The sequence below is a fragment of the Ensifer aridi genome (assembly GCF_002078505.1).
Classification (GTDB): domain Bacteria; phylum Pseudomonadota; class Alphaproteobacteria; order Rhizobiales; family Rhizobiaceae; genus Sinorhizobium; species Sinorhizobium aridi.
This window is the reverse complement of sequence record NZ_LUAV01000014.1, coordinates 111090-167669: the sequence shown is the minus strand read 5'-3', so window position 1 is coordinate 167669 and position 56580 is coordinate 111090. Positions and strand designations below refer to the sequence as shown.

The window sequence follows — 56580 nt, the reverse complement described above, 5'->3', positions numbered from 1 at the left end:
CACGTCGGCCGGGAAGCGGCCGTGGATCGAATCGAAGCGCAAGAGGTGGGCATTGGTCTCGACCGGACCAAGGTCGTTGATGGCGACGACTTCGATGTCCTTGCGGCCGGATTCGACGATGGCGCGGAGAACGTTGCGGCCGATGCGGCCGAAACCGTTGATGGCGACTTTCACTGTCATTTCGTGTCTCTCCCTGTCAGAACGGGTGGTCGGAAAGGAGGGCGTTTCCGAGGACGCCCTCCGGCTTGATCAGGATAGTTTGGCTTCCGCGGCGGCGACGACCGCTTCCGGCGTAATGCCGAAATGCTTATAAAGATCCTTGTAGGGACCGGAAGCACCGAAGCTCGACATGCCAATGAAGGTGCCATCGCTGCCAATGAAATGATCCCAGCCCTGGCGGACGCCAGCTTCGACGGCGATCTTGACCGGCGAGTCGCCGATGATCGCCTGCTGGTAATCCTCGCTCTGCTCGGCGAAGAGCTCGAAGCAGGGCACCGAGACGACGCGCGTCGAGATTCCCTTGGCGGTCAGCGTCTGGCAGGCTTTGACGGCGATTTCGACCTCAGAGCCGGTCGCGAAGATCGTCACCTGTGCGTCGCTTGCCGAGATCAGGTCGTAGGCGCCGCGGGCGCAGAGGTTCTGCTCCTCATATTCCGTCCGCATCGCCATCAGGTTCTGACGGGTGAGCGCGAGGCCGGATGGGCGCTTGCGGTTCTCGAGGGCAAGCTGCCAGCATTCCGCGGTCTCCGTCGCGTCCGCCGGGCGGAACATCAGGAGGTTCGGGATGGCACGCAGCGCAGCCATGTGTTCGACCGGCTGGTGGGTCGGACCGTCTTCGCCGAGGCCGATGGAATCGTGGGTCAAAACGTGGATGACGCGGATGCCCATCAGCGCGGCAAGCCGGATCGACGGACGGCAATAGTCCGAGAAGATCAGGAAGCCGCCGGAATAGGGAATGAGGCCGCCATGCAGCGCCATCCCGTTCATAGCGGCCGCCATGCCGTGTTCACGCACGCCGTAGTGAATATAGCGGCCGGAGAAATCGTCCGGGGTGATTGAATGGGTCTGGCTCGTCTTGGTGTTGTTTGAGCCGGTCAGGTCGGCAGAGCCGCCGATCGTCTCGGCAAGCACGCCGTTGATGACTTCGAGCGCGTCCTCGGAGGCCTTGCGGGTCGCCGGCGAAGGCTTGGTCTCGGCGAGCTTCTGCTTGTAGGCGCTGATCGCCGAGCCGAGGCTGCCTTCGAGATCGCCTGCGAAGCGGCGGATAAACTGGGCCTTCTTCTCCGCCTCGGTGGCTTCGAGCCGCTCCTCCCATTCCTTGCGCGCCTTGACGGAGCGAAGGCCGGCGAGGCGCCAGGCGTCGAGCACGTCGGAGGGGACGGCGAAGGCTTCTGCTTCCCAGCCGAGCGCCTTGCGGGTGGCGGCGATTTCCTCGGCGCCAAGCGGCGAGCCGTGAACCTTGTGCGTGCCCGCCTTGTTCGGCGCGCCGAAGCCGATCACGGTCTTGCAGGCGATCATGGTCGGCTTGTCGGATTTCTGGGCCTCCTCGATCGCGGCGGCGATCGCGTCGGGATCGTGGCCGTCCACGGCGATCGTGTGCCACTTGCAGGCGCGGAAGCGGGCATGCTGGTCGGTCGAGTCGGCGATCGAGATCGGACCGTCGATCGAGATGTTGTTGTCGTCCCAGAAGACGATGAGTTTGTTGAGCTTCAAATGGCCGGCAAGCGCGATCGCCTCCTGGCTGATGCCTTCCATCAGACAGCCATCGCCGGCGATCACATAGGTGTAGTGCTCCATCAGCTCGGCTCCGAACTCCTCGCGCAGCTTGCGCTCGGCGATCGCCATGCCGACGGCGTTCGCAATGCCCTGGCCGAGCGGGCCGGTGGTCGTCTCGATGCCGGCGGCGTGGCCGTATTCCGGGTGGCCGGCGGTGCGCGAGCCGAGTTGGCGGAAGTTCTTGATCTCGTCAATGGTGATGTCGTCGTAGCCCGTCAGGTAGAGCAGCGAGTAGAGCAGCATCGAGCCGTGGCCGGCCGAGAGAACGAAACGGTCGCGGTTCGGCCAGGCGGGATTCTTGGGGTCGAAGCTCAAGTAACGCGTGAAGAGCACCGTCGCGATATCGGCGGCGCCCATCGGGAGGCCAGGGTGGCCGGAATTTGCCTTCTCGACGGCGTCCATGGAGAGGAAACGGATCGCATTCGCCATCCGATCGTGTTTTTCGCGAGAGATCATGACTGTTCCGTTTGAATTCGGTGGTCAGGGGACGGTCTCTATCCTCCAAAGACCGCGTGAGAAGCGGCAGACACATAGCAGGTGCACCGCGCGAGTCAATAAATACGGGCCCTCCGCGACCAAATGCGGCGCCTCTGCCGGGCCCGCAAAAACGGCGAGGATGGCACCGCGCGAGGGGCCGTTTGCGGGCGGAATTGACGATCCACAGCTTCCGCTGGCCATTGTCGCGCTTGGCATTGTTGAGACTTGCGTAATAGGTTTAAAAAGAAAAGGGCCGAAGCGGCGAATGTTCCGGCGATTCGGCTTTGGAGCGAGGCGCGTTCAGGCAAGGCGCAAAGGCTCCGGCACTTTGTTTTAGGGCAGAGCGAAGCTGCTTCCCTAGAAAGGTATCGGAAGACATGCCGGCAAAGACGGTCAAGGCGGCGATCGAGGAGTTGCGCAGCGCGGTTCAGTCCCTGGAAATCGCGATCGATGGCCGCTTCGACAAGGAAAAGGACGTGAGCGAGTTCGAAGGCGAGGTGCGGCGGGTCAACGAGGACCGGTCGCGGCTGGCACAGGAGCTTGACCAGTCCCAGTTCCGCGCCAACCGGCTGGAAGAGGTCAATCGCGAGGTGTCCCGCCGTCTCGTGACGGCGATGGAGACCATTCGGGCGGTTCTGGATCGTTGAGGTTCTGAAGCATGGCGCAGGTGACGGTGACGATCGACGGCAAGGCCTACCGCATGGCCTGCGAAGAGGGACAGGAAGACCACCTCAGCGACCTCGCCGCCCGGTTCGATCAATATGTCGGCCATCTCAAGGCTCAGTTCGGTGAAATCGGCGACCTCAGGCTGACGGTGATGGCTGGGATCATGGTCATGGACGAGTTGAGCGAGGTCGATCGGCGGCTGAAGAGCCTCGAAACCGAGGTCGATAATTTGAAGAGAGGCCGCGACACCGCGCTTTCCGATCAGGCGAGAAGCGAAGAGGCGCTCGCCTCCGCGCTTGCCGAGGTAACGGCGCAGATCCACGGCATTACCGCCAAGTTGAACGGCCGTCCCGCCGCACCCTCGAACTGAAGTTTCGGCCAGGCCCCGGCAGGAAATCGAAAATCGAGCGGTTGCGCCCAATCGCGCTCTGGCGAAAAGCTTCGGGACGTTCTATATCTGCGACGCGGTCTGCGCTTCCCGACAGGAACCACAATCCCCGGGGCCATACACGATCTCAAGGGAGCTGTCCCTGGCCGAACTCGTGGGTTCGGACATACGGCGCCCACCTACCTAGTAGGCGCCCGGGATCGTAAACAATCCATCGGTCGTTGTGGATCGCACTTCTTCCGTTTTGTGGGGCGATCTTGCTACGGCAGTCGCGCTCGCTTTCTCACCCCGCTGCGAAGGCGCGGCGGATGGCGTCGGCCATCGCGTCGACCGTCGGCGATCGGTCTTCCCGCCTTATGCGGAGCACGACGTTCGACATGTCGATGATGCCAAAGCCGTCCTCTTCGGTAAGTTCGCGGCAACCGGGCGGTATAGCGCTGCGGGACAGCGGAGCGATGGCCAGACCCGAAACGACGGCGGCGATCAGGCCGCTGCTGGTGCGGCTCACATAGGCGATGCGGCTCTCTATCCCGCGTTTTTTCAAGCTCCGCATGGCCAGATCATCGCACCAACCGCCCTCTACATAGGTGTAGGTCGCGATCGGCACAGGCTGCCGCTCGTGCGTGCCGTGCTGATCGGAGGTAACCCAGACCGTGGGGTCCACCATAAGCACCTCGTTGCGGGTTCGTCCGCCCGGCTCGAAGACGACGGCGATGTCGATTTCGCCGGCTTCGAGGGCTGCGAGGTTCGACATCGAAATGCCCTGCTGCACCGTCACCTCGACCCCCGGATGAACGGCCGCGAAGGCGCCGAGCGCCTTCGGCAGCGTGGAATTTATGTATTCCTCCGAAATCCCGATCCGGACGGAACCGTCGAGTGCAGGCAGGCGCATGGCCGCCGCCGTGTCGTCAAGGAGGGCGACGATGCGCCGGGCATTGTCGACGAGGCGCCGGCCTTGCGCCGTCAGGACCACGCCGCGCGAATGCCGCTCGAAAAGCGGCAAGCCGATCTGATTTTCAAGTTTCCTGATCTGCATGCTGACGGCGGATTGCGTGCGCCGTACCGCATCGGCAGCCCGTGTGAGATTGCCGGTGTCGGCAACCGCCAGAAAGGTCCTGAGCAGGTCGCTGTCGAGCGGAAGTGACATGGTGCCGCCATAAGAAAATTTGATGATAGGCATGTTTGCAATTCGTTTGTCGCCTGTCAATCAAAGGCGGAAGATCGACGGTGCCGCGCTCTCATCGAGGTTCCCGCCATGCCTGTTCTGGTCGCCCCCGCACCTCCGATCGCTCAAAGATCTTCACTGCCTGCGACCACGGTTGCGCTATGGCGGCTGCGCCTTGCCATCTATGCGCAATGGACAATCGTCAGTCGCCGGGGCGATCCGCACTTGCTCGCGGATGCCGGCCTCATGCACCAACATTGTCTTACGCGCGAAGAATGCCGGCGCCGGAGCGAAGCGGTCCGGCATCTTCATTGGATGCTATGAGATCAGCTCGAGCCGGGCGGCGCGGAAGATCGCTTCGGCGAGATTCTTCGCCCGGAGCTTGCGCATCGCCTCCTCCAGTGCTCTGTCGATCCGCTCCATCGAAATATCGGTCTCGCGCACCATGTCCTGCCGGGTTCGGCCGTGGGCGGCAAGGGCAAGGCAGCGCACTTCGAGGGGAGCGAGCTCGTCGATCTTGTCCGGCATGGAGCTGGCCTGTTCCGTTTTGGCCGCAATGTGGCCGAGACCGAAGATGTTAGATCATATAATTAGTTGAAATCGTGGGCGTTATTTGCATGCATGGCGCGAGCTGCGAAGTGAAACCGCGGCGGATGATGAACGCAGCGCTAACGCTGTGCCGATTTGACTGCGATGCAAAAGGCTGTCGCGAAGTGTTGCAAAAGCGGCGGCGACATGGTTCCAGCTAACGGGTTCTTTGCGTTATGGCATGGGCGGAGAGCAGCGTCGTTGCACCGGCGCGCCGGTCCGCCGGGAAGGGCGTTGGATGTCACCGAAGGATTTGAAGGCAGCGTTGAGGAAGGAACGTCTGGCGCTTCGCGACGCGATGCCGGCGGAAGTACGGATCGAAGCAAGCCTCGCCATGGCCGATCATGCGGCCGACATCATCGCGCTCGATCCCGGCCACGTCGTTTCTGGCTTCTGGCCGATCCGATCCGAGGCGGACATCCGGCCGTTGATGGTGCGGCTCAGGGATCGCGGCGCCCGGCTTTGCCTGCCGGTCATACTGGACAAGAAGACCATCGTGTTCCGCGAGCTCCTCGATGGCATCGCCGTGGTCGAAACGGGTTTCGGGACGACGGGGCCGGGCCCCGAGGCACCGGAGGTAGACCCGGACATCATGCTCGTGCCGCTCTCGGCCTTCGACGCAGCCGGGCACCGCATCGGCTACGGCGCCGGCTATTACGACCGGGCGATCGATCGGCTGCGCAGCAAAGGCCACATGCCGCGCCTGATCGGGATTGCATTCGACTGCCAGGAAGTGGCATCAGTGCCGGCTGAACCGCACGACGTGGCGCTGGACGCCGTGTTGACGGAGAGCGGTTTTCGGCACTTTGGAGCAGGATGAGGAACATTGTGCGGGTTCCGCGCGCATCCGGCTCCGAGCTATTAGAATTGATAACGTCATGACTTCGGATCGAATTGGCCCGAAGTCATCGTGATCCAAGCAGGATTGAACGGCATGCGACTTCTGTTTCTGGGAGATATGGTTGGCAGGACGGGCCGCATGGCGGTCTGGGAGCGCCTCCCGGGACTGGTCAGCGACTTGAAGCTCGATTTCGTCATCGTCAATGGCGAGAACGCCGCCGGCGGTTTCGGCATCACCGAGGACATATTTCTGGAGACGATCAGCGCAGGCGCCGACGTGGTGACGACCGGCAACCATGTCTGGGACCAGAAGGAGGCCGTGATCTTCTGCGAGCGGCACGACCAGTTCCTGCGTCCGGCAAACTATCCGGCCGGCACACCGGGCCGAGGATCGAACCTCTATTTCGCCCGCAACGGTGCCCGCGTACTGGTCGCCAACGTCATGGGCCGGGTCTTCATGCACCCGGAGCTCGACGATCCCTTCAAATGCGCCGAGGCGATCCTCGAGGCCTGCCCGCTCGGCTTGCAGGCGGATGCCATCGTGTTCGACTTCCACGCCGAGGCGACGAGCGAGAAGCAATGCTTCGGCCATTTCGTCGACGGCCGCGCCAGTCTCGTCGTAGGCACGCATACGCATGTCCCGACCGCCGATCATCAGATATTGAACGGCGGCACCGCCTATATCAGCGATGCCGGCATGTGCGGCGACTACGATTCCTCGCTCGGCATGGAGAAGGAGGAGCCGCTCAACCGCTTCATCTCGAAGATGCCCAAGGGCCGTTTCGAGGCGGCCTCGGGCCCGGCTACGATTTGCGGCGTGGGCGTCGAGATTTCCGATCGGACCGGGCTTGCCGAGAAGATCGCACCGCTCCGGCTCGGGCCCCGGCTCGCCGAGACGATTCCGCAATTCTGGGCCTGAGCGCCGCCTACCCCGCGGCCGCGCGTTGCTCGACCCCGCGTTAAAGCGGCGTGACATATCGCTTTTGCACGATTGTCTTTTTTCAAGTTTCGTGGGTGACAGTTCTCCCAAATGGTGGCAGGTTAGCTCGCAAAATGAGAGCCGCATAACGTGCGGCCGCTGTCGCAAGTTCTCATGACGTAGTGCCACCGGGGCCAGGTGCTCCGGACGAAATGTCGCCGCGGCAACCATAAGATCCCATCCACGTGCCGGGCGATCTTGATATCAGGTGCCTGGAGAGCGTGTATGTTGCGAAAGTGGTGTCTGCCGGCGATCGCCGCCATTTCCATTCCTCTTCTCATGTCGATGCCCGCCGGCGCGCAGGACGCGCAACTGCCGACGGTGACCGTCGCCAAACCGGTGGTGCGCGACGTCATCGATGCCGACGAGTTCATCGGCCGCTTCGAGGCGGTCGACGAGGTTTCGATACGCTCACGCGTAGGCGGCTACCTCGACGAGGTCTTCTTCACGGACGGCGCGATGGTGAAGAAGGGCGACAAGCTCTTCGTCATCGACCAGCGGCCCTTCCGTACCGCTCTCGCCCAGGCGGAAGCGGAGCTTGCCTCGGCGCAATCGACGCTCGATTTCGCAGAGACCACGTTCAAGCGAACGGAGTCGCTCGCCGGCACGGGCACCCTCTCCGTGTCCAGGCTGGACGACGACCGTCGGGCACTGCTCGCGGCGCAGGCGAGCGTGCGTGGCGCTGAGGCGGCCGTCGAGCGAGCCAAGCTCGATCTCGAATATACGACGATCACTGCGCCGCTCAGCGGCCGCGTCGACCGGCGGCTGATCTCGCCGGGCAACCTCGTCCAGGCGGATCAGACGGTCCTGACGACGATCGTGTCGCTTGATCCGATCGACTTCTATTTCGACGTCGACGAGCGCCGCCTGCTTTCCTATGCCCGAACCGCGCGGGAGCGCGGCAGTGCACTGCAGGAGGGCGCGGGATCGCTCTCGGTGCTTGTCACGATCGCCGACGCCACCGAACGGCCCTTCGAGGGTAAGCTCGATTTCGCGGAAAACCGGGTGGACAATCAGACGGGCACGATGCGGGTGCGCGCCCGCTTCGCGAACCCCAATTTCATTTTGCAGCCCGGCCTCTTCGGGCGGGTGGAGGTCGAAGGCTCCAACACCTATCGGGCGGTCCTCGTGCCCGACGAGGCGATCGCCGCCGACCAGAACGAACGTATCGTCTATGCGGTCGGCGAGGACGGCAGCGTCATGACCAAGCCCGTGCGGCTCGGGCCGCGGCTCCACGGTTACCGGGTTATCCGCAGCGGGTTGACGGGCGACGAGACGATTATCGTCAACGGCCTCGTGCGGGTCAGGCCCGGCGTCAAGGTCAAGCCCGAGCTCGTCGTGCTGCCGCAGGAAGCGGCGCAAGCGGCGGAGAACGCCCAATGAGATTCGCACATTTCTTCGTCGATCGGCCGATTTTCGCGTCGGTGCTCTCGATCGTGCTGCTGATCGTCGGCGGCATAGCCTACTTCCAGCTTCCGGTTGCGCAATATCCAGAAATCGCGCCGCCCACCATCGTCGTGCGCGCCTCCTATCCGGGCGCGGATGCCGAGACGATCGCCAATACCGTCGCCACCCCGCTCGAGCAGGAGATCAACGGCGTCGAGAACATGCTGTACATGTCGTCCTATTCGACGGCCGACGGCTCGATGGCGCTGACGATCACCTTCAAGCTCGGCACGAACCTCGACCAGGCGCAGGTCCTGGTGCAGAATCGCGTCTCGGTCGCCGAGCCGCGGCTGCCGGAGGAAGTCCGGCGCATCGGCGTCACGACGACGAAGAGTTCGCCGGACCTGATGATGGTCGTCCATCTGCTGTCGCCGAACGATCGTTATGACCAGCTCTACGTTTCCAACTACGCCCGCACGCGTATCCGCGACATTCTTGTCCGGCTCGACGGCGTCGGCGACGTCACGCTGTTCGGCGAGCGCGAATACGCCTTGCGCGTCTGGCTCGACCCACAGAAACTCTCCGCCTACGGTATGACCGCAGGCGACGTCGTCGAAGCGCTGCGCGAACAGAACGTCCAGGTTTCGGGAGGCTCCATCGGTGGCCCGCCGATGTCCGGCGACGAAGCCTTCCAATACACGGTGAGGACCGACGGCCGGTTCAGCGACGCCCGGCAGTTCCGTTACGTGATCGTAAAGGCTACCGAAGACGGCAGGCTGGTGCAGTTGCAGGATGTCGCTCGCGTCGAACTCGGCGCCCGTGAATATGTCACCAATAGCTACCTGAACGGCAGCCCGGCGGTCGCACTCGGCATTTTCTCCCGCCCCGGCACCAACGCGCTCGCCGCCGCGGAAGCGATCCAGGCGACGATGGCGGACCTTGCGAGGGATTTCCCCGAGGGTCTCGAATACAGGATCATTTACAACCCCACGGAGTTCATCTCGGAATCGATCAATGAGGTCTACAAGACCATCGGCGAGGCCGCGATTCTCGTTGCGCTAGTCGTGATCGTCTTCCTGCAGTCCTGGCGTACGGCGATCATTCCGATCGTCGCCATTCCCGTTTCGCTGGTCGGCACCTTCGCGCTGCTCTATGCCTTCGGCTTCTCGCTGAACATGCTGACGCTCTTCGGTCTGGTGCTGGCGATCGGCATCGTCGTCGACGACGCGATCGTCGTCGTCGAGAATGTCGAGCGCAACCTGGAGCGTGGCATGACGCCCAAAGAGGCGGCGCATGTGACGATGGACGAGGTGGGCGCGGCGGTCGTCGCGATTTCCCTCGTTCTGACCGCCGTCTTCGTGCCGACCGCCTTCATTCCGGGAATCGCAGGCCAGTTCTATCTGCAGTTCGCGGTGACGATCGCGGTGGCGACAGTGATCTCCGCGATCAACTCGCTGACGCTCTCGCCGGCGCTTGCGGCCGTTCTCCTGCGCCCGCACGACAATCACGAGCATGAGAGCCGCAATCCGCTGACGCGGCTCGGTCGCGGCTTCGCCAATGGCTTCAACCGTGGCTTCGACCGCATGGCCGATGGTTACGCATGGGCGGTGCGCCACCTCGTCACGACGACAATGGCGATTGTTGCGTCTCTCGTCGTCTTCGTCGCCCTGCTCGGAGCCACTGCCTATATGGCGCAGATCGTGCCCCGGGGCTTCATACCGCAGATGGACCAGGGCTACGCCATCGTCGTCATCCAGCTTCCGGAAGGTTCCTCGCTCGCGCGGACGGACGCGGTCGTGCGGCGGGCGTCCGAGATGGTTCGGGAGGTGCCGGGTGTCCGGGATGCGGTCGCCTTCGCGGGCTTCAGCGGCGCCACCTTCACCAATGCGTCCAATGCGGGCGTCATCTTCACGCCCTTCGACAGTTTCGAGGAGCGGCTCAAGAACAATCAGAGCGCCACGCAGATCGTCGGTCAGATCTTCGGTGCGATGCAGAGCATCCAGGAGGCCTTCATCATCGCCGTTCCGCCGCCCTCCGTTCGCGGTATCGGCAATTCCGGCGGCTTCAAGATGCAGATCATGGATCGCCAGAACGCCGATATGCGGCGCGCCCTCGGGCTCGCCTTTCAGATGATGGGCGCCGCCAATCAGACCGAGGGTCTGACGGGCGTCTTCACCACCTTCTCGGCGTCGAGCCCGCAATTCTTCCTGGCAATCGATCGCGACAAAGCACGGGCGCTGAACGTACCGATCCCGAACATCTTCGAGACGCTCTCGATCAATCTCGGGACCTCCTACGTCAATGATTTCAACGCGTTCGGCCGCGTCTACCAGGTCCGCGCCCAGGCCGACCAGCAGTACCGCGTCGAACGGGACGATATCCTCGCTCTCAAGGTGCGTTCCGCCTCCGGTGCTTTGGTGCCGCTTGGAACGCTCGTCGAGATTCGCGACACGAGCGGGCCGGCGCTTGTCCAGCGCTATAACATGTATGTCTCCGTTCCCGTCCAGGGCAATCCGGCACCCGGTGTCTCGACTGGAACCGCGCTCGACAAGATGGAGGCGCTTGCTGGCCAGATCCTGCCGCAGGGCACGACCTTCGAATGGACGGAACTCGCCTTTCAGGAGCGCCAGACCGGCAATACCGCCGTCTTCATCTTCGCGCTGTCGGTGATCTTCGTATTCCTGGCTCTGGCCGCGCAATATGAAAGCTGGGTGCTGCCGCTGGCGATCATCCTGATCGTGCCGCTCGCGGTTCTCGCAGCTCTGCTCGGCGTCTCGCTTCGCGGCTTCGACAACAACGTGCTGACGCAGATCGGGCTCATCGTGCTGATCGGCCTTGCCGCCAAAAACGCGATCCTGATCGTCGAATTCGCCCGCCAGGGCGAGGAAGAAGGCAAGACGCCGGTCGAAGCGGCGATTGAAGCGAGCCGTCTCAGGCTTCGCCCGATCCTGATGACCGCCTTCGCCTTCATCCTCGGCGTCGTGCCGCTGGTGATCGCGACGGGACCTGGCGCCGAAATGCGCCGGTCGCTCGGCACCGCCGTCTTCTCCGGCATGCTCGGCGTCACCTTCCTCGGCCTGTTCCTGACGCCGGTCTTCTACGTGGCGCTGCGGTCGCTGCGCCGGAAGCGGGCGCCGGCGGCCGAGCCGGCGGCTGCGGCGGGAGAGTGACAAAGGGTGGATCTGCGCTTGCAATGACGCGATTGTGAGCGGCTGTCAGTCGTTTGGCGCTGGACGGGATCACCAGCTTGAATGATCCTGCCTGCCGCTCGATCACGATGATTTCGGCCTCAAATCCATCCGAAATCATCGTGATCGTTTCTCATGAGTTGAGATGCGGGATGCGGGCGGAAGACCGCTTACACTTTACCTCATCCCGCGCCTGATAGCGTGTGAGAGGTGAAGGATGCTGCTGCGATACCTTGCCTACACCCTGGCCCTAATCTGGCTGATACATGCGTTCTGGCCGGAACCGGTGCATGCCCAACAGCAACCAGCCCCAGTCAGCCAATGCCAGGCGATTGCCGAAGCCATGCCGGCGGCGACCTTCGTCGGTTTCGCCGCGCCACCTGCGGCCACGCCCGCGGCTGCGGCAGCAGGAGAAGAGGTAAGCATCACCTTTCTCGGCCACTCGACGTTCCTGATCGAAACGCCCGGCGGCGTCTCGATCGCCACCGATTACAACGGCTGGTTCCGGACCGCGGCGCCGCCGACCGTGGTGACGATGAATAAGGCCCATTCCAGTCACTATACGCTGACGCCGGATCCGGCCATCCGTCATGTGCTGCATGGCTGGGGCGAGGACGGCGAACCGGCCCGCCATGACCTCGTTGTCGGCGACACCTATATCCGTAACGTGACGACGGATATCCGTTCCGGCTTCGACGGCATGGAACCCAATGGCAATTCGATCTTCATCTTCGAGGTTGCCGGGCTCTGCATCGGCCATCTCGGTCATCTGCACTACGAACTCGACGACAGCCATTATCGCCAGATCGGCCGGCTCGACGTGCTGATGGTGCCGGTCGATGGCGGCCTGACCATGGGCGCCGAGAGCATGAGCCGCGTCGTCTCCCGGCTTCGCGCCGCGCTCATCCTGCCGATGCACCGGCCGTTGACCAACGCCTTTCTGGCAATGTTCGGCGACGACTTCGACAAGAGCTTTGCCACCGGACCGACGGTCAAGGTCTCGCTTCGCTCGCTGCCGAGCAAGCCGCTGATCTACGTCCTCCAGGGGGTGTGAAAGCGGCCTTTTCGTTTTTCGAAAAGAAAAGGCCCTGCTGGACGGAGAACGGCAATGAAACTATAAGGCGCCCCATCCCAATAAATTCCATGCATGCAGAGGGCGCCATGGCTGGCCATTCACAGTTCAAGAACATCATGCACCGCAAGGGCCGTCAGGATGCGGTGCGCTCCAAAATGTTTTCCAAGCTCGCGCGCGAAATCACCGTCGCCGCAAAGACCGGCCTGCCCGACCCGACCATGAACCCGCGCCTGCGCCTCGCAATCCAGAACGCCAAGGCGCAATCCATGCCGAAGGACAATATCGAACGCGCGATCAAGAAGGCTTCCGGTGGTGACGCGGAGAACTATGAAGAAGTCCGCTACGAGGGTTACGGGCCGGGCGGCGTCGCAGTCATCGTCGAGGCGCTGACCGACAACCGCAACCGGACCGCCTCCAACGTCCGCTCCATTTTCACCAAGGCGGGCGGAGCGCTTGGCGAAACCGGCTCGGTCTCCTTCTCCTTCGACCGCGTCGGCGAAATCACCTACAAGCTCTCCGCCGGCGATGCCGACAAGGTGATGGAAGCCGCGATCGAGGCGGGTGCGGACGACGTCGAGACGGACGAGGAAAGCCACACCATCATCTGCGGTTTCGAAGATATCGGCGAGGTCTCTAAGGCGCTCGAAGGCACGCTCGGCGAGGCGGAGACTGTCAAGGCGATCTGGAAGCCGCAGAACACCGTGCCGGTCGATGAGGAAAAGGCACAGTCGCTGATGAAGCTCATCGACAACCTCGAAGACGACGACGACGTCCAGAACGTCTATTCAAATTTCGAAGTCTCCGAGGAAGTGCTGGCAAAGCTTTCGGCCTGACGCGCGCCTCTGCGCTCAGACATTCGACCCGCATTGCCGCAAGCAGTGCGGGTTTTTGCTGCCAGGAACGCGCGATCATGCGGCCGCCGCTAGACCGCGTTGCGCTTCGGAGAAGAGCTCCAGCGAATGCAGCCGCTTATCCATGTCAAAGATCGGCATGGAGATGATCAGCTCGTCCGTCTTGGTGAGATCGAGGAAAGCCGCGATCTTGCGGCGGATGGTTTCCGGGCCGCCGACGACCGCGTAGGTCATGGCGTGATCGACGAAGATCTTCTCGTCCGCACTCCAGAGGCTGTCCATCGACTTGACCGGGGGCGGGAAGCGCCCGCGCGCGTTGCGGCGAAGCGCCACGAAGGACTGCTGCATCGAGGTGAAGAGATAGTTCGCCTCCTCATCTGTATCGGCGGCAACGCCCATGACGCCGACCATGACCTGAGGCTTATCCAGCTGCTGCGACGGCGTGAAGCGCTCGCGGTAGATTTCGAGCGCGGAGAGCAGCATGTCCGGCGCGAAATGCGAGGCGAAGGCGAAGGGAAGCCCGAGCATGCCGGCGAGATGGGCGCTGAAGTGGCTAGAACCGAGCAGCCAGATCGGCACGTTCGAATCCGCACCCGGCACGGCGATGATCTTCTGATCCTCGGTGATGGGCCCGAGCAGCGCCTGGAGTTCGACGACATCGTTCGGGAAATTGTTGGAACTCGCCTCCATGTTGCGCCGGAGTGCCTGGGCCGTCCGCATGTCGGTGCCGGGGGCGCGACCGAGGCCGAGATCGATACGGCCGGGATAAAGCGCTGCGAGCGTGCCGAATTGCTCGGCGATGACAAGCGGCGAATGGTTGGGCAGCATGATGCCGCCTGAGCCCACACGGATGGCTTGCGTGGCCGCGGCCACATGGGAGATCACAAGGGATGTCGCGGCGCTGGCGATGCCCTTCATGCCGTGATGTTCGGCCAGCCAGAAGCGCTTGTAGCCATTCTCTTCCGCGGCGATCGCCAGCCGGCGTGAGTTCTCGAGCGATTGGGCGACGCTGCCGCCTTCGGTAATTGGCGAAAGATCGAGAATGGAGAAAGGGATCATGACAACGCCTTTTTCATTAAGAGAAATTGATCGATGGCAATGTAGGTTCAAGTTTCTTAACGCCAAGGCCGCTCTCGCGATTTTCCGCCGACGGGACAGCGTTTCTGTGTAATGTTTTTGTTTTGTTCACTTTTTGCTGGCAGCGTCCCCGTGAGCGACATAGGGTGAGGCATGCAGAGCACGATTCGCATCATCGGCATCGATCCGGGATTGAGACGCACCGGCTGGGGGATTATCGAGACGCTTGGCAATTCGCTGCGTTTCGTCGCCTCGGGCACCGTGACGTCCGACGGCGAGATGGATCTCGCCTCACGACTCTGCCAGTTGCACGACGGGCTTGCCGAAGTAGTGCACGGTTATCAGCCGCACGAAGCGGCGGTGGAGCAGACCTTCGTCAACAAGGACGCGACGGCGACGCTGAAACTCGGGCAGGCGCGCGGCATCGCCATGCTGGTTCCGGCGCGGGCGGGCTTGAGGGTCGCGGAATATGCGCCCAATGCGGTGAAAAAGGCGGTGATCGGCGTCGGCCATGGCGAGAAGCAGCAGATCCATATGATGCTGAAGGTCCTGATGCCGAAGGTCGAGTTCAAGGGCAACGACGCTGCCGACGCGCTCGCCATCGCCATTTGTCATGCGCACAATCGCCAGGCAATCACGAGCCGACTGGCGGCCCTTGCAGGCTAGTTCACTCGCCGGAATTTCACGCACAGAGCCTCCAAACCTTCCAGAAAGACGAAGCCAGATGATCGGCAAGCTCAAAGGCACCATAGACGAGATCGGTGAGGATCACGTGGTTCTCGACGTGCATGGTGTCGGATACGTCGCCCATTGTTCGGCGCGCACGCTCGCGAAGCTCGGACGGGCCGGAGAGGCGGCGGTGCTCTTCATCGAGACTTATGTGCGCGAGGACCAGTTTAAGCTGTTCGGCTTCATGACCGCGATGGAACGCGAGTGGTTCCGCCTGCTTCAGAGCGTGCAGGGCGTGGGTTCCAAGGTAGCGCTGGCAGTGCTTTCGACGCTGACGCCGGGCGAACTCGCGAATGCCATTGCCCTGCAGGACAAGACGTCGATCTCGCGCGCACCGGGTGTCGGGCCGAAAGTGGCCGTGCGTATCGTCACCGAGCTCAAGAACAAGGCGCCGGCCTTTGCCGGCGAGATGGCCCCGTCGATCGTACTCAGCCAAGAACTCGGCGAAGGCGTCGCCCCGGCGCCGATCGCCGACGCGGTCTCGGCGCTCACCAACCTCGGCTATTCGCGCGACCAGGCGGCGAACGCCGTTGCTGCGGCGCTGAAAAATGGCGGGGAGGGCGCCGACAGCGCCAAGCTGATCCGTCTCGGGCTGAGGGAATTGTCGCGGTGAGGGGAGGCAGGCCATTCTGCAGCCACAAAGACATTGGAGTAACGGCATCGTCAGCCGACCGCGCCTGGGTTGGCTGCGGCACCCCCGGTATGGTTGAACACGGCAGTACGGCGATGATCGGCATTGACGCCTGCGTTTCCCGTGACTGCGACTCAGCCCGAAATGGAAGTTTGAGATGAGTGAAGCCGCACGCCTGATTGCGCCGGAGAAACGGGGCGAAGATCTCGATGCGACCTTGCGTCCGCAGTCGCTCGACGAGTTCACCGGCCAGGCGGAGGCGCGCGCCAATCTCAAGATCTTCATCGAGGCGGCGCGCAATCGCGGCGAAGCGCTCGACCACGTCCTTTTCGTCGGGCCGCCCGGTCTCGGCAAAACGACGCTTGCCCAGATCATGGCGAAGGAGCTCGGCGTCAATTTCCGCTCGACCTCCGGGCCGGTTATCGCCAAGGCCGGCGATCTCGCGGCGTTGCTCACCAATCTCGAAGAGCGCGACGTGCTCTTCATCGACGAAATCCACCGTCTGAACCCGGCCGTCGAGGAGATACTCTATCCGGCCATGGAGGATTTCCAGCTCGACCTCATCATCGGCGAGGGGCCGGCCGCCCGTTCGGTGAAGATCGACCTTGCCAAATTTACACTCGTGGCGGCGACGACCCGCCTAGGGCTCCTGACGACGCCGCTGCGCGACCGCTTCGGCATACCGGTTCGGCTCAATTTCTACACGGTCGAGGAACTGGAGCTGATCGTCCGGCGCGGCGCGCGGCTGATGGGTCTCGGCATGACCGATGAGGGTGCGCGCGAAATCGCCCGCCGGGCGCGTGGCACGCCGCGCATAGCGGGGCGGCTCCTGCGCCGGGTGCGCGATTTCGCCGAAGTCGCGCGCGCCGAGGCCGTGACCCGGGAGATCGCCGACGAGGCGCTGACGCGGCTGCTCGTCGACAGCATGGGGCTCGACCAGCTCGACCGCCGCTACCTGACGATGATCGCCCACAATTTCGGCGGCGGGCCGGTCGGCATCGAGACGATCGCGGCAGGTCTTTCCGAGCCGCGCGACGCCATCGAGGACATCATCGAGCCTTATCTGATCCAGCAGGGCTTTATCCAGCGCACACCACGCGGCCGCGTGCTGACGGCCAACGCCTGGAAGCATCTCGGCCTCAACCCGCCGAAGGATATCGAGGCAATGCAGTTCCGCCTGACGCTGGAGGACGACTGAGGATGATCACCCGCCGCGGCTTCATGAAATTGTTCGGCGGCAGTTTCGCGAGCTTCGCGGCGCTCGGCAGCTATGGCTTTGCCGTCGAGCCGCTCGCGCGTCTCAATGTCGCGCGATATCGCCTGACGCCACCCGGCTGGACTCCCGGTCTCAAGCTCCGCATCGTGGCTCTTGCCGACCTGCACGCCTGCGAGCCCTGGATGCCGGCGAGCCGGATCGTCTCCATCTGCGAGCGAGCGAATGCGCTCAAGGCCGATGTCACCGTGCTCCTCGGCGACTATGCCTCCGGAATGAATCTGGTCACCCGCTATGTTCATTCGAGCGAATGGTCGAAGGCATTGGCGACGCTTGAAGCCCCGCTCGGCGTTCACGCCGTCATGGGCAATCACGACTGGTGGGAAGACAGGGCCGCGCAGCAGAACGGCGGCGGCGAGACTTTCGGCCATCGCGCGCTTGCGGGCGCCAGGATCGAGGTCCACAGCAACCGCGCCGTTCGGCTCGAGAAGGACGGCTTCGGCTTTTGGCTTGCCGGACTAGAGGATCAACTCGCGCTGCGCCCCGGCAAGATCTGGAGCCGGCGGCGGATGACCGGGCTTGATGATCTCGACGGCACGCTGCGACAGGTCACGGACGACGCTCCGGTCATCCTGCTTGCGCACGAGCCGGATATCTTTGCGACCGTCCCCTCGCGGGTTTCGCTGACGCTTTCCGGCCATACCCATGGCGGACAGGTGCGTTTCGTCGGCCATTCTCCCGTCGTGCCTTCCCGCTTCGGCAACCGTTACGCCTATGGCCATATTGTCGAAGAGGATCGAAACCTGATCGTCTCGGGCGGTCTCGGTTGTTCGATCGCCCCGATCCGCTTCGGGGTGCCACCGGAGATCGTCGTGGTCGATCTTGGATAGGCAGGTCCTGGCGCTTTCGCCCTCACTCCGCCTGCCGGCGGCGATAGGCAAGCTCATGATGACCGCACGCCCCCGGCCAATTCCCGGATGGTCGCCGCCAGCCGCTCGCTTCCGCCCGGCAACCAGCCAAGGGCGCGCAGCCTGTCGGTGGACATCACCTTGAACCCGCTCCGCTCCGCCGTTGGCGGCAAGGGATGGGGACAGCCGGTCGTCGACTGTAGGACGGAAAGGATTTCGCGGTTGTCGGTCAGCACGTCCGAGACGTTGAAGACTTTGCCGGAGACTTTCGCCGCGTCGGTTTCCAGCATCAGGCGAACGGCCTCAGCGAGATCATCGCCATGGACTTCCGTGCCGATGCGCGGCGCGACGGGTTTGCCGGCGAGATAATCGGCGAAGAGCCCGCTCCATTTGTGTTTCCGGCCGGGGCCTGCGCGGCCATATACGCCGGTGAGGCGCAGGCTGGCGGTGACGAAGCCATGGCCGGTAGTCGCTTTCAATGCATCCTCGGCGGCAAGTTTCACTTGCCCGTAGAGCGTGTCGGGCTCAGCGGGCGACGTTTCGTCGAGGACAGGCGACGCTGTCTCGCCATAGACGGCGCGGCTCGACAGAAAGACTGAGCGGCGCAGGCCGGCGGCGCGCGCTTCCTCGAAGAGACGGACCGTGCCGTCTAGATTAGCGCGGCGGAAACCCTCGGGGTCATGGCCTTCGCCGCCGCGGTATTTGCCTTCGACATGCTCGAATGCGGCATGCACGAAATAGTAGACGTCGTCGAAAGCGGCGATCTGGTCCGCATCCGGATCGAGGCGCAGCGGAACATGAGGTACGGCTCGGGAGAAGTAGCCGTCCGCGGGCGGCGAGCGGCCGCCGACCGTGACTTTGTAGCCGCTCGCAAGCAGATGCTCGACGATGAAGCGGCCGACATAGCCGGTGCCGCCAGAGACGAGAACGCGGGTCATCGCCCTGCAGCGCCGGCCGGAGCCGGATTCTCGAGCGCCGTGATGTCGGGAATGTTCTCGCCCGTCAGGTAGGCATGCCAGAGCTCGATCAGCGGACGCAGGGCTTCGGCGCGCGGATGGTCCTTCTCCCACGGTTTTTCATACTGGTAGTGAAGAACGCCGATCGATCGCCAGTCCCAGAGCGCCGGCAGGTTGAACCAGACATATTGCAGCATGTTCATCGTCACCGGCAGGCCGTGCCAATCCGGAAAGAAGCTCTGGAGAAACGTCTGATCCGTGCGCGGCCAGAAAGCGCCCGGTTGATCGAGCGCCACAAGCATCTGGTCGAAGGTCGCAAGCGACGGCTCGGCAACGAAGACGCCGGAATTCAGGCGGTGGAAGTCCGCGAGGCTCTCATAGACGTTCGGTGCGGCGGCAAATTCCGGATAGAGGAACAGTTTGTCGATATTGCGCAGAACCAATGCATCGGCGTCGATGAAGACGCAGCGGTCATACTCGACCAGCTGCCAAAGGCGGAGCTTGCAGAAATTGTCGAGCGGCGAGTGGAAGTCGGGCTTGCGGCCCTTTGTGAAGGGCGCCTGCTCATGGACGTTGCGGCGGGCGTGCCGGGCGTTGAATTCGTCCGAGAGCGGCAGGAGCTCCGTCCCGATGAGGCGACAGTCGAATTCGGTGAGCGGCTCGAGCTCGGCGGCATCCACCCCGCCGGTATGGAGCACGACGATATCAGCCGGCGTCCGCGTCAAGCGGATCGATCTTAATAACGCCCGTGCGCCGAGCGCGTAGTCGGCATTGGTGACGAGCGTCACGAAGGCATGGCGAGCAGCCATCGGAGAGGAGGGGCGGAGCCCCTCCGGAATGGCGACCGTGCCACTCATGAGACGGATTTCAGCCGCTTACCCTCCGGATCGTGGTTGATCAAGGGCGCGATGTCCTTCGTCCAGGCTGAGACGGCCGGGACGCGCGAACGGTCAACGCGGTAGGCGAATTTCTTCGCTACGTCGACGATTTCGGAAAGCAGCCCGTCCTCGAGGCGAATGGGGTTGAGCCCGAGAGCCAGGAATTTCTCGTTGTGCACGACGAGATCGTTTTCCGCCGCCTCCTTGCGCGGATTGGGAAGCCAGGCGATCTCGGAACCGGTTATTTTCGCGATCATCTCGGCCAAATCGCGGACGCGATGCGTCTCGGTCATCTGGTTGAAGATCTCGACGCGGCTGCCGCGCGCGGGCGGGTTATCGAGCGCGAGTTCGATGCAGCGGACCGAGTCCTGGATATGGATGAAGGCCCGGGTCTGGCCGCCAGTGCCATGGACCGTCAGCGGATAGCCGATGGCCGCCTGGATCAGGAAGCGGTTGAGCACCGTGCCGTAGTCGCCATCATAGTCGAAGCGGTTGATAAGCTGCGGATGCCGCCGCGTCTGCTCCGTGTGCGTGCCCCAGACGATGCCCTGATGCAGGTCGGTAATCCGGACGCCGTCGTTCTTGGCATAGAACTGGAAGAGCAACTGATCCAGGCACTTGGTCATGTGATAGATCGAGCCGGGATTGGAGGGATAAAGAATCTCCTGGCTCACCGTCTCGCCGCCCATCGTCTCGATGCCCACCGGCAGGTAGCCTTCCGGGATCGCCGCGCCGACGGTCGAATAGCCGTAGACGCCCATGGTGCCGAGATGCACGAGATGGGCGTCGAGCTCGAGCTCGACGAGCGCGTTCAGGAGGTTGTGGGTGGCATTGACGTTGTTGTTGACCGTGTAGTTCTTGTGCCGGTCGCTCTTCATCGAATAGGGCGCGGCGCGCTGCTCGGCGAAATGGACGATCGCGTCCGGGCGGTGTTCGGCGAGCCACTTCTTCAGGAGCTCGTAGTCGCGGGCGAGATCGATGAGGTTGAAGTGAATGCGTCGTCCCGTCTCGGAGTGCCAGATTCGCGTGCGCTCCTGGATGGAGTCCATCGGCGTCAGCGATTGCACGCCAAGCTCGGTGTCGATCCAGCGGCGGGAGAGATTATCGAGAATGTGGATGTCGTGGCCCGCATCGGACAAATGGAGCGCGGTGGGCCAGCCGACGAAACCATCACCGCCGAGGATTGCAATCTTCATGCAGGATTCTCCAGATCGGGAAGAGGACAAGTGCCCTGATAGGATAGGATTGTGACAAAGCTGCAATGCTTGCAATTGTCTTTTTGTTCCTGCACAGGAAAAGCAAAATCCTCCCGGAGAATGCCATGTCACTGATTTCGCTCGCCGGCGAGCTGACCGAGACCGGCCATCGATTGATCCAGCGGGTCTATTACGAAGACACCGACTTTTCTGGCGTCGTCTATCATGCACGCTATCTGCATTTCATGGAGCGTGCGCGAACCGATTACCTGCGGCTGCTTGGAGTGGAGCAGGCATCGCTCGCAATCGAAGGCGACTCGGAAGGTCTCGTCTTCGTCGTCCACCGGATGGAGATCGATTTCAAGCAGCCGGCACGAATGGACGATGTCTTGACCATCGAGACTACGACCGAGAAGGCCGGCGGCGCCAAGATGGTGCTGCAGCAGCAGATCCGCCGCGCCGGTACGCTGCTGATCGCGGCCAAGGTGATCATCGCGGTGATCAACGGCCAGGGCCGGCCGAGGCGCCTGCCGGAGGCGCTGGCGATCAAGTTCCTGTCGGCGGGGCAGAAAATCCCGGCCTGACCGCCCCAGCTCCCGCTATGCCGTCTCAGCGGTCGCCGTTCACACGGCGACAGTGCCCAGTATCTTCTTCGTCAACGACTGGCTGACCTTGCCGATCTCCTGCCACGGATCGGTGCCTGCCTCGATGCGCTCGATCATTTCCGGAATTAGGAAGGTGTCGGCGGCATCGAGCTCCGCGAGTTCCTCCCAGGCGACAGGTGTCGCTACCGGTCCGCCCTCGCGGGCGCGTGTGGAGTAGGGGGCAATGGCCGTAGCGCCGCGATCGTTCCTGAGCCAATCGATGAAAATTCGCCCTTTGCGCTTCGCCTTCGACATGGTGGCGACGAAATGGTCCGGATCACGCTCGGCGAAACCTTGCGCAACGGCTTTGGCGAAGCGTTTCGCCTCATCCCATTCGGCGTGCGGACGGAGCGGCACGATGACGTGGACTCCCTTGCCGCCGGTCACCATGGCGACCGTCTTGAGGCCGATACCGGCAAGTTCGTCGCGCAGGGTCGCGGCCGCCTTCTTCACAGTGGCGAAGTCAACGCTCGGATCGGGGTCGAGGTCGAAAACCAGACGATCGGGCTTTTCCAGCCGGTTGATCGTCGCACCCCAGATGTGAAACTCCAGCGTGCCCATCTGCACGGCGGCGACGAGGCCCTTGGCATCGTGCACGTACATGTAGTTTTCGGTATCTCCCGAGGCCTCCGTGATCGGTACTTCGCGGATTTCATCCGGGAAGCCATCGCTCGCATGCTTCTGGAAAAAGCATTGCCGCTCGCCGCCCTGTGGGCATCTGACCAGTGAAACGGGATGGTCGGCGGCAAAGGCGAGCATTCGGTCGGCGACCACCCCATAGTAGCGGGCGAGGTCGATCTTGGTGATACCCTGACCCTTGAAGAGGATGCGATCGGGGTGCGAAATGCGGATGCCGAGGACATCGGCATCGCCCTCGGCGCGCGAAGCCTTGCTCGGCTTCGCCGAGGATTTGCTCTTGCCTGTCTGCGCTTCGGCGTCCGCCGGCTTTGGCGTTTCCAGTTTCACGGCCTTGGCCTCCTTGTCCTCGCGCAATCCCTCGAATGAGCCGTGGCGGACGTGTCCGTCGGCCGTGAATTCGGTGAAGTCCACTTCCGCCACCAGATCTGGCGTCAGCCAGACGGCCTCTCGGCTTCGTTCCCGCGGCACCGTTTCGAATGGCGACGTGCGGCGCTTGCGCTTGGCGAAGGCGGCAGCAAGTTCGTCCATCGTTTCCCCGCTGAACCCTGTGCCGACCCCTCCTCGGTAGACGAGCTTCTCGCCCTCGAAAGTGCCGAGAAGCAGTGAGGCAAAGGGGCGGCCTTTCTTTGACGAGGGCGTATAGCCGCCGATGACGAATTCCTGCCGCCTCGTGCATTTCACCTTGAGCCAGCTTCGCGTGCGGCCGCCACGGTAAGGGGCGTTCGCCTCCTTGGCGATGATGCCTTCCAATCCGGCCCTGCACATGGCCGCAAGCACATGCTCGCCGCTGCCACGGACGTGTTCACTGTACTGGACGGTCGCCATTGGGCCAAGCGACTCAAGCAGAGCCCTCAGCTTCTCCTTTCTTTCGACGAGCGGCTCGCCGCTCAGGTCCTTGCCGTCGAGTTCCACCAGGTCGAAGGCGTATAGCCGGGTGCCTGCACCGGTTCTGAGCGCCTTCTGAAGGGCGGAGAACTTTGAACCCGCGTCCGACAAGGCGACCACCTCGCCGTCGATCAGAGCGGATTTGCAGTCGAGCTCGGCGAGCGCGGAGGCGACCGCGGAGAACTTCTCCGTCCAGTCGAGCCCGTTGCGTGTATAGCAGCGGACGTTCCCGCCGGCGACGGCGCATATCAGCCGGTAGCCATCGAACTTGGCCTCGTTCAGCCAACCGTCGCCGGCGGGCGCTTTCGTCACCAGGGTCGCAAGCTGCGGTGGCCTGAAAGCGGGCGGTTTCGCGGAGGGTTTCCGCGCCGGGCGCTTTTGCGCCTTTTCATTCTCGGCAATTGCGCCCGCCTTCAGATTGGCCGCCACGCTCTTGTCGGAGTGCCAGACATGCGCCCTTTTTTCACCCTTGCCTTCGGCGATCTCGTTCATGGTGCGGCCGGTACGCACGCTGGTGATGTTCTCCCGAATCAGGCTCTCGCCATCGTCCGAGGCGGCCTCGTCGGCTTCCTTGACCAGGAGCCAGTTTTCGCGCTTTTCGCCCTCGCGCGGCCGCATGCGAACGAGCGCCCAGCCACCGTTCATCCGGCTCCCGTGCAGCCGGAAGGTGAGCTTTCCCTCCTTCAGGCCTTCGTCAGGATCGTCGTCCGGCTCCCACCAGCCCGTGTCCCAGAGCATCACGGTGCCGCCGCCATATTGCCCTTTGGGTATCGTTCCCTCGAAATCGCCGTAAGCGAGAGGGTGATCCTCGGTTTGCACGGCGAGCCGCTTGTCTTCCGGGTTGAGGCTCGGGCCACGCGTGACCGCCCAGCTCTTCAGCACGCCGCGCCATTCGAGGCGGAAGTCGTAGTGGAGCCGCGTCGCCTCATGTTTCTGGACGAGAAAGCGTTTCTTTCCGGCGTGGGCTCGCACCATCGAGCCCCTCGGTTCGCGCGTTTTCGTAAAATCGCGGCGCCGATTGTATTCGGAAAGCGGTTCGTTGCGCACGGCCATGATGATCCTCATGCCGATTTGCGCCGACCACGGCGCGAAGAAGATTGCGCTTTCGTCTGCGGTTTCTTGCCTTCGCCGCTTTCGAGGCTCTTCTTCAATGCAGCCATCAGGTCGACGACATTGTCGCCCCGCTTTTGAGGACGCTCCTCCTCCTCGATCTCAACCCGCCCAGACTTGCCCTTCATCTTGCGCTTCACCAGCTCCTTGAGTGCCGCGGCGTAGTTGTCCTTGAAGGCTTCGGCGTTGAAGGGGGCGGTCTTGCGCTCGATCAGTGCGGTCGCGACGTCCAGGAGTTCCTTGTCGGCCTTCTTGCCGGAGATCTCGGAGAACATAGGGTCGGCTTTGCGCAGCTCGTCGGCATAGCGCAGCGTTTCCAGCAGGAGGCCATCGCCGCACGGCTTCACGGCGACGAGATATTCCCGGCCCCGCAGTGCCAGTTGCCCGAGCCCGATCTTATTCGAGGTCCTCAGCGCGTCGCGCACGACGCGGTAGGCATCCTCGGCCAGCTCATCGGCCGGCACGAGGTAATAGGGCTTGTCGAAATAGAGCGGCGGAATATCGCTGGTGTCGACGAACTGAACCAGCTCCAGCGTCTTCTTGGTCTCGAGCTTGACCGCGTCGACTTCCTCTGGCTCGAGCAGGACGTACCGGTCGTCGTCATATTCATAGCCCTTGACGATATCGTCGACGTCGACCGGCCCGATGCCTTCGACCACCTTCTGGTAGTGGATCGGCTTGCCCGAGGGCTTGTGGATCTGACGGAAGGAAATGCTTGCTCCCGAGCGAGTCGCGCTGAAGAGCTCGACAGGTATCGAGACTAGCGAAAGACGAAGCTGCCCTTTCCACATCGCGCGAGGTGCCATGTCTGCACCTCAAACTTTGCGGCGAGCGGATCGCCGCACCGGCTTTCTCCGCTTCTGTTTCGGCCGCCAGGCGCTCATTGCCCCCAAACGTACAAGCTCGGGCGAAGTTCCGCGCTAGAGCGGCCGTGAAGTGCCGTTCCGGTAACACTCCCTTAACGATAATGCTGTCTTAATCGGTGCATCAGGATTTGTGCAGTGCACGTCATCCTTTGACCAAAATTGACGGCAAGAAGGCAGGCTGAAGCGAATAGATCGCAATGCCGCGATCGGTGGCATACCGGGGCATTCTTTGCAGCAGGACGTTTGGGCGACCCGGTCATGAGCAATGAATTGCTCTGCCGGGTGTTTGGATTCGGGGACTGAAATCGATGGAACAGGTTGGATTGGCCGCGACGAGCGATGTGACCCTTTGGTCGCTCTTCATGGAAGCGGGCTTGGTCGTGAAGCTGGTCATGCTGGGGCTGATTGGAGCCTCGGTCTGGACCTGGGCGATCGTCGTCGACAAGATCCTGAATTACGGGCGTGTTCGTCGCCAGCTCGACAATTTCGAGCAGGTCTTCTGGTCGGGGCAATCGCTCGAGGAACTCTACCGCACCCTTTCGGACCGGCAGACGACCGGCATGGGTGCGATTTTCGTTTCGGCAATGCGCGAATGGAAGAAGAGCTTCGAGCGCGGCGCCCGTTCGCCGATCGGCCTGCAGATGCGCATCGACCGTGCAATGGACGTGACGCTCGCCCGTGAATCCGAAACGCTCGAGGCTCGGCTCGGCTCGCTCGCGACCATCGGCTCGGCCGCTCCTTTCATCGGTCTCTTCGGCACCGTCGTCGGTATCATGACCTCGTTCCAGGCGATCGCCGGTTCGAAGTCGACCAATCTCGCCGTCGTCGCCCCCGGCATCGCCGAAGCGCTTCTCGCGACCGCCATCGGCCTGCTCGCCGCCATTCCCGCCGTTATCGCCTACAACAAATTCACCGCCGATGCCGGCAAGCTGACGGCACGCATGGAAGCCTTCGCCGACGAGTTCTCCGCCATCCTGTCGCGGCAGATCGACGAGAAGCTGCAGCCTTCGCGTCAGGCCGCGCAGTAACACGGAGATCACGCTGATGGGTATGGCAGTTGGCGGAGCCAAGGGTTCGGGCGGACGTCGCCGGCGTGGCGGCAGGAGAGGCGCGATCAGCGAGATCAACGTTACGCCTCTCGTCGACGTCATGCTGGTGCTTCTGATCATCTTCATGGTGGCGGCCCCGATGATGACGGTCGGCGTGCCGATCGACCTGCCGGAAACGCAGGCGAAGGCGATGAATGCCGACACGCAGCCGATCACCGTTTCGGTCAACCCTGCCGGCGAGATCTTCCTGCAGGAAACGCCGATCGCGATCGACGAGGTCGTTCCGAAGCTCGAGGCGATCGCGACCACCGGCTATAACGAGCGCATCTACGTGCGCGGCGACACCAATGCCGATTACGGCACGGTGATGAAGGTGATGGCGCGCATCTCTGCGGCCGGCTTCAAGAATCTCGGTCTAGTGACCCTTCAAGAACAGGAAAAGTGATCCCCGATCATGAAGGGCGGTCTTGCTACATCTGCTGTCCTCCACGCCTTGGTCCTGACCTGGGCGCTGGTGTCGCTTGGCAGCCCGGCCGACTTCGAGGTCGCGGATGTCGAGGCGCTGCCGGTCGACATCGTTCCGGTGGAATCGATCACGCAGATTCAGCAGGGTGACAAGAAGGCGCCGGCCAAGGAAAAGGCCTCGCCCGTTCCGACGAAAAAGCCGACGCCTGTCGAGAATGCCGAGAACATCGGCGACAACGACGTGGACTTGAAGACACCGCCGACGCCGAATGCGAAGCCTGTCGACAACGAGTCTGCCGCTGCTCCTGAAAAGACCGAAAAGGCCCCGCCGACACCCGACCCGGTGAAGGAAGAGATCGAAAAGGTCGAGGAGACCAAGCCCGCTGCCGAACCGGCAACGGAAGTGGCGGCACTTCCCGAGCCGAAGCAAGAAGTGAAGCCCGATGTGAAGCCGGAACCGATGCCGGCGGAAGAACAGCCGGCGGAAAATCCGGAGGCCGAGGCCCTGCCCGACAAGGTGCCGACGCCGCAGTTGAAGCCCAAGGTCGAGAAGCCCGCACAGACGGCGAAGACGCCGGAACGCAAGAAGGAAGAGGCGAAGAAGGAGCAGAAGAAGCCGTCCTCCCAGAAGGAGAGCGACTTCAACGCCGACGAGATCGCCGCACTGCTCAACAAGCAGGAATCCTCCGGCGGCGGCGCCAAGCGCTCGACCGAGGAAGCGGCACTCGGCGGCAAGAAGACGACGACCGGCAACACGCTTTCCCAGAGCGAGATGGACGCGCTTCGCGGCCAGATCCAGAACAATTGGTCGATCATTCCCGGCATGGCCGACGCGGCGGATGTTCGCATCAAGGTGACGATGCGGCTCGATCCGAACGGCGAGCTCATCGGCGAGCCGGAGGTCGAGGCGACCGGCGGCTCCGATGCGGCGCGCCGGGCGCTGATGGGTGGTGCGCGCCGCGCCATCTTGAAATCCACGCCCTTCAAGGGGCTGCCGGCCGACAAATACGATTCGTGGAGTGAGGTCGTCGTCAACTTCGACCCGAGCTCGATGCTCTAGATAGGTTAGGCGGGACGCGGCGGAAACCGCACGTACTCTTCCTCATCCCGCGCTGGAAAGATGAAAGGCTGAAAGGCTTTATGGAAATGCTGAGACGCAATATCTTCCGCCTCCTGGTTGTACTGTTTGCAGGCTGCGGGCTCATTGCCTCGCCGGCAAACGCGCTCGTCGAAATCAACATCAACAAGGGTAACGTCGAGCCGCTGCCGATCGCGATCACCGACTTCCTGCAGGGCGAGCTCGCTCAGAAGATCTCCGACGTGGTCGCCGCCGATCTCAAGCGCTCCGGGCTTTTCGCGCCGATCGACAAGGGCGCGTTCATCGAGAAGATATCCAATCCGGACGCCGCCCCGCGCTTTGAGGACTGGAAGGTCATCAATGCGCAGGCGCTCGTCACCGGCCGAGTAACCCAGGAAGGCGACGGCAGGCTGAAGGCGGAGTTCCGCCTGTGGGATACCTTCGCCGGACAGCAGATGCTCGGCCAGCAGTTCTACACCCAGCCGGAAAACTGGCGCCGCGTCGCCCATATCATCGCCGATGCGATCTATGAGCGGATCACGGGCGAGAAAGGCTATTTCGATACCCGCATCGTTTATGTCGCCGAAAGCGGTCCGAAGAATGCCCGCAAGCGTCAGCTCGCGATCATGGACCAGGATGGCTTCAACGCCCGCGCGCTGACCAATTCCAACGACATCGTTCTGACGCCGCGCTTCTCGCCGAATCGTCAGGAAATCACCTACATGTCTTTCGAGAACCAGCAGCCGCGCGTCTATCTGCTGCAGCTCGAAACCGGACAGCGCGAAGTGGTCGGGAATTTCCCGGGCATGACCTTCGCGCCGCGCTTCTCGCCGGATGGCCAGCGGGTGATCATGAGCCTGCAGCAGGAAGGCAATGCCAACATCTACACGATGGACCTGCGCTCGCGCACGACCACGCGGCTCACCAACACCGCGGCGATCGATACCTCGCCCTCCTATTCGCCGGACGGCAGCCGCATAGTCTTCGAAAGCGACCGCGGCGGCAAGCAGCAGCTCTACGTGATGGGTGCCGACGGCTCCGGCCAGACGCGCATCTCCTTCGGTGACGGCTCCTATTCGACGCCGGTCTGGTCCCCGCGCGGCGACCTCATCGCCTTCACCAAGCAGTCCGGCGGCAAGTTCTCGATCGGCGTGATGAAGCCGGACGGTTCCGGCGAGCGCATCCTGACGACCGGCTTCCACAATGAAGGCCCGACCTGGGCGCCGAACGGCCGCGTCCTGATGTTCTTCCGTCAGAATGCGGGCGCCGGCGGGCCGCAGCTCTATTCGATCGACCTCACGGGCTACAATGAGCAGCTCATTCCGACGAAGGGCTTCGCTTCCGACCCGGCCTGGTCGCCGCTGATGGAATAGAGCGGGATCACGGAAATGCGTGGCGGGTTTTTCCCGCCCGCATCCCGCATCTTGAGGCGATAGAGTCGATCACGAGTGAATCGACCCGAAAAGCATCGTGATCGAGTGTCCACAGATGCGGCGGGGAATGTGACGGATGTGCCGCTTTCTCGCCGCAAAGTGCTGGTGTAGCAGGCGCCCAATGCAGATTGTCGATTTGTTAACCATAACTGTTGAAAAGCAATTAACCGCTTCCGGTTACAGTCTGGCAACCGTGAATTCAGCCACTTCTCAAGGAGACCCGGCCCCATGAGCCGAATTGACACCCCGGCGGCAAGCCGCATGCAGACCATCACCCGCAATCCAGTCATGCTCGCCCTTGTCATGACGCTTGCCCTTGCCGGCTGCGCTTCCAAGAAGAACCTGCCGAACGATGCCGCCGGCCTTGGCCTTGGCGCGGGCGCCGCGACTCCGGGCTCGCAGCAGGACTTCACCGTCAACGTCGGCGACCGCATCTTCTTCGATACCGACTCGACCGCGATCCGCGCCGACGCGCAGGCAACGCTCGACCGCCAGGCGCAGTGGCTTGCGAAGTACCCGAACTACGCCATCACCGTCGAAGGCCATGCCGACGAGCGCGGCACCCGTGAATACAATCTGGCGCTCGGCGCCCGCCGCGCCGCAGCGACCCGCGATTACCTCGTCAGCCGCGGGGTTCCGGCGAACCGCATGCGCACGATCTCTTACGGCAAGGAGAAGCCGGTTGCCGTCTGCGACGACATCTCCTGCTGGTCGCAGAACCGCCGCGCGGTAACTGTTCTCGGCGGCGCGGGAAGCTGATCAATCGGCTGGAGGATGACTTTGAAAGGCGGCCCGCGGGCCGCCTTTTCTTTTTTACCACACTTTGGCCGAACTCCGTTGCTTTTTCACGGCAATTGGAAAACTGTGCGGCATCCACCCTATGGAATCGGCGAATGTACTGCGGACCGCGATCGCAGGGTGGGATAATCGGCTACGAACAGGACAAATGAAATGAAGAAATTTGTCGTGGCAGGACTGATTGGTTTCGCGGCCCTCGCGGGTCTCGGCCCAATGGCGAATGCCATGCCGCTTTCCGGGCTTCTCATCCCGGTGCCTCCCACCGCTGCCGCCAGCAAGGACTTGCCGGTGGTGAAGGTGCAATCATCCGATGTTACACGGATCGGCCAACTCGAAGAACAGATCCGCTCGCTCAATGGGCGTATCGAGGAAATGAGCTTCCAGCTTCTGCAGATGCAGGAGCAGATCCGGAAGTTCCAGGAGGACAACGAGTTCCGCTTCCAGGATCTCGAAAGCGGCAAGTCTTCCTCCAAGAAGAGCGGCGCACTTGAAACGCCGAAAACAAGCGATCAGGCGTCCGTCACCCCCGAGGTGACGGATAGCCCCAGCACAAGCGCGCCCGCCGGCAGTATGGGCAGTGGCGATATGGCGGCCACCAGTCCCGATGCCACGGGTGCTGCTCCTCCGCCCACGACCCTCGGCCAGATCATTTTCGATGAAAGCGGCAATCCGGTCTCGGCAACGACGGAGGCGCAACCCGGCGTGAATGCTACTCTGCCGGGCGTTGATGCGGGCGTTTCGGGCCAGGGCGGCGGCCTCAACGACAATCCCGGAAGCGGCGAGCAGACGGCTTCCTTGAGCAACCCCGGCGACCTCTACCAATCCGCCTATGGCCATGTGCTTTCCGGCGACTATGGCACCGCAGAGCAGGAATTCCGCGACTATCTCGCTGCCTTCCCGGAGGGCGACAAGGCGGCCGACGCAAGCTTCTGGATGGGCGAGGCGCAATATTCGCAGGGCAAGTACAGCGACGCCGCAAAGACCTTCCTCAACGCCCATCAGACCTATGGCAAATCGCCGAAGGCACCCGAAATGCTCTTGAAACTCGGCATGTCGCTTGGTGCTCTCGACAACCGGGAAACCGCATGCGCCACCTTGCGCGAGGTGAACAAACGCTATCCGAAGGCATCGTCCGCCGTGAAGGCAAAGGTCACGAGCGAACAGAGCCGTTTCGGCTGCTGAGGCCGGCTCACATGCCTGACGCCGTCATCGACGCGGCCAGACAATTTCTTCGATCTTTCACCAAACCCAGCCGGGTACTCGTCGCCGTTTCCGGCGGCAGCGATTCCAAGGGGCTTCTGCTCGCGCTGCATTCGGCGCTCGGGGCAGCGGAATACGAGGGATTCTCGCTTGCGGCCTGTACCGTCGACCACGCGCTGAGGACGGAATCCGCCTCCGAAGCCGAAGCCGTCGCGTCTTTCTCTGCCGAACTCGGCATTCCTCATCGCATCGCTCGCTGGGAGGGCGAAAAGCCTGCAACCGGTATTCAGGCGGCTGCCCGCAACAAGCGCTACGAATTGCTGGCCGCGGCCGCCGAAGCGCTCGGCGCCGACTGCATTGTCACGGGGCACACGCTCGACGATCAGCGCGAGACGATCGCCATGCGCGGCTTGCGCGATGCGGGCGGGGGCCATGGCGCGGCGGGAATGGCGGCAAGCATGCTCTACGGACGCCGGATCTGGGTGCTGCGGCCGTTTCTCGATCTGCGGCGGGCGGATATACGCTCCTTTCTCGAAGGGCGCGGCGTCGGCTGGCTCGAGGATCCGAGCAATGCCAACCCTGAGTTCGAGCGGGTTCGCGTGCGCGCCCGGCTCGCTACGTCAGACAACGTACCAGGTCCTTCACCGGGCGGACGGCAGCGCGCCGCTTCCTCGGCGAGGTCCGCGGCGCTCATCGAAAAACACATCCGTGTGCACGACGCCCTGGTGGCTGAAGTTTCGTCGCGGCAGGCTGGCGACATCGACGATCCCGATTGGCGCCGGGCGCTCCTCACGGTCGCTACCGCGCTCGGCGGGCGCGATCACCTGCCGGCGCGCGCCACGGTCGAGCGCCTCGCCGGCTTTCTGCGATCAGCTGAGCCCGGCCGCCTCACTGCGGGACGGGTCGTGTTCGACCGTCGCAGCGGCGTTCTTTATCTTTATCGGGAGGCGCGCAATCTCCCGCTTCTCGAAATCGGGCCGGGGGAGAAGGGCGTCTGGGATGGACGCTTTACCGTGACGAGCAAGGGTCCCGCCCTGACCGTCACCGCGGCGCCTGCACCGGGCGAGAGGCGGATGCAGAGGCTTATTGACGCAGGCCTGCCGATGGGGGTTGCCAAACGCGCTTCCTTGGTGGCACCACACATCGTGACAGCGGACGCCACTTTGGAGGAGGCTTCGGCGGAAGTCGAATGCCGCATCGCCCCTTACGACACCTTTTTGCCGGGTTTCGACAGGATCATGGCGGATGCGATCGCCGTTCTGTTCGGGCGCGATCGATACCGCGCTCCGCCGGTTCGCGACGTTTTGACAGAAATGGAAGGGTAGCCGGCGGTTTGCCTTGGCAAGGCGGCACCGGAACCTTATGTTAGGAACAAGAGTACGGGTCGCCGATCGTGCGGCCTGCGGCAGGTTCCGGGGAGTTCGATGAACCCTAATTTTCGAAATTTTGCCCTCTGGGCAATCATAGCGCTTCTCTTGATAGCGCTATTCAGCATGTTCCAGCAGCCGACAGAACGAACCGGTTCGCGTGAAATTCCCTTCTCGCAGTTCCTGAAGGACGTTGATGCCAGCCGTGTCAAGGAAGTGGTGATCACTGGCTCGAAGGTGATCGGCAGCTATACCGAGAGCGGCGCGACCTTCCAGACCTATGCGCCTTCCGTCGATACGGCGCTTACGGAGCGGCTGGAAGCCAAGGATGTCACGGTGACCGTTCGCCCGGAGACCGACGGTTCGTCGGGTTTCCTGAGCTATATCGGTACGCTGTTGCCGATGCTCCTGATCCTCGGCGTCTGGCTGTTCTTCATGCGACAGATGCAAGGCGGCTCGCGTGGCGCCATGGGCTTCGGCAAGTCGAAAGCCAAACTTCTGACCGAAGCACACGGCCGCGTCACATTTGACGACGTCGCCGGCGTCGACGAGGCCAAGCAGGACCTCGAGGAGATTGTCGAATTCCTGCGCGACCCGCAGAAGTTCCAGCGCCTTGGCGGCCGGATCCCGCGCGGCGTGCTGCTCGTCGGCCCGCCCGGTACCGGTAAGACGCTGCTTGCCCGCTCGGTCGCGGGTGAGGCGAACGTGCCCTTCTTCACGATCTCCGGCTCTGACTTCGTCGAAATGTTCGTCGGTGTCGGTGCATCGCGCGTCCGCGACATGTTCGAGCAGGCGAAGAAGAACGCGCCCTGCATCATCTTCATCGACGAAATCGATGCGGTCGGTCGCCATCGCGGCGCCGGCCTCGGCGGCGGCAATGATGAGCGCGAGCAGACGCTGAACCAGTTGCTCGTCGAGATGGACGGCTTCGAGGCGAATGAAGGCATCATCCTGATTGCCGCGACCAACCGCCCGGACGTGCTCGATCCGGCGCTCCTGCGCCCGGGCCGTTTCGACCGGCAGGTCGTCGTGCCGAACCCCGACATCAACGGCCGCGAACGGATACTCAAGGTGCATGTCCGCAACGTGCCGCTGGCGCCGAATGTCGACCTCAAAGTGCTTGCGCGCGGTACCCCGGGCTTCTCCGGCGCCGACCTCATGAACCTCGTCAACGAGGCGGCACTGATGGCGGCGCGCCGCAACAAACGCCTCGTCACGATGCAGGAGTTCGAAGACGCCAAGGACAAGATCATGATGGGTGCGGAGCGTCGCTCCTCGGCCATGACCGAGGCGGAGAAGAAGCTCACAGCCTACCATGAGGCCGGCCACGCGATCGTGGCGCTCAACGTTCCCTCGGCCGATCCGCTGCACAAGGCAACGATCATCCCACGCGGCCGTGCACTCGGCATGGTCATGCAGCTGCCCGAGGGCGACCGTTATTCGATGAGCTACAAGTGGATGATCTCGCGTCTTGCCATCATGATGGGCGGCCGCGTTGCCGAGGAGTTGACCTTCGGCAAGGAGAACATCACCTCCGGCGCATCCTCCGACATCGAGCAGGCCACCAAGCTTGCCCGTGCGATGGTGACGCAATGGGGCTTCTCCGACCAGCTCGGACAGGTCGCCTATGGGGAGAACCAGCAGGAGGTCTTCCTCGGCCATTCCGTCGCGCAGCAGAAGAACGTTTCGGAAGCGACGGCCCAGAAGATCGATAACGAAATCCGCCGCCTGATCGACGACGCCTATGAAGCGGCGCGCAGCATCCTCACGGAAAAGAATCACGAGTTCGTGGCGCTTGCGGAGGGTTTGCTCGAATACGAGACGCTCACCGGCGACGAGATCAAGGCGTTGATCCGCGGCGAGAAGCCGGCACGCGATCTCGGCGACGACACGCCGCCGCATCGCGGATCGGCCGTGCCTTCGGCCGGCACCAAGAAAGAAGTCGGCAGCAAGGGCGAAGAGCCCGAAGGTGGCTTCGAACCGCAGCCGCAATAGGCCGGTTAGACATAGATGATCAAAGCCGCCGCTCCGAAGGGGCGGCGGCTTTTTTGCTGCGCCGTTTCTTTTTTCTTCTCCTGCGCTTGGTAACGCGCTGTAATGATTTCTGATGGTAGGATTGCTGCCGTTTCAGACGGTTTTGTGCCAAAGATGGCGCAAGGCCACTTGATTTTCCCGATCTGATCGGGGAGGGCGTTTTGACGACCAAGAGCGGGCGACGCTTCCCTCATTCCGAGTAGGAAATGGCCCGCAAGCCAGGTCTCCGCGGGCATGAAAACCACTCGCGGAACACGCAGGCAGATGGGACCCGCAAAAGAGATGTCCTGCCGGAGCAGGACGATGGAGTTTTTATGAAACGCAGATATTTCGGCACCGACGGTATTCGCGGGCAGTCCAATATATTTCCGATGACGCCGGATCTCGCCATGCGGGTCGGCATTGCGGTCGGAACCATTTTCAGGAACGGCGCCCACCGCCATCGCGTGGTGATCGGCAAGGATACGCGCCTCTCCGGCTACATGCTCGAAAATGCAATGGTCGCAGGCTTCACGGCGGCCGGTCTCGACGTCTTCCTGCTCGGGCCGATCCCGACGCCGGGCGTCGCCATGCTGACGCGATCGTTGCGCGCGGACGTCGGGGTGATGATCTCCGCGTCGCACAATCCGTTCCGCGACAACGGCATCAAGCTGTTCGGCCCCGACGGCTATAAGCTTTCCGACGATATCGAGGAGCAGATCGAGGAACTCCTCGAGCAGGACATGACGGCACAGCTCGCCAAACCGGAGGACATCGGCCGCGCCAAACGCGTCGACGGCGACATCTACCGCTACATCGAACAAGCCAAGCGCACGCTGCCGCGCGACGTTACGCTGCAGGGCCTCAGGATCGCCATCGACTGCGCCAACGGTGCCGCCTACAAGGTCGCGCCGTCCGCCCTTTGGGAGCTCGGCGCCGAAGTGGTGACGATCGGTACCGAACCGAACGGCGTCAACATCAACCTCGAATGCGGATCGACGCATCCGGCGGCGCTGCAGAAGAAGGTGCACGAAGTGAGAGCGGATATCGGTATCGCGCTAGACGGCGATGCCGACCGGGTTCTGATCGTCGATGAGACCGGGACCGTGATCGACGGCGACCAATTGATGGCGGTGATCGCCGACAGCTGGGCGGCCGACGGCGTGCTGAAAGGCGGCGGCATAGCGGCAACCGTGATGTCGAACCTCGGCCTCGAACGCTATCTGCAGGCACGCCGCTTGAAGCTCCACCGCACCAAAGTCGGCGACCGCTACGTCGTCGAGCAGATGCGCCAGGACGGCCTGAATGTCGGCGGCGAGCAGTCCGGCCACATCGTTCTTTCCGATTTCGGCACGACCGGCGACGGTTTGGTCGCGGCGCTGCAGATCCTCGCCGTGGTCAAGCGGCAGGGTAAGACGGTGAGCGAGGTCTGCCGTCGTTTCGAGCCGGTGCCGCAAATCTTGAAAAACGTCCGCATTTCAGCCGGCAAGCCCTTGGAAAACGCGACCGTGCAGCAGGCGATCGCCGAAGCCGAGGCGCAGCTTGCCAAGAACGGCCGCCTCCTCATCCGCCCTTCCGGCACCGAACCGTTGATCCGCGTGATGGCGGAGGGCGACGACCGTGGCCAGGTCGAGCGCATCGTCGATGAACTGGTCAATGTGATCGGCAGCGTGCGCAGTGCGGCGTAGGTTTTTTGCCGCCTCCATGCTTGTGGCCCAGAGGCTGCAGCGGCGTTGGGCCACATGCACAAGGGCAACGACCTAAAGCGTGTCGCTTGAGTTGAACGCGGCGCGTACACGACGTCGTGCGTCCTTTCAGACGCGCAAAGGGCGCTGTAGCATTTTTGAGTTGCTGCATGTTTTTGTGCTTAAATCGGCTACGATTAAGGAAACATGCAGTAGCTCCGGCGAATACCAGTAACAGTTAATATTTAAGGTAAATTTTTGTAGTTAATTAGGACTTAACCTTTCCCATTCATTATGCATGCCAAGCATACGGCGTGACTGCGATCATGTGCTGTTTAGCCGGGGCAAGGATACTCTAATGTATTGGGGTTGGGCATGAAGAAGATTTTAAGTGGCGTTGCTGCTATCCTGCTGAGTGGCGCGCCGGTCTATGCGGCGGACGTCTACCAGCCGCCTGCAGAAGCACCGTACGTCGAACAGCCGGTAGAGGTGGTCCAAGCCAGCGGCTGGTACTTGCGAGGCGATGTCGGATACGCTTGGAACGACCTGCGCGGCGCTCACTACTTCCAGGGCTCGAACAGCAATCTGGTTGATTTCGACAGCGCCGATCTCGACGATTCCTACGTTCTTGGCGGCGGTGTGGGTTATCAGATCAACAGCTATCTGCGCGCCGATGTCACGCTCGACTATCTCGGCGAGGCCGATTTCGAGGGGTCCACCAGCGGTAGCTGTGGTGTCGCTGTCAACTGCGTCTCGAACGATGTCGCGTCGATGTCCGCCTGGAGCCTGCTCGCCAACGCCTATGTGGATCTCGGAACCTACGGCGCCTTTACGCCTTATGTCGGTGCCGGTATCGGCGGTACGCGGGTGAAGTGGGGAACGTTGCGCAATACGAGCTGCGACGCCACCGATCCGACGAACTGCGATCCGACGGTCGAGCATAGGGGCGAAAGCGGATGGCGGTTCACCTATGCGCTGATGGCCGGCACTGCCGTGGACCTGACCTGCAACCTCAAGGCCGATGTCGGCTACCGCTTCCGCCATATCAATGATGGCAAGATGTTCGGCTACAATCTCAACAGCGGCCCGGCCTACGACAAGGACATTTATGTGCATGAGGCGCGGGCCGGCCTGCGCTATTCCTTCGGCGACAACTGCGAAGCGGCCTACGTGCCGCCGGCTGAGCCGATCGTGTACAAGTGATCCGCTACTGCATGGTTCCTTAATTCGTAGCCGATTTAAGGACAAAAACATGCAGCGATTCAAAGTGCTACAGCGTCCTTTGCGCGTCTGAAAAGACGCACGGCGCTGTAGGACTCTGGAATTTCCGGTGGGCCGCCCTTGGGCGGCCCTTTTCGTTTTGCCGGGACAGACAGAGTGTACAAAATGCTAAGATAGATGGTTAACCCATAGTTAACCCGAGCCTGCAATAGTTAACGCCGATGATCAGCATGGCTGCGCCCTTGAGGCGCACAAGGTCCAGCACTTTGAATTGCGGCATGCTTACCCCGAGCAGGTCCTGTTCAGGGAAGCATGCAGCAGCCAAGCCGCTGACGATCGAGGCGAAAGGGCATGGGAATGGACTGGCGGCAGGGATTTTGGAGCGTTGCATTTTGCGCCGGCCTCCTAGCGTCTGAGACTGCGTGGGCCGCCGACGAGGATTTGCTCGATGCTCCCGAGATTACGATCTCAAGGGAGGCTCGGGAGGCCGGTCGCCTCTATCTACGCGGCGACATTGGCTATGCCAGTTGGCTGGACGAGGGCGATCCCTACTATCGCAGCTTCGACGCCGGCACAGGCAGCTACAGCAATCTTTCCTTCGACCACGCCCGCTTCGACAAGCCGGTCGCCGGCACGCTCGGCATCGGCTACCAATTCACCGATGTCTTTCGCGCCGATCTGACGGCGGAATATTTTGAGGGCCGCTTCGACGGCTCCTCGCTTGTCGCCACTCCCTGCGCCGGCCAAGGGCCAGGAACGTCCTGTGCCCTTTCTCACAGCGCCAATTTCTCCGCATTGGGCGTAATGGCGAGCGGCTATGTGGATCTGGCGACGCTTGCCGGCTTCACGCCTTATCTCGGCGCCGGCATCGGAGCGACCCACATCGACTGGAACACCGTCCATGAGACGACGACCTGCGTTGCCGGCGGCGGCGCCTGTGCCGGCGCGGCCGGCGGGGCTTCCTATGCGGGACGTGACAGTTGGCGTTTCACCTATGCGCTGATGGCAGGCGTATCCTACGAGGTCACGGATCGTCTGAAGCTCGATATCGGCTATCGCTATTCGCGTATTGCGGACGGCGGAATGTTCGGCTTCGGTGCGGAGTCCCTTGCCGGGGCGAGCGGTGCCAAAGGATATGACGACGGCCTAACTCGCCATGAAATCCGTGCGGGCTTGCGCTTTGCGCTTTGGTGAAATGCGCCTACTGCATGTTTCCTTAAATCGTATCCGATTTAAGGATAAAAACATGCAGCCCTTCAAAGTGTTACAACGACCTTTGCGCGTCTGATAAGACGCGCGGCGCTGTAAAGCGCGTCGCATTCAGTGGAGCCACGCGACGCACTTTAATCTTTGTCTGAATGCATGTCGTTGTCCCGAAACCGCTGCACACTTGCGGGCGACATGCATTAGGCACGTTGCCGGAAACGCCATAAATTTTTTCAAACGCGACGCAAGGCGCTTGACTTCGTCTCCGGCTCACCATATTCCCGACGGCGGGACACCCCTCCCCAACGAGGGGCTTCTATCTGAGAGGATAGCATATGACGAAGCCTGCCAAGCCGGCGCTGCGCCCGGCGAATACCCATTTCTCTTCTGGTCCTTGCGCAAAGCGTCCCGGTTGGACGCTGGAAGCTCTCTCCGACGCGCCGCTCGGTCGTTCGCACCGCGCCAAAATCGGCAAGGCGAAGCTCGAGCAAGCCATTGATCTTACCCGTGAAGTTCTCGAAGTGCCGGCCGATTACCGTATCGGTATCGTGCCCGCTTCCGATACCGGCGCCGTCGAAATGGCGCTGTGGTCGCTGCTCGGCGCCCGTGGCGTCGACATGCTGGCCTGGGAAAGCTTTGGTGCAGGCTGGGTGACCGACGTGGTCAAGCAATTGAAGCTTGCCGATGTCCGCCGGTTCGAAGCCGACTACGGCGAACTGCCAGATCTCACCAAGGTCGATTTCGACCGGGACGTCGTTTTTACCTGGAATGGCACGACTTCCGGCGTGCGGGTGCCGAATGCAGATTTCATCCCGGCGGAGCGCAAGGGGCTGACGATCTGCGACGCGACCTCGGCCGCTTTCGCCCAGGCTCTCGATTTTACCAAGCTCGATGTTGTCACTTTCTCCTGGCAGAAAGTGCTGGGCGGCGAGGGCGGCCATGGCGTGCTGATCTTGAGCCCCCGTGCGGTCGAGCGGCTGGAGAGCTATGTGCCGGCCTGGCCGCTGCCGAAGATCTTCCGCATGACGAAGGGCGGCAAGCTTATCGACGGCATCTTCACCGGCGAGACGATCAACACGCCCTCCATGCTTTGCGTCGAAGATTATATCGACGCGCTCCTCTGGGCGAAGTCCGTCGGCGGCCTCAAGGGCTTGATCGCCCGCGCCGACGCCAACGCCGAGGTCATCCACCGTTTCGTTGCGGCCAACGACTGGATCGCCAACCTCGCGGTCAAGCCGGAGACCCGCTCGAACACGTCCGTCTGCCTGAAGATCGTCGACCCTGACGTCTCGGCGCTTGATGCGGATGCGCAGGCAGCCTTCGCCAAGGGCGTTGTCGCCCTTCTCGACAAGGAAGGCGTCGCTTTCGATATCGGCCACTATCGCGATGCCCCGTCCGGGCTCCGCATCTGGGCCGGTGCGACGATCGACACGTCCGACATGGAAGCGCTGATGCCATGGTTGACCTGGGCCTTCGAGACCCAGAAGGCAACGCTTTCGCAGGCTGCCGCCTGATTTCGATGCGATTGCTTCGCTCTCCCTGGAGGCGAAGCCGTTCCCGAACCGCTCAAGACCAGATCTTCAAGGAGGCCTTCATGGCACCTCGCGTACTCGTATCCGACGAACTGTCGGAAACCGCCGTCCAGATTTTCCGCGATCGCGGCGTCGAAGTGGATTTCGAGCCGAAGCTCGGCAAGGATAAGGAAAGGCTCGCCGAAGTCATCGGCAAATATGACGGTCTCGCCATCCGGTCGGCCACCAAGGTGACCGAGAAGCTGATCGCCGCCGCGACCAATCTGAAGGTTGTCGGTCGCGCCGGCATCGGCGTCGACAACGTCGATATTCCGGCCGCTTCGCGCCGCGGCATCATCGTCATGAACACGCCTTTCGGCAACTCGATCACCACCGCAGAACACGCGATCGCGCTGATGTTCGCGGTCGCCCGCCAGCTCCCGGCCGCCGATGGCTCGACCCAGGCTGGCAAGTGGGAGAAGTCGAAGTTCATGGGTGTCGAGATCACCGGCAAGGTGCTTGGCGTCATCGGTGCCGGCAATATCGGCTCGATCGTCTGTGCCCGCGCCATCGGTCTCAAGATGCACGTCATCGCCTATGACCCTTTCCTGTCGAAGGAGCGGGCGGAAGAGATGGGCGTCGTCAAGGTCGAGCTAGACGAGCTGCTCGCCCAAGCCGATTTCATCACCCTGCATGTGCCGCTGACGGACAAGACGCGCAACATCCTGAGCGCGGAAGCAATCGCCAAGACCAAGCCGGGCGTGCGCATCATCAACTGCGCTCGCGGCGGTCTCGTCGATGAGAAGGCGCTCGCCGAGGCACTGAAGTCCGGTCATGTCGCCGGTGCTGGCTTCGACGTCTTCGAGGTGGAGCCCGCTACCGAAAGCCCGCTCTTCGGCCTGCCGAATGTCGTCTGCACGCCGCATCTCGGCGCCTCGACCACTGAAGCGCAGGAGAACGTCGCTCTGCAGATCGCCGAGCAGATGTCGGACTATCTCGTCAAGGGCGCCGTCTCGAACGCCATCAACATGCCGTCGATCACCGCCGAAGAGGCGCCGATCCTGAAGCCTTTCATCAGGCTCGCCGACGTTCTCGGCGCCTTTGTCGGGCAGGTCACGGAAAGCGCCATCAAGGAGATCGAGATCCTCTATGACGGTGCCACCGCGGCGATGAACACCAAGGCGCTGACGAGCGCAGTGCTCGCCGGCCTGATCCGTCCGCAGGTGGCGGACGTGAACATGGTTTCGGCGCCGGTCATGGTGAAGGAAAAGGGCATCATCCTTTCCGAGGTCAAGCGCGACAAGACCGGCGTCTTCGACGGCTACATCAAGCTGACGGTGAAGACCGCGAACCAGACCCGCTCGGTCGCGGGCACCGTCTTCTCGGACGGCAAGCCGCGCTTCATTCAGATCAAGGGCATCAATCTCGATGCGGATGTCGGCAACCATATGGTCTACCTCACCAATACCGACGTCCCGGGCATGATCGGCTTCATCGGCACGACGCTCGGTGAAGCGAATGTCAACATCGCGAACTTCCAGCTCGGCCGCGAGAAGCAGGGCGGCGATGCGATCGCGCTGCTTTACGTCGACGGCCCGGTCTCCGAGATCGTGCTTGATCGGCTGCGCGCAAACCCGGCGATCCGTCAGGCAAAGCCGCTGGTGTTCAATATCGATTGAACGCCAGAGCACACTCGACACAGACGAAGCGGAGCGCGCCGGAATCCCGGCGCGCTCTTCATTTTATGACGGCGCGGTGCAGCAGGGCAGGCAAAGGGTGCGGTTACCGCGGCAGCTTCGGCCGCCCCCGTTCTGCGATCGCGATGCCGCCGAGGACGAGCGCCAGAGCCACCAGGTGGAAGGGCTGGAACGCCTCGCCGACGAGAAGGACGGAGAGAAGCGTCCCGAACACCGGGATGGCGTTGATGAAGAGGCCGGCGCGGTTGGCGCCGATCATCTCGACACCGCGGACGTAGAGGACCTGCGACATCAGCGACGGGAAGATCGCGGCATAAAGCACGATCGCCCAGCCGGTTGCGTCCGGTACGATCGCGCTGTCGGTCGAAAGCTCCCAGAAGAGGAGAGGCATGGCGCTTAACAGCGCCCCGAAGGCCGGGGCCGCGATGAAACTCTGCCAGTGCATCACGGGCTTCCAGCGCAGCGCGACCGTGTAGGCGGCATAGACGATACAGGCGAGGATCATCAGCGCGTCGCCGAAATTGAACCGCAACCACATCAGGCTCGCAAAATCGCCGTGCGCGGCCGTGAGCAGTACCCCGATCAAGGTTACGGTGAAGCCGACGACCTGGGCAAGCGAGGCCTTCATCCTAAAAAGCGCGAAATTGAAGAGAAAGATCAGCATGGGAATACCGGCCTGCAGGATGACCGCGTTGATGGCGCTCGTATGTTTCACCGCCGAATAGAGGAAGGCATTGAACAAGGTGAAGCCGACGGCTCCATAGGCGATCAGTTGCAGCCAGTGCCGGCGGATTTTGTCCCAGTCGCGGCGGATCTGCGGTGTCATCAATGCCAGGATGACGACAAGCGCGACCAGCCAGCGCAGCGTCGTCAGCATCATGGGGCTTACATGCCCGACGGCCATCTTGCCGGCGACCGAATTTCCGCCCCAGAAGAGCGCAGTAATGCTGAGATAGAAATAGGCTCTGGCGTTCACGATGAGGCGATCCGTGGGGGTGGAGCGTTGGGGTGCCGGACAGGCGGAGGGTTCGAGATATAGGCTTTAAACCGGCAGCTTGTCATTCAAAAAGGGCCGGCGGCAGGTCACAACGGGGTCGCTTTCCGAAAGACAACACAGTATAGATGCGCGGGTTTTAGAACAGCGCAATCTCTGCATGCGCGTGTGAACAGGAAGAGAATTATGACGAATGTCGTGGTGGTCGGTTCCCAATGGGGCGACGAAGGCAAAGGCAAGATCGTGGACTGGCTCTCGGAGCGCGCCGACATTGTCGTGCGCTTCCAGGGCGGTCACAATGCCGGCCACACCCTGGTGATCGACGGCGTCAGCTACAAGCTGTCGCTGCTGCCCTCCGGCGTCGTCCGGCCGGGCAAGCTCGCCGTCATCGGCAATGGCGTGGTGATCGACCCGCATGCGCTTATCGCGGAGATCGACAAGCTCGCCGGCCAGGGTGTCAAGATCACGCCCGAGAACCTGCGCATCGCTGATAACGCCACGCTCATTCTTTCGCTCCATCGGGAGCTCGACGGTTTCCGCGAGGATGCGGCTTCCAACAGCGGCACCAAGATCGGCACGACACGCCGCGGCATCGGGCCGGCCTATGAGGACAAGGTCGGCCGCCGCGCCATCCGCGTCATGGACCTTGCCGATCTCGATACGCTGCCGGCCAAGGTCGACCGGCTGCTGACCCACCACAATGCGCTGCGCCGCGGACTCGGCGAGGCGGAGATCAGCCACCAGGCGATCATGGATGAACTGTCTTCGGTCGCCGCGCGGGTGCTGCCGTTCATGGATACGGTCTGGCTGCTGCTCGACCGGGAGCGCCGCAAGGGCGCGCGCATCCTCTTCGAGGGCGCACAGGGCACGCTGCTCGATATCGACCACGGCACCTATCCGTTCGTCACCTCGTCGAACACGGTAGCCGGCCAGGCGGCTGCCGGCTCCGGCATGGGGCCGGGCTCGCTTGGTTATATTCTCGGCATCACCAAAGCCTACACGACGCGCGTCGGCGAAGGGCCGTTCCCGACCGAGCTCAACGACGAGGTCGGCCAATTCCTCGGTGAGCGCGGACACGAGTTCGGGACGGTTACCGGGCGCAAGCGTCGCTGCGGCTGGTTCGACGCGGCGCTCGTACGCCAGTCGGTCGCCGCAAACGGCATCACCGGCATCGCGCTCACCAAACTCGACGTGCTCGATGGCCTCGACGAGTTGAAGATTTGCGTCGGCTATACTCTGGACGGACAAGAGATCGACCATCTTCCCGCAAGTCAGGCGCAGCAAGCCTCGGTAAAGCCGGTCTATATTACGCTCGAAGGCTGGAAGGAATCGACTGTCGGCGCCCGTAGCTGGGCCGATCTTCCGGCGCAGGCGATCAAGTATGTTCGCCAGGTCGAGGAACTGATCGGAGCACCGGTCGCACTTCTTTCGACGAGCCCGGAGCGCGACGACACGATACTTGTGACGGACCCTTTTGAGGACTAGTGTCGGCGCAAAACAAACGGCATCGCGGCTGCGGCTGCGTGTCTGGAAATTGAGAAAGTTCTGATGGCGGATTTTGTTGCAGTTATTCGCAGGACGGTTGACGGCCTGTCGGAAAACACACCGGAAATGCGAGGCAAGGTCTACGAGAAGGCGCGCAGTGCCGTGCGGCGCCAGCTCGAGAACATGAACCCGCGGCCGTCGGACGACATGATCAACCGCCAGCTCAACAAGCTGGAACAGGCGATCGCCGAGGTCGAGAGCGAGAACGCCGAGGCCTTGCCGGCCATCGAGGAGGCCGAAACGGTCGAACCGGCGGCTGCGGAAACACAGCTTGTGGAGGAGCCTGCTAGCCCAGCCCCACCGGCCTCGGAGGCGGCGCCCGAAGAAGTGACCGAGGAGCCTGCGGCAGAGCTACCGGTCACAACCGAACCGTCGGTCCCGGCTTACGCAGAGGCCGAGCAGGGCGAGGAGGCCATAGAGGCGGCGCCGGCTGCCGAGGATAGGGTCCCGGACTACGAAGACCTTACCGCCGTCGAGACGTCGGAGGCGGAAACGCAGCATGAGGTTCACGGCGAGGAGCCTGTTGAGGAAATCCCCGCCGCGTCGGATCGGGAGGCGCCGACCGAGGAGCCGCAACCGTTCCATGACACTCAGCATGAATTTCCGGCCGAGGAAGCAACCGCGACGGAGGGCGAGCCGGAGCGTCTTGGCGACGACCAAGCCGAGGCGGCGCCGCATCAGCCGGAGCCGGAAAACCCAGAGCCGACGTCTGCCGAGTTCCCTCTGGCCGCCGAAACGCCGGCGAAAGCCGAGCAGCCTTCCGAGTGGGCATTGCCTGAATGGGAAGATGTAGCGCCCGCTGCATCACCGAGCGAACCGCAAGCGGCGCGCGACGAAGAGGCGAGCGAGCCCGAGCGACTGGGCATGCATCCGGTCGAACCCGAGACGGCGCAACCGGAACATCGCGCCGGCGAAGCTGATGCCGGGCGCTCGTGGTTTTTCGATGACAGCGATCCTTTCGCCACCGGAGAGGAACGCAAGAAGGACAAGGTCGAAGAGCCGGACGTGTCCGAGTGGTCATGGCCGGTGGAAAAGCCGACTGGGGCGAAGAACGAGGAAGAGCGCGCCGGCAGCGCTTGGGACCATATAGACGATCTGCTCAGCTATAATGAAGAGGGGCGAACGAACGGATCGGCTGCGAACGGCAAGGCGAATGAAGCGGGCGTCGAGCCTCTGACGGCACCGGCACCCGCGCGTCCGGCGTCGTATCGGGCTACGCCCAAACCCCGCCGGTTCGGCATCAAGCAACTGGTGATCGGCGTCGTGATCGCGCTCCTTCTCGGTGGCGGCGGATATGCCTATTGGCTGAACAGGGACGTCGGCAACGCCTGGATCGCGGACATGATCGCCAAGGTCATGCCGGCGGAACCTGTCGGGGCGCCGACGACTCCGGCCGGCGAGGGCGAGCCGGCGATCCAGCCTACCGAGCAGTCCGCCACGCCCGACGACACCGCGCCGCCCGAGGGCGCCTCGACCAAGTTCACCCAGCGCCTGCTTGCCGACGGAAACGAACGGGACGAGGGGCCTGCCGGCTCGAACGGCACGGCCGCCTCGCAGGAAGGCAAGTCCGTCGCCGCGCAGACGCAGGCCGGACAGCCGCAGACGGCGGACGTCGGCGTGCAGCAGGCTGCCGCCGATCGGGCGCCCTCGCCGGAAACGGGGCAAGGCGCCGCGCAGACACCGCAGCCCGAGGTCTCGATCGCCGATGGCGAGAAGATGTTCCTTTACGAGGAGAGACTCGGTCAATCGTCGCCGACCGCGATCCCGGGCTCCGTCGCATGGTCGATCAAGGAAGAATCGCCGGGTGGCGACGCCAAGCCTGAGCCCGCGATCCAGGCGCAGATCACGGTTCCCGACCGCGGCCTCACGGCCCTGATGACCATCAAGCGCAATGCCGATCCGTCCCTGCCGGCAAGCCATGTGATCGAGTTCGTGTTCTCACTGCCCGAAAACTTTGAGGGCGGCAGCATCGACGGCGTCCAGCGCGTGTCGATGAAGCGAACCGAACAGGATCGCGGCGATCCGCTGATCGCAGTGCCGGCGAAAATCACCGACGACTTCCACATGATCGCGCTCAACGATTTCGCCGAAGCGGTGAGCAATAACACCGAACTGCTGCGCAGTCGCACCTGGATCGATATCCCGGTCACGTACCGGAATGGTCGCCGCGCGCTCCTGACGCTCGAGAAGGGGGCCAGTGGGACCGAGGCCTTCAACAAGGCTCTGCAGGCCTGGGGCTCCCAAGGAAGCGCCGCCGCAGCCAGCGGGCAGTAGCACGAGCTTGGACAGAAAGCGAAGGCCCCGGCTGGACGTCATCCAGCCGGGGCCTTTTGATGAAGATCATTTCATTGTTTCATTGAAACGAAATGAATTCTTTGAACTCCGCAATTCCGGACGGAAAACCGTTACACACTTTTCCTGGAATTGCTCTAAGCGAGCAGATCAGGCGCCCTCGACAACCCGTAGCGCTTTAGCTTGCTCTAGCGCGGCCTTGCGGACCGCGTCCTGAACCTTCTCGAAGGCGCGGACCTCGATCTGCCGGACGCGCTCGCGGCTGATGTCGAACTCGGTCGAAAGGTCCTCAAGCGTCACCGGTTCTTCCGTCAGCCGGCGGGCCTCGAAGATGCGGCGCTCGCGGTCATTCAATACCTTCATGGCATTGCCCAGCAGGGCTCGGCGGCTGTCCAGTTCGTCCTGTTCGATCAGGATCTCTTCCTGGTTGTCGTGCTCGTCGACCAACCAGTCCTGCCATTGGCCGGAGTCGCCCTCGCTTGCCTTTATGGGCGCGTTGAGCGATGCGTCGCCGGAGAGGCGGCGGTTCATCGAAACCACCTCGTCCTCGCTGACCTTCAGGGTCGTGGCGATTTCCTTCACTTGCTCGGGCTTGAGATCGCCTTCGTCAAGAGCCTGAATGCGGCCCTTCAGCCGCCGCAGATTGAAGAACAGCCGCTTCTGGTTGGCCGTCGTGCCCATTTTGACGAGCGACCAAGAACGCAGGATATATTCCTGGATCGCGGCCTTGATCCACCACATGGCGTAGGTCGCCAGCCGGAATCCGCGATCGGGTTCGAATTTCTTGACGGCCTGCATCAAGCCGACATTGCCTTCCGAGATGACTTCGCCGATCGGCAGACCATAGCCGCGATAACCCATCGCGATCTTGGCGACGAGACGAAGGTGGCTCGTTACGAGCTTGTGCGCGGCGTTGCGGTCGTCATGCTCCTGATACCGCTTGGCGAGCATGTACTCTTCTTGCGGTTCGAGCATCGGAAATTTACGGATTTCATCAAGATAGCGGTTGAGACCGCCCTCTCCAGCAGCAATGGTCGGCAAAGTATTGCGGGCCATGAAGCACCCCCTTTGTGCGTCTCCGGCCTCCGGGACGGCAGGCCGGGCCTGTGGGTCTTCATCCAGACCCCACGAGGCTAGAAGATAAGTACGGCGAAAGCATGATTCAAGGACTCCGGTTTCACGCTGTCGTGAGGCCAGAGCAAGGAAAGGTCGCGGTTTGAAGCTCCTATTAGATTGGAATCCTTCGTTGCAAATTCAAGGGCCTACATGATCGCCCTTTCGCCGTGCAGGCGGAAAGCCGCGCGGTCATTCCGCTCTACAGCGTCGCGCGTCCGATCGGACGCGCGAAGGCCGCTGTAGCACTTTGAGTTGCTGCATGTTTTTATCCTTAAATCGCTACGATTTAAGCGCCGCGGTCAGTTCTTCCATATCCGCCGGCATCGGCGCCTCGAAGTGCATGGTCTCCCCCGTCGAAGGATGCTCGAATTGCAGCATATAGGCGTGCAGCGCCTGTCGGGGAAAGCGGTTGACCACGGTTTTTGCCGGTTCCGGCAAGAGGTTGGCTTTGGTGCGGAAGGCAGCGCCATAATCGGGATCGCCAATCAGCGGGTGGCCGATATGGGCCATGTGGACGCGGATCTGGTGGGTGCGCCCGGTTTCCAGGTGGCACTCGACGGTCGATGCGAGGCAGGTGCCGTCCGGTTTCTCATGATAGCGCGCGATGACCTCGTAATGGGTAATCGCCTCGCGTGCATCGTCGCTCTCCTCGTGCTTGACGGCGCGCTTCGTTCGGTCGCCGGCGCGTCCAAGCGCGGCATTGATGGTCCCCTTCAACTGGCGAGGCCGCCCCCAGACGACTGCCCTGTAGGCGCGCTCGAGCGGTCCACTGCGGCCGTGATCCGCGAATTGATCGGAGAGATGGCGATGAGCGGCATCGTTCTTCGCCGCCACCATGACGCCGCTTGTCTCCTTGTCCAACCGATGGACAATACCCGGTCGCTTGACGCCGCCGATGCCGGAAAGGCTGTCGCCGCAATGGTGGATGAGCGCATTGACGAGCGTTCCCGTCCAATTGCCGGCGCCCGGATGCACGACAAGACCGGCGGGCTTTACCAACACGATCAGGTCGTCGTCTTCATAAAGCACGTCGAGGGGGATGTTCTCGCCCTTGGGCTCCGGATCCTCGGGCTCGGGCAAGGCGATCTCGAACAAGTCACCGGGATGAACCTTCCGTTTCGGTTCGACGATCGTCGCACCGTTGATCGAAACGGCTCCTTGCTCGATCAGGCCCTTGATGCGGTTGCGAGAGAACTCGCCCGAAAGCGCTTCCGTCAGGAAGGCGTCGAGCCGTCCGGCGGCGTCCTTGCCCGCGGTCAGGACTTTCCTATTGCCGGTCGCTTGTTTAAAGGGATCGTTCATTCGTTTTATTCCGATAGAAAGCCGACCATGACTGCAATCGACCCCGATGAACAGGAAGAGAAGCCCCTTGATCCCGCGATGGAGAACGTCCGCCGCAAGATGGTGCGCCTGCAGCTCGTCTCGGCGGGCGTGATGCTGGTCATGCTTATGGCTGTCCTGGGCACGATTGTCTACAAGCTGACGCGCACCGACGGCCAGGTCGAGGCGGCCCAGCCGGCAGTGAGCGTGCCGGGCGATGCGCCGTTGAACGCGATCGCCGCGCTGCCGGCCGGCTTCTCCGTAAGCAATGTCGCGCTGTCCGGCTCGCAGGTTCTTTTCTACGGGAGCCTGCCGGGCGCCGAGCCGCGCGCGATTGTCTTCGATATCAAGGCGGGGCGCATCGTCGCCGACGTCACGGTCAGGACCAACTGACGATATGGCACCGCCGCCTGTCCGCATCGAAGATCCAGCCGACCCGCGTATAACCGGGTTCGTTTCGATCAAGGAGCGCGATCTGACCGGCAGGCAGGGCCGCTTCATCGCCGAGGGTACTGTCGTGCTCAGGATGCTGGCCGCCGCGCATCGCGCGGGGCGCGGTATTGCTGCCGAGGCGATCCTGCTGCTCGAAAACCGGATCGCCGGCCTCGCCGACGTGATCGCCAAGTTCCCGGCCGACATCCCCGTTTTCGTCGCGGATGAGCGGGTCTTCGACGCAATCGCGGGTTTCAACATGCATCGTGGTGTGCTGGCGCTCGGGCGGCGTGACCAGATGCCCGGGCGGGACGCGCTGATTGCCGCGCTTCCTGCATCGAGCCTTGTGCTCGCGGCATGCGGCATATCGAACCACGACAATATGGGTTCGCTCTTTCGCAATGCCGCCGCCTTCGGCGTCGATGCCGTGCTGATGGACGCGTCTAGCTGCGATCCAATGTATCGCAAGGCGATCCGTGTTTCGGTGGGTTCCGTGCTGACATTACCCTTCGCGCGCGAGGGTACGGCGGCCGAGCTGATCGAACAACTGCAGGCCGCCGGTTTTGCGCTTTGGGGCCTCTCGCCGCGCGGGGAAATGGACATAACGGCGATTCCGCCGGCGCCGCGCACCGCCTTGCTTGTTGGAACCGAAGGCGAGGGGCTGCCCGAGACAATCCTCTCGGCAATCCGCACCGCGCGCATCCGCCAGAGGCCGGGCCTGGACAGCCTGAATGTGGCAATGGCTGCGGGTATCGCGCTGCACCAGGTTGCGATGATAAACAAGCGGATTTGAGCGGCGCGCGTTCGCAGTTCTCGATGACTTGCCGCTTGTGTCGTGAAGCAGCGCCTATTCCGGCGGCAGCATTTCCTTCGCCCGCTGAGCCAGGCTCTGCCGATTTCCAGGCTTTGTCGCATCCTCGCCGGCAAGCAGCCCATGGATTGGCGAGGCCTTGCCCTCGCGCATCGCGGTCAACGCCACCATGCCGGCGGCAATCTCGGCAACCTCCCGGCGCAGTGCCTCGTCATGGGCGGTGGATTTCGAGTTGACGAGACGTTCAGAAAGGGCGGTGGCCCGGTTTCTGAGATCTTCGGAAAGCGCAGCCGTATCGTGACCTTCCGCCGCGGTCGGCGCGTCCTTCACATGGGCCGCGCTCTTCTCGTGCGGTCGCTTCGGCGGCTTAACGCCGGCGGCGCGAAGCGCTTTCGCGGCGTTGCGCACTTCGTGGTTGGCAAGTTCGACGCGTGTCTTCAGTCTCGCGATCTCCGCTGCCCGCTGCTCGAGCGCGCTCTCGCGGTCGGCATTGGCCGCCGTTTCATGGGCAAGTCTGCTTTCGAGCTGGCGTATGCGTCCCTCGTCCCTGCTGAGACGCAGCTCCATCTCCCGCGCGCGAGCGTTTTCGGTCTTGAGCTCCGCGCGCAACGCCTCGCGCTCATCGCGAAGCGTGGCAATCCGGCTCTTCAGGTGCTCGATCTCGGTTTGCCGCGCCGCGAGATCAATCTTGAGGCCATCGAGTTCGGCTGCGTGTTTGTCGACCTGGCTGTTCAGCGCACTCATGCGTTCGAGACGCTGTTCGAGCTGCCGCATGGTGGAGCGCATGTCGGCCGCCTCGACATTCATGTCCGCGAGTTGCGACTGCAGTTCGACATTCTCGCTCGCCAGCTTGCGCGCTTCCTTGAGCGTCCTCTCGTTCTGCAGCATCAGCGCGACGCTTTTGTCGCGCTCGCGGCGGAGGGTCTGCATTGTCTTGGCATTTTCGGCGGCATAGGTGGCGCGTGCCGCGTCCCTTTGCGCACGCACCTCCTGCGGGCTCAAGGGCATCGTTGCCTTCAGGCGGTCCTCCGCGAAGCGGACGATGCGTCTTTGGATGGCCGGCGCGACCAGGAGGGCGATGACGACCGCCGTCAGGAAACCCAGGGCGAAAAGAAGCGCATATTCAATCACGTGCTGGCCGTTTCAATCTGGACCCGATCTGGTGCCGTCCGCCCGGCGGGGCAGCTCTTTCCGCAGTAAACACGATGGCTCGAATGCTGCAACAATTACCGCGAGCTTGCACGCATTTTCAGATCCGCGAGGCGTGCCGAAGGCAAGAGCGCGTCGCTCGCGTGTCAGAAGGGGTTCCAGGTCGGCTGCTGCGTCAGCTTCAGGTAACCGACATTGACGCCGAGCCTCGCGCCGACGCCGGTGCGGATCGGGACGACAACGACATGCTCGTCGGTCAGAACGGTCATGCCGACGCCCGCGACCACGTAGGCCGAGCCCGAAACGCCGCCAAAACGCTTGTAGAGGGCCGGTACGCTCGGAAGATTGTAGACGAGCATCATTGCGCGGCTGCCCTGGCCGCCCCAGTCGAGCCCGAGCGAGGGGCCCTGCCAGAAGACGCTGTGCTGTCCTACATTCTTCGTATAGAGCTCGCCCTCGCCGTAAGTCAGGCCGGCGATGAAGGCGCCGGAGCCCTCCTGTCCCAGAATATAGCCGTTTGGGAGCCCGTAGCGTTCGAAGGCTCGCTCGACGACCTTGGCAAGCCCGCCGGAGGTCTCGCCGAAGAAACCGTGGCCGGCATCGACGATCTCCTGCATCGTGTATTGGCTTCTGTTCGGAGACTGGGCTTGGGCGGCGGATATGCCGGTGATCAGCATGCCGGCCACCAGGGCCATCGTGGTCAGAATAGCGCGGACAGCCACCAGGGTCGTCTTCGTCATCGGCTGCATCGGTTCCTCCGTCAGGCGCGAAAGCGGCCCCGTGCGGCCGTCATGGCCGGCTCTTGCATCGCTTGCGCGCTCGGCTCCGCCATGAGCCGTTTCTCACAAGAATGCGTATGGGACGCACTAGCTTTTTCAACGAGCGCACCTTATCCGCTTTCACCAGATTCGCTTGAAATCGGGGTGCTGAGACAATTTGAACCGATCATCTTAACAATCGGTTTACCAAATGTGATGTCATTATGGCCTATTGCGAAACGGGGCGCGCCCGCGCGTTTCATGGCTCGGCCATGACCCGTGCGGAAGTCGTCATTGGCCCCCCGCGAGCCGTTAGCGGATGGAACCGAGCAAGGAAGAACGATGGCAAAGAATCCGAACCTGACGTTGACGGGACCTGATCTGGCCGCGCTGCTGTGCAGTCGGGTGTGCCACGACATCATCTCGCCGGTCGGCGCCATCAACAACGGTCTCGAGCTCCTCGACGAGGGCGGCGCCGATGCCGATGCGATGGACCTCATCCGCACCAGCGCGCTCAACGCCTCGGTCCGGCTTAAATTCGCACGCCTTGCCTTCGGTGCCTCCGGCTCCGTCGGTGCCTCGATCGACACCGGCGAGGCGGAAAAGGCGGCCAAGGATTTTGCGGCGGCGGAGAGGAAGACAGAGGTCAACTGGAGCGGTCCGCGTGCGATCATCGCCAAGAACCGGGTGAAGCTTCTGTTGAACCTGTTCCTGATCGCCTATGGAGCGATCCCGCGGGGCGGCTCGATCGATGTGACACTCGAAAACCCGGAATTCGACGCGACCTTCACCCTTGTCGCAAAAGGGCGGATGATGCGCGTGCCGCCGAAGCTTGTGGAACTCATCTCCGGCACACCGGAAGAGGCGATCGATGCGCACTCGATCCAGCCCTATTACACGGTTCTCCTGGCAGAGGAGGCCGGCATGACGATCGACGTCGTTTCGAATGGCGAAGAGATCGTGTTCACGGCACGCAGCGAGGCTTAAGGGCTCACGGCTTCGCCGCTCAGGTTTTGCCAACATGTAAGGAATCGGATCCTCCGCCGGCTTGCGCCGCGGAGGATTTTCTTTGGGGACCCGAGGGAATCGCGGCGATCGATCGACGGGTTCAGCAACAGCGGAAAGAAAGCGTTAAGCAGTGGTCGTAACGGTTTCTTTGCCAAATCCGTATAGGCTTGCTTCATGGATGATACGCGCGTGTGAGGCGTGAAGGAGTTGAACATGCGGCGCTTGATGATTGCTGATAGCTCGGATGTCGTGAGGAAAGTCGGGAAGCGCATTCTGTCGGGCATGGGATTCCTCGTCTCCGAAGCGTCGAGCAGCCTCGAGGCGCTGGTGCGCTGTGAAGCCGAACTGCCGAAGATCCTGATCGTCGATGCCGGTCTGGACGGCGCGCTTGAGCTGATCGCCAATATCCGCCGCCTGCCCGAAGGCGCATCAGTGCGCATCTATTATTGCGTCGTCGAGGCGGACCTCAGAAAGATGATGGCCGGCAAGCGCGCCGGCGCCGACGACTTCCTGCTGAAGCCGTTCGACCGCAAAATCCTGACGAGTGTGTTCGCAAGCCAGTCCATGGCCGCCTGACACGCAGTCCGAACATGACGAGCGATGACGAGGCCGCGGCGGTGCCGCGGCTTTTGTTGTTCACAGGCGGGAACGTGCAGCCCGATGCAGAGGAGGCGCCAAGGCGCGCCGCGTCCGATCGAATTCGTCGAACTCATGCGACCGGCTTTGGCGACATCCATTTAACAGCAAAAAACCCGCCTCGGGAGGCGGGTTTGTTCGGCTTCGACCGGGACGCGTGGCAGATGCGGGAATGCTTGGGTCCCGGAGTGCCGAAATCAGGCGGTTTCGAGGTAGTCGTTGCCTTCGGGCTCGCGCAGCACGTAGCCGCGGCCCCAGACGGTTTCGATATAATTGGCGCCGCCGGCAGCGTTTGCGAGCTTCTTGCGCAGCTTGCAGATGAAGACGTCGATGATCTTCAGTTCCGGCTCGTCCATGCCGCCATAGAGATGGTTCAAAAACATTTCCTTGGTGAGCGTCGTGCCCTTGCGGAGCGAGAGCAGCTCCAGCATCTGGTATTCCTTGCCGGTCAGATGTACGCGCTGACCGCCGACTTCCACCGTCTTGGCATCGAGATTGACGATCAGCTCGCCGGTGGCGATGACGGACTGGGCGTGGCCCTTGGAGCGACGGACGATCGCGTGAATGCGCGCCACCAACTCGTCCTTGTGGAAGGGCTTGGTCATGTAGTCGTCGGCGCCGAAGCCCAGGCCCCGCACCTTGTCTTCAATGCCAGCCATGCCGGAGAGAATAAGGATCGGGGTCTTCACCTTCGAAAGGCGCAGCGTCCGCAGGACCTCGTAACCGGACATGTCCGGCAGGTTCAGGTCGAGGAGAATGATGTCGTAGTCGTAAAGCTTCCCGAGGTCGACGCCCTCTTCCCCGAGATCCGTGGTGTAGACGTTGAAACTCTCGGACTTGAGCATCAGCTCAATGCTTTGAGCTGTCGCGCTGTCGTCTTCGATCAGTAGAACCCGCATAGTCTTCCCCTTTTCCGCCGCCCAAGGTAGTCGTCGCCCCCTTACGCGATACGGATCCAGTCGTTGCCTGATTTGGAGGCTGCCATCAAATGGTTAACAAATTCTGATTCACTCTGGCAAGGTGTATCGAGAATGTTAAATATTTTTAGCAGTCTCCTGATTCCAAAAGTGAATCTGAAATGGCGATCTTCATGCGATACATGAGGAAACGCCGTTATCCGACTCTTCCGACTCGCAAATGCGCGATGTGCCACATTTCGTGCCTCAGCATTTACGGAGCCTTAAATCATCGCACCTATGATTAACGATGCCCGTAAACGAAAGGTTACCAGCGGTAGGTATTTGTTAAGGCCGCGGTCGATTTTCGTTTCCGGCCCGCACGGGGCCGGCGACACGGGCCCGAGATCATGCTGATTTGGGTTCAGTCTCCCCGAATCGCGAGCGTGATGGATTGTAAATTGCTGCAGCGCTTCTTGCGTCTGAAAGGATGCAAGGCGCTGTGGGATCAGTAACCGGGGTCTCGCTATCCACGGGAGTATTGCGTAATGAAAGCACGTGAGAGCCTTGTCCGCCTGAAGGAATTTCAGGTTCGGGAAAAGCAGCGTCAGTTGAGTCAGCTTCAGTTGATGATGGCTGAGTTCGAGCGAATGACCAAGGAACTGGAAAGTCAGATTGTCTTCGAGGAGAAGAAATCGGGCATTTCCGACCCCTCGCATTTTGCCTATCCCACCTTCGCCAAGGCAGCCCGCCAGCGGGCCGACAATCTTCAGGTTTCGATTCGCGAGTTGAAGGCGCAGCAGGACGCAGCCGAACTCGCGCTTGAGGAGGTCCAGGCCGAATACGCCAAGGCCGCGGCTCTGGAGGAGCGGGATGCGGGCACGCGGATGCGCGCGTAAAGGCACGCGGCATCCTCGATTTCTCCCGGAGCGGAATTTAACGCACGCCTCGATCGCTACGCGACGCGGGTGCATCCTCACGATTAAGACAAGCCTGCCTCCAATCGGAACCGAGGAGAGCGGGGCTCCTCCGGCTTTCAGGGCTGGATCACATCCTGCCATTCCGGATGGCGCATGACCTGGGCGCGCATGAAAGGGCAGAGCGGGATGATCTTCCAGCCGCCCTTTCGCGCCTCGTCGATAGCGTGCCAGGCAAGCGCCTGACCCACACCCTTGCCGCGCAATTCGTCGCAACCAGCGTATGATCGACGATGATGAGATGCGGTGACGATCTGGAATAGGTCATTTCGCCGGTGTAACCGTCGAGCGTTGCCGTGTAGCGGCCTTTCGCATTCATTTCCTCGTGGGCGATGTCCATCGGTATACCTTGCTCTCATCCTGGATTCGGGACGTCAGCATAATCCGGGTCCCTCGCGCAACAACCACGGCGCGTCCCCTGCGCTCGCGAGACGGGGCAGGGCGGTGTCGTGGTGGCGCCTGAAACGACACCGGCGGCTCAGGGGATCCCGAGCCGCCGGTGCGAATTATGGCCCTGTTGGGGGTTGGTCAGTGACGATACTGCTGGATGCGCGTCGTGCGCAGCCCGGCGAGACCGTGATCGTTGATGGAGGCTTGCCAGGAGAGGAATTCCTCGACGGTAAGGGCGTAACGCTCGCATGCCTCCTCGAGGCTCAGAAGGCCACCGCGAACGGCCGCAACGACTTCAGCCTTCCTGCGGATCACCCATCGCCGGGTATTGGCCGGCGGCAGATCCGCAATCGTCAGAGGACTGCCATCGGGGCCGATGACATATTTCACGCGTGGACGCATCATTTCGGTCATGGGACTCT

The 56580-nt window shown here is 62.5% G+C and carries 52 protein-coding genes, 1 other RNA gene and 1 pseudogene (1 of these 54 cut by a window edge); 34 read left to right on the top strand and 20 right to left on the bottom strand.

Going from position 1 to position 56580, the window contains the following annotated elements; translation table 11 throughout:
• Together gap and tkt are read right to left on the bottom strand one after the other, a co-directional pair.
• Window positions 1-180: the 5' portion of a type I glyceraldehyde-3-phosphate dehydrogenase gene (gap, locus tag AYK65_RS14090; RefSeq protein ID WP_026616465.1), read on the bottom strand. The gene continues 831 nt to the left of window position 1, outside the view; the window shows 180 of its 1011 coding nt (coding positions 1-180); the start codon lies at window positions 178-180; the stop codon falls past the left edge of the window.
• Between the two features lie 69 nt (window positions 181-249).
• On the bottom strand, window positions 250-2232 hold the full coding sequence (gene tkt, locus AYK65_RS14085; RefSeq protein WP_026616464.1) for a transketolase: 1983 nt from the start codon (window positions 2230-2232) through the stop codon (window positions 250-252).
• Between the two features lie 398 nt (window positions 2233-2630).
• On the opposite strand from tkt, the gene AYK65_RS14080 reads away from it, so the two are divergent.
• The 3 genes from AYK65_RS14080 (at window position 2631) to ssrS (ending at window position 3541) form a co-directional block, all read left to right on the top strand.
• A complete protein-coding gene (locus tag AYK65_RS14080) occupies window positions 2631-2900 on the top strand; it encodes a DUF4164 domain-containing protein (RefSeq protein ID WP_026616463.1) in 270 nt (89 codons plus the stop codon).
• 11 nt (window positions 2901-2911) lie between these two features.
• On the top strand, window positions 2912-3289 hold the full coding sequence (locus tag AYK65_RS14075) for a cell division protein ZapA (RefSeq protein ID WP_026616462.1): 378 nt from the start codon (window positions 2912-2914) through the stop codon (window positions 3287-3289).
• Window positions 3290-3382: 93 nt separating this feature from the next.
• Window positions 3383-3541, top strand: a non-coding RNA gene (gene ssrS, locus AYK65_RS14070) — 6S RNA.
• Window positions 3542-3590: 49 nt separating this feature from the next.
• Here ssrS and AYK65_RS14065 read toward each other — a convergent pair.
• Window positions 3591-4487, bottom strand: coding sequence for a LysR family transcriptional regulator (locus AYK65_RS14065; protein WP_026616461.1), 897 nt, complete (start codon window positions 4485-4487; stop codon window positions 3591-3593).
• Between the two features lie 303 nt (window positions 4488-4790).
• Window positions 4791-5000, bottom strand: coding sequence for a helix-turn-helix domain-containing protein (locus AYK65_RS14055; protein ID WP_026616460.1), 210 nt, complete (start codon window positions 4998-5000; stop codon window positions 4791-4793).
• Between the two features lie 298 nt (window positions 5001-5298).
• Here AYK65_RS14055 and AYK65_RS14050 point away from each other — a divergent pair, with 298 nt between their 5' ends.
• From AYK65_RS14050 to AYK65_RS14025, 6 genes are all read left to right on the top strand, one after another.
• Window positions 5299-5880 (top strand): 5-formyltetrahydrofolate cyclo-ligase, encoded by a 582-nt coding sequence (locus tag AYK65_RS14050; protein ID WP_026616459.1) that lies wholly within the window; start codon window positions 5299-5301, stop codon window positions 5878-5880.
• Window positions 5881-5994: 114 nt separating this feature from the next.
• A complete protein-coding gene (locus AYK65_RS14045; RefSeq protein ID WP_026616458.1) occupies window positions 5995-6819 on the top strand; it encodes a TIGR00282 family metallophosphoesterase in 825 nt (274 codons plus the stop codon).
• A gap of 285 nt (window positions 6820-7104) precedes the next feature.
• Window positions 7105-8262 carry an efflux RND transporter periplasmic adaptor subunit gene (locus AYK65_RS14040; protein ID WP_026616457.1) on the top strand — a complete coding sequence of 386 codons (1158 nt, stop codon included), beginning with the start codon at window positions 7105-7107 and terminating at the stop codon, window positions 8260-8262.
• Complete coding sequence (locus AYK65_RS14035; protein WP_081158795.1) at window positions 8259-11435, top strand: efflux RND transporter permease subunit; 3177 nt, start codon at window positions 8259-8261, stop codon at window positions 11433-11435. The genes AYK65_RS14040 and AYK65_RS14035 overlap by 4 nt, the downstream gene beginning before the upstream one ends.
• 235 nt (window positions 11436-11670) lie before the next feature.
• Window positions 11671-12507, top strand: a complete 837-nt coding sequence (locus tag AYK65_RS14030) for an MBL fold metallo-hydrolase (RefSeq protein ID WP_026616455.1) — start codon at window positions 11671-11673, stop codon at window positions 12505-12507.
• A gap of 107 nt (window positions 12508-12614) precedes the next feature.
• Entirely contained in the window at window positions 12615-13361 is a 747-nt protein-coding gene (locus AYK65_RS14025; RefSeq protein ID WP_026616454.1) for a YebC/PmpR family DNA-binding transcriptional regulator, read from the top strand.
• Between the two features lie 75 nt (window positions 13362-13436).
• Here the strand turns inward: AYK65_RS14025 and AYK65_RS14020 are convergent, their stop codons facing one another.
• On the bottom strand, window positions 13437-14438 hold the full coding sequence (locus AYK65_RS14020) for an LLM class flavin-dependent oxidoreductase (protein ID WP_026616453.1): 1002 nt from the start codon (window positions 14436-14438) through the stop codon (window positions 13437-13439).
• 171 nt (window positions 14439-14609) lie between these two features.
• Between AYK65_RS14020 and ruvC the strand changes: the two genes are divergently transcribed.
• From ruvC to AYK65_RS14000, 4 genes are all read left to right on the top strand, one after another.
• The gene (ruvC, locus tag AYK65_RS14015; RefSeq protein WP_026620283.1) at window positions 14610-15122 is read left to right on the top strand and encodes a crossover junction endodeoxyribonuclease RuvC; all 513 of its coding nucleotides are present in this window, start codon (window positions 14610-14612) and stop codon (window positions 15120-15122) included.
• A gap of 58 nt (window positions 15123-15180) precedes the next feature.
• Complete coding sequence (gene ruvA, locus AYK65_RS14010) at window positions 15181-15798, top strand: Holliday junction branch migration protein RuvA (RefSeq protein ID WP_081158793.1); 618 nt, start codon at window positions 15181-15183, stop codon at window positions 15796-15798.
• 175 nt (window positions 15799-15973) lie between these two features.
• Window positions 15974-17014, top strand: coding sequence for a Holliday junction branch migration DNA helicase RuvB (ruvB, locus tag AYK65_RS14005; RefSeq protein ID WP_026616450.1), 1041 nt, complete (start codon window positions 15974-15976; stop codon window positions 17012-17014).
• A gap of 2 nt (window positions 17015-17016) precedes the next feature.
• Entirely contained in the window at window positions 17017-17919 is a 903-nt protein-coding gene (locus AYK65_RS14000) for a metallophosphoesterase (RefSeq protein WP_081158791.1), read from the top strand.
• A 53-nt stretch (window positions 17920-17972) separates the two neighbouring features.
• Here the strand turns inward: AYK65_RS14000 and AYK65_RS13995 are convergent, their stop codons facing one another.
• The 3 genes from AYK65_RS13995 to AYK65_RS13985 are packed head-to-tail and all read right to left on the bottom strand — an operon-like array spanning window position 17973 to window position 20967.
• Complete coding sequence (locus AYK65_RS13995; RefSeq protein WP_081158789.1) at window positions 17973-18875, bottom strand: NAD-dependent epimerase/dehydratase family protein; 903 nt, start codon at window positions 18873-18875, stop codon at window positions 17973-17975.
• Window positions 18872-19750, bottom strand: a complete 879-nt coding sequence (locus AYK65_RS13990; protein WP_081158787.1) for a glycosyltransferase — start codon at window positions 19748-19750, stop codon at window positions 18872-18874. The genes AYK65_RS13995 and AYK65_RS13990 overlap by 4 nt, the downstream gene beginning before the upstream one ends.
• Entirely contained in the window at window positions 19747-20967 is a 1221-nt protein-coding gene (locus AYK65_RS13985) for an NAD-dependent epimerase/dehydratase family protein (RefSeq protein ID WP_046116475.1), read from the bottom strand. The genes AYK65_RS13990 and AYK65_RS13985 overlap by 4 nt, the downstream gene beginning before the upstream one ends.
• 125 nt (window positions 20968-21092) lie before the next feature.
• Between AYK65_RS13985 and ybgC the strand changes: the two genes are divergently transcribed.
• On the top strand, window positions 21093-21551 hold the full coding sequence (ybgC, locus tag AYK65_RS13980) for a tol-pal system-associated acyl-CoA thioesterase (RefSeq protein ID WP_026616445.1): 459 nt from the start codon (window positions 21093-21095) through the stop codon (window positions 21549-21551).
• A gap of 39 nt (window positions 21552-21590) precedes the next feature.
• Here the strand turns inward: ybgC and ligD are convergent, their stop codons facing one another.
• Both ligD and ku read right to left on the bottom strand, forming a co-directional pair.
• Window positions 21591-24188 (bottom strand): DNA ligase D, encoded by a 2598-nt coding sequence (ligD, locus tag AYK65_RS13975; RefSeq protein WP_081158883.1) that lies wholly within the window; start codon window positions 24186-24188, stop codon window positions 21591-21593.
• A gap of 8 nt (window positions 24189-24196) precedes the next feature.
• Complete coding sequence (ku, locus tag AYK65_RS13970; RefSeq protein ID WP_026616443.1) at window positions 24197-25051, bottom strand: non-homologous end joining protein Ku; 855 nt, start codon at window positions 25049-25051, stop codon at window positions 24197-24199.
• A 368-nt stretch (window positions 25052-25419) separates the two neighbouring features.
• Between ku and tolQ the strand changes: the two genes are divergently transcribed.
• The 8 genes from tolQ to ftsH all read left to right on the top strand — a co-directional run bounded on the left by tolQ (window position 25420) and on the right by ftsH (window position 34496).
• Window positions 25420-26139, top strand: a complete 720-nt coding sequence (gene tolQ / locus AYK65_RS13965; protein ID WP_026616442.1) for a protein TolQ — start codon at window positions 25420-25422, stop codon at window positions 26137-26139.
• A gap of 16 nt (window positions 26140-26155) precedes the next feature.
• Complete coding sequence (tolR, locus tag AYK65_RS13960; RefSeq protein WP_046116474.1) at window positions 26156-26605, top strand: protein TolR; 450 nt, start codon at window positions 26156-26158, stop codon at window positions 26603-26605.
• 9 nt (window positions 26606-26614) lie between these two features.
• Window positions 26615-27685, top strand: a complete 1071-nt coding sequence (locus tag AYK65_RS13955; protein ID WP_026616440.1) for a hypothetical protein — start codon at window positions 26615-26617, stop codon at window positions 27683-27685.
• A gap of 80 nt (window positions 27686-27765) precedes the next feature.
• Window positions 27766-29076 (top strand): Tol-Pal system beta propeller repeat protein TolB, encoded by a 1311-nt coding sequence (gene tolB / locus AYK65_RS13950; protein ID WP_139793187.1) that lies wholly within the window; start codon window positions 27766-27768, stop codon window positions 29074-29076.
• Between the two features lie 288 nt (window positions 29077-29364).
• Window positions 29365-29895, top strand: coding sequence for a peptidoglycan-associated lipoprotein Pal (gene pal / locus AYK65_RS13945; RefSeq protein ID WP_081158785.1), 531 nt, complete (start codon window positions 29365-29367; stop codon window positions 29893-29895).
• Between the two features lie 192 nt (window positions 29896-30087).
• Window positions 30088-31116, top strand: a complete 1029-nt coding sequence (ybgF, locus tag AYK65_RS13940; RefSeq protein ID WP_026616437.1) for a tol-pal system protein YbgF — start codon at window positions 30088-30090, stop codon at window positions 31114-31116.
• 11 nt (window positions 31117-31127) lie between these two features.
• Entirely contained in the window at window positions 31128-32459 is a 1332-nt protein-coding gene (gene tilS / locus AYK65_RS13935; RefSeq protein WP_046116471.1) for a tRNA lysidine(34) synthetase TilS, read from the top strand.
• Between the two features lie 99 nt (window positions 32460-32558).
• A complete protein-coding gene (ftsH, locus tag AYK65_RS13930; RefSeq protein ID WP_026616435.1) occupies window positions 32559-34496 on the top strand; it encodes an ATP-dependent zinc metalloprotease FtsH in 1938 nt (645 codons plus the stop codon).
• 5 nt (window positions 34497-34501) lie between these two features.
• Here ftsH and AYK65_RS13925 read toward each other — a convergent pair whose 3' ends face one another.
• Window positions 34502-34771, bottom strand: a complete 270-nt coding sequence (locus AYK65_RS13925; protein WP_139793186.1) for a hypothetical protein — start codon at window positions 34769-34771, stop codon at window positions 34502-34504.
• Between the two features lie 78 nt (window positions 34772-34849).
• Here AYK65_RS13925 and glmM point away from each other — a divergent pair, with 78 nt between their 5' ends.
• Window positions 34850-36202: a phosphoglucosamine mutase gene (gene glmM, locus AYK65_RS13920; protein WP_046116621.1), complete on the top strand. Its 1353-nt coding sequence runs from the start codon at window positions 34850-34852 to the stop codon at window positions 36200-36202.
• 372 nt (window positions 36203-36574) lie between these two features.
• Window positions 36575-37402 (top strand): outer membrane protein, encoded by an 828-nt coding sequence (locus tag AYK65_RS13915; RefSeq protein WP_046116469.1) that lies wholly within the window; start codon window positions 36575-36577, stop codon window positions 37400-37402.
• A gap of 199 nt (window positions 37403-37601) precedes the next feature.
• Here AYK65_RS13915 and AYK65_RS32405 read toward each other — a convergent pair whose 3' ends face one another.
• Complete coding sequence (locus tag AYK65_RS32405) at window positions 37602-37811, bottom strand: hypothetical protein (RefSeq protein ID WP_172401995.1); 210 nt, start codon at window positions 37809-37811, stop codon at window positions 37602-37604.
• On the opposite strand from AYK65_RS32405, the gene AYK65_RS13910 reads away from it, so the two are divergent.
• The 3 genes from AYK65_RS13910 (at window position 37778) to serA (ending at window position 41816) form a co-directional block, all read left to right on the top strand.
• On the top strand, window positions 37778-38614 hold the full coding sequence (locus AYK65_RS13910) for an outer membrane protein (protein WP_081158880.1): 837 nt from the start codon (window positions 37778-37780) through the stop codon (window positions 38612-38614). The genes AYK65_RS32405 and AYK65_RS13910 overlap by 34 nt on opposite strands.
• Before the next feature lie 347 nt (window positions 38615-38961).
• Window positions 38962-40140 (top strand): phosphoserine transaminase, encoded by a 1179-nt coding sequence (locus tag AYK65_RS13905; protein ID WP_081158783.1) that lies wholly within the window; start codon window positions 38962-38964, stop codon window positions 40138-40140.
• Window positions 40141-40220: 80 nt separating this feature from the next.
• Entirely contained in the window at window positions 40221-41816 is a 1596-nt protein-coding gene (gene serA, locus AYK65_RS13900) for a phosphoglycerate dehydrogenase (protein WP_026616429.1), read from the top strand.
• A gap of 103 nt (window positions 41817-41919) precedes the next feature.
• Here the strand turns inward: serA and AYK65_RS13895 are convergent, their stop codons facing one another.
• Entirely contained in the window at window positions 41920-42810 is an 891-nt protein-coding gene (locus AYK65_RS13895; protein ID WP_081158781.1) for a DMT family transporter, read from the bottom strand.
• A 204-nt stretch (window positions 42811-43014) separates the two neighbouring features.
• Between AYK65_RS13895 and AYK65_RS13890 the strand changes: the two genes are divergently transcribed.
• Both AYK65_RS13890 and AYK65_RS13885 read left to right on the top strand, forming a co-directional pair.
• Window positions 43015-44313 carry an adenylosuccinate synthase gene (locus tag AYK65_RS13890; RefSeq protein WP_026616427.1) on the top strand — a complete coding sequence of 433 codons (1299 nt, stop codon included), beginning with the start codon at window positions 43015-43017 and terminating at the stop codon, window positions 44311-44313.
• Between the two features lie 63 nt (window positions 44314-44376).
• On the top strand, window positions 44377-46647 hold the full coding sequence (locus AYK65_RS13885) for a hypothetical protein (RefSeq protein ID WP_046116465.1): 2271 nt from the start codon (window positions 44377-44379) through the stop codon (window positions 46645-46647).
• A 168-nt stretch (window positions 46648-46815) separates the two neighbouring features.
• Here AYK65_RS13885 and rpoH read toward each other — a convergent pair whose 3' ends face one another.
• Both rpoH and AYK65_RS13875 read right to left on the bottom strand, forming a co-directional pair.
• On the bottom strand, window positions 46816-47721 hold the full coding sequence (gene rpoH / locus AYK65_RS13880; RefSeq protein WP_026616425.1) for an RNA polymerase sigma factor RpoH: 906 nt from the start codon (window positions 47719-47721) through the stop codon (window positions 46816-46818).
• Window positions 47722-48060: 339 nt separating this feature from the next.
• Complete coding sequence (locus tag AYK65_RS13875) at window positions 48061-49083, bottom strand: RluA family pseudouridine synthase (protein ID WP_026616424.1); 1023 nt, start codon at window positions 49081-49083, stop codon at window positions 48061-48063.
• A 27-nt stretch (window positions 49084-49110) separates the two neighbouring features.
• Here AYK65_RS13875 and AYK65_RS13870 point away from each other — a divergent pair, with 27 nt between their 5' ends.
• Window positions 49111-49494 (top strand): hypothetical protein, encoded by a 384-nt coding sequence (locus AYK65_RS13870; protein WP_026616423.1) that lies wholly within the window; start codon window positions 49111-49113, stop codon window positions 49492-49494.
• Between the two features lie 4 nt (window positions 49495-49498).
• Window positions 49499-50326 (top strand): TrmH family RNA methyltransferase, encoded by an 828-nt coding sequence (locus AYK65_RS13865; RefSeq protein WP_081158779.1) that lies wholly within the window; start codon window positions 49499-49501, stop codon window positions 50324-50326.
• Between the two features lie 54 nt (window positions 50327-50380).
• Here AYK65_RS13865 and AYK65_RS13860 read toward each other — a convergent pair whose 3' ends face one another.
• Together AYK65_RS13860 and AYK65_RS13855 are read right to left on the bottom strand one after the other, a co-directional pair.
• Window positions 50381-51475, bottom strand: coding sequence for a coiled-coil domain-containing protein (locus AYK65_RS13860; RefSeq protein WP_046116463.1), 1095 nt, complete (start codon window positions 51473-51475; stop codon window positions 50381-50383).
• Window positions 51476-51639: 164 nt separating this feature from the next.
• On the bottom strand, window positions 51640-52242 hold the full coding sequence (locus AYK65_RS13855; RefSeq protein WP_026616420.1) for a DUF1134 domain-containing protein: 603 nt from the start codon (window positions 52240-52242) through the stop codon (window positions 51640-51642).
• Window positions 52243-52593: 351 nt separating this feature from the next.
• Here AYK65_RS13855 and chpT point away from each other — a divergent pair, with 351 nt between their 5' ends.
• Complete coding sequence (gene chpT, locus AYK65_RS13850; RefSeq protein WP_046116462.1) at window positions 52594-53238, top strand: histidine phosphotransferase ChpT; 645 nt, start codon at window positions 52594-52596, stop codon at window positions 53236-53238.
• Between the two features lie 234 nt (window positions 53239-53472).
• Window positions 53473-53835, top strand: a complete 363-nt coding sequence (locus AYK65_RS13845) for a response regulator (protein ID WP_026616418.1) — start codon at window positions 53473-53475, stop codon at window positions 53833-53835.
• 257 nt (window positions 53836-54092) lie between these two features.
• Here AYK65_RS13845 and ctrA read toward each other — a convergent pair whose 3' ends face one another.
• Window positions 54093-54794 carry a response regulator transcription factor CtrA gene (ctrA, locus tag AYK65_RS13840; RefSeq protein WP_026616417.1) on the bottom strand — a complete coding sequence of 234 codons (702 nt, stop codon included), beginning with the start codon at window positions 54792-54794 and terminating at the stop codon, window positions 54093-54095.
• Between the two features lie 545 nt (window positions 54795-55339).
• Here ctrA and AYK65_RS13835 point away from each other — a divergent pair.
• On the top strand, window positions 55340-55690 hold the full coding sequence (locus AYK65_RS13835) for a hypothetical protein (RefSeq protein ID WP_026620250.1): 351 nt from the start codon (window positions 55340-55342) through the stop codon (window positions 55688-55690).
• Between the two features lie 137 nt (window positions 55691-55827).
• On the opposite strand, the pseudogene AYK65_RS13830 reads toward AYK65_RS13835, so the two are convergent.
• Both AYK65_RS13830 and sciP read right to left on the bottom strand, forming a co-directional pair.
• Window positions 55828-56108, bottom strand: a pseudogene (locus tag AYK65_RS13830) (GNAT family N-acetyltransferase).
• 188 nt (window positions 56109-56296) lie between these two features.
• On the bottom strand, window positions 56297-56572 hold the full coding sequence (gene sciP / locus AYK65_RS13825; protein WP_026616415.1) for a CtrA inhibitor SciP: 276 nt from the start codon (window positions 56570-56572) through the stop codon (window positions 56297-56299).
• Between the last annotated feature and the right edge of the window lie 8 nt (window positions 56573-56580).

Coding starts and splice junctions, on each gene's coding strand:
- tkt (WP_026616464.1), bottom strand. CDS start 2,232: ATGATCTCTCGCGAAAAACACGATCGGATGGCGAATGCGATCCGTTTC.
- AYK65_RS14080 (WP_026616463.1), top strand. CDS start 2,631: ATGCCGGCAAAGACGGTCAAGGCGGCGATCGAGGAGTTGCGCAGCGCG.
- AYK65_RS14075 (WP_026616462.1), top strand. CDS start 2,912: ATGGCGCAGGTGACGGTGACGATCGACGGCAAGGCCTACCGCATGGCC.
- AYK65_RS14065 (WP_026616461.1), bottom strand. CDS start 4,487: ATGCCTATCATCAAATTTTCTTATGGCGGCACCATGTCACTTCCGCTC.
- AYK65_RS14055 (WP_026616460.1), bottom strand. CDS start 5,000: ATGCCGGACAAGATCGACGAGCTCGCTCCCCTCGAAGTGCGCTGCCTT.
- AYK65_RS14050 (WP_026616459.1), top strand. CDS start 5,299: ATGTCACCGAAGGATTTGAAGGCAGCGTTGAGGAAGGAACGTCTGGCG.
- AYK65_RS14045 (WP_026616458.1), top strand. CDS start 5,995: ATGCGACTTCTGTTTCTGGGAGATATGGTTGGCAGGACGGGCCGCATG.
- AYK65_RS14040 (WP_026616457.1), top strand. CDS start 7,105: ATGTTGCGAAAGTGGTGTCTGCCGGCGATCGCCGCCATTTCCATTCCT.
- AYK65_RS14035 (WP_081158795.1), top strand. CDS start 8,259: ATGAGATTCGCACATTTCTTCGTCGATCGGCCGATTTTCGCGTCGGTG.
- AYK65_RS14030 (WP_026616455.1), top strand. CDS start 11,671: ATGCTGCTGCGATACCTTGCCTACACCCTGGCCCTAATCTGGCTGATA.
- AYK65_RS14025 (WP_026616454.1), top strand. CDS start 12,615: ATGGCTGGCCATTCACAGTTCAAGAACATCATGCACCGCAAGGGCCGT.
- AYK65_RS14020 (WP_026616453.1), bottom strand. CDS start 14,438: ATGATCCCTTTCTCCATTCTCGATCTTTCGCCAATTACCGAAGGCGGC.
- ruvC (WP_026620283.1), top strand. CDS start 14,610: ATGCAGAGCACGATTCGCATCATCGGCATCGATCCGGGATTGAGACGC.
- ruvA (WP_081158793.1), top strand. CDS start 15,181: ATGATCGGCAAGCTCAAAGGCACCATAGACGAGATCGGTGAGGATCAC.
- ruvB (WP_026616450.1), top strand. CDS start 15,974: ATGAGTGAAGCCGCACGCCTGATTGCGCCGGAGAAACGGGGCGAAGAT.
- AYK65_RS14000 (WP_081158791.1), top strand. CDS start 17,017: ATGATCACCCGCCGCGGCTTCATGAAATTGTTCGGCGGCAGTTTCGCG.
- AYK65_RS13995 (WP_081158789.1), bottom strand. CDS start 18,875: ATGACCCGCGTTCTCGTCTCTGGCGGCACCGGCTATGTCGGCCGCTTC.
- AYK65_RS13990 (WP_081158787.1), bottom strand. CDS start 19,750: ATGAGTGGCACGGTCGCCATTCCGGAGGGGCTCCGCCCCTCCTCTCCG.
- AYK65_RS13985 (WP_046116475.1), bottom strand. CDS start 20,967: ATGAAGATTGCAATCCTCGGCGGTGATGGTTTCGTCGGCTGGCCCACC.
- ybgC (WP_026616445.1), top strand. CDS start 21,093: ATGTCACTGATTTCGCTCGCCGGCGAGCTGACCGAGACCGGCCATCGA.
- ligD (WP_081158883.1), bottom strand. CDS start 24,188: ATGGCCGTGCGCAACGAACCGCTTTCCGAATACAATCGGCGCCGCGAT.
- ku (WP_026616443.1), bottom strand. CDS start 25,051: ATGGCACCTCGCGCGATGTGGAAAGGGCAGCTTCGTCTTTCGCTAGTC.
- tolQ (WP_026616442.1), top strand. CDS start 25,420: ATGGAACAGGTTGGATTGGCCGCGACGAGCGATGTGACCCTTTGGTCG.
- tolR (WP_046116474.1), top strand. CDS start 26,156: ATGGGTATGGCAGTTGGCGGAGCCAAGGGTTCGGGCGGACGTCGCCGG.
- AYK65_RS13955 (WP_026616440.1), top strand. CDS start 26,615: ATGAAGGGCGGTCTTGCTACATCTGCTGTCCTCCACGCCTTGGTCCTG.
- tolB (WP_139793187.1), top strand. CDS start 27,766: ATGGAAATGCTGAGACGCAATATCTTCCGCCTCCTGGTTGTACTGTTT.
- pal (WP_081158785.1), top strand. CDS start 29,365: ATGAGCCGAATTGACACCCCGGCGGCAAGCCGCATGCAGACCATCACC.
- ybgF (WP_026616437.1), top strand. CDS start 30,088: ATGAAGAAATTTGTCGTGGCAGGACTGATTGGTTTCGCGGCCCTCGCG.
- tilS (WP_046116471.1), top strand. CDS start 31,128: ATGCCTGACGCCGTCATCGACGCGGCCAGACAATTTCTTCGATCTTTC.
- ftsH (WP_026616435.1), top strand. CDS start 32,559: ATGAACCCTAATTTTCGAAATTTTGCCCTCTGGGCAATCATAGCGCTT.
- AYK65_RS13925 (WP_139793186.1), bottom strand. CDS start 34,771: ATGCCCGCGGAGACCTGGCTTGCGGGCCATTTCCTACTCGGAATGAGG.
- glmM (WP_046116621.1), top strand. CDS start 34,850: ATGAAACGCAGATATTTCGGCACCGACGGTATTCGCGGGCAGTCCAAT.
- AYK65_RS13915 (WP_046116469.1), top strand. CDS start 36,575: ATGAAGAAGATTTTAAGTGGCGTTGCTGCTATCCTGCTGAGTGGCGCG.
- AYK65_RS13910 (WP_081158880.1), top strand. CDS start 37,778: ATGGACTGGCGGCAGGGATTTTGGAGCGTTGCATTTTGCGCCGGCCTC.
- AYK65_RS32405 (WP_172401995.1), bottom strand. CDS start 37,811: ATGCAACGCTCCAAAATCCCTGCCGCCAGTCCATTCCCATGCCCTTTC.
- AYK65_RS13905 (WP_081158783.1), top strand. CDS start 38,962: ATGACGAAGCCTGCCAAGCCGGCGCTGCGCCCGGCGAATACCCATTTC.
- serA (WP_026616429.1), top strand. CDS start 40,221: ATGGCACCTCGCGTACTCGTATCCGACGAACTGTCGGAAACCGCCGTC.
- AYK65_RS13890 (WP_026616427.1), top strand. CDS start 43,015: ATGACGAATGTCGTGGTGGTCGGTTCCCAATGGGGCGACGAAGGCAAA.
- AYK65_RS13885 (WP_046116465.1), top strand. CDS start 44,377: ATGGCGGATTTTGTTGCAGTTATTCGCAGGACGGTTGACGGCCTGTCG.
- rpoH (WP_026616425.1), bottom strand. CDS start 47,721: ATGGCCCGCAATACTTTGCCGACCATTGCTGCTGGAGAGGGCGGTCTC.
- AYK65_RS13875 (WP_026616424.1), bottom strand. CDS start 49,083: ATGAACGATCCCTTTAAACAAGCGACCGGCAATAGGAAAGTCCTGACC.
- AYK65_RS13870 (WP_026616423.1), top strand. CDS start 49,111: ATGACTGCAATCGACCCCGATGAACAGGAAGAGAAGCCCCTTGATCCC.
- AYK65_RS13865 (WP_081158779.1), top strand. CDS start 49,499: ATGGCACCGCCGCCTGTCCGCATCGAAGATCCAGCCGACCCGCGTATA.
- AYK65_RS13855 (WP_026616420.1), bottom strand. CDS start 52,242: ATGCAGCCGATGACGAAGACGACCCTGGTGGCTGTCCGCGCTATTCTG.
- chpT (WP_046116462.1), top strand. CDS start 52,594: ATGGCAAAGAATCCGAACCTGACGTTGACGGGACCTGATCTGGCCGCG.
- AYK65_RS13845 (WP_026616418.1), top strand. CDS start 53,473: ATGCGGCGCTTGATGATTGCTGATAGCTCGGATGTCGTGAGGAAAGTC.
- ctrA (WP_026616417.1), bottom strand. CDS start 54,794: ATGCGGGTTCTACTGATCGAAGACGACAGCGCGACAGCTCAAAGCATT.
- AYK65_RS13835 (WP_026620250.1), top strand. CDS start 55,340: ATGAAAGCACGTGAGAGCCTTGTCCGCCTGAAGGAATTTCAGGTTCGG.
- sciP (WP_026616415.1), bottom strand. CDS start 56,572: ATGACCGAAATGATGCGTCCACGCGTGAAATATGTCATCGGCCCCGAT.